This window comes from Streptomyces sp. NPDC007095 (genome assembly GCF_040634475.1).
In the GTDB taxonomy this organism is placed as follows: Bacteria; Actinomycetota; Actinomycetes; order Streptomycetales; family Streptomycetaceae; genus Streptomyces.
Genome location: NZ_JBEYFS010000089.1, coordinates 1 through 42,096 on the forward strand (window position 1 = coordinate 1; position 42,096 = coordinate 42,096).

The following is a 42,096-nucleotide window of genomic DNA, read 5'->3' on the forward strand; positions in this document are numbered from 1 at the left end:
GCCCCGCCAGTTCGATGACGACGAAGGGCTCGCCGAGGCCCTCGCGGGCTGTACGGGGCTGAGTGCCGAGCTCGTCGCGGAACGGATCCGACGGCTCGTGCACGAGTTCGGCAGCAAGCCGCCGGAGGACGACCTGGCGTTGTTGGTGCTGCAGGCGGAGTGGGAGGAATAGGTTGGTGCTGCAGGCGGAGTGGGAGGAATAGAGCGAGAAACGGCAGGTGAGCGGCTGGAAAGGGGTATGCGGCCGGGTACGGGACAATGGAAGGCATGCCTTCCGCACTTCCCGACGGTGAGCCCGTCCCCGACGACGGGGCGCTGCCCGCGCACGCCCTGGCCGGAGCCTCCGAGCGACCCCTCGGTTTCTACCTCCACGTGCCGTACTGCGCGACCCGCTGCGGCTACTGCGACTTCAACACCTACACGGCGACCGAGCTGCGGGGCACCGGAGGCGTGCTCGCCTCCCGCGACAACTACGCGGAGACGCTGATCGACGAGGTCCGGCTCGCCCGGAAGGTCCTCGGCGACGACCCACGACCCGTCCGTACGGTGTTCGTCGGCGGCGGTACGCCCACGTTGCTGGCCGCCGACGACCTCGTACGGATGCTGGGGGCGATCCGGGACGAGTTCGGGCTCGCGGACGACGCGGAGATCACGACCGAGGCGAACCCGGAGTCGGTTGATCCGCGGTATCTGGAGACGCTCAGGACCGGAGGGTTCAACCGGATCTCCTTCGGCATGCAGAGCGCCCGGCAGCACGTCCTCAAGGTGCTCGACCGTACGCACACCCCCGGCCGGCCCGAGGCGTGTGTCGCGGAGGCGCGTGCGGCCGGGTTCGAGCATGTGAACCTCGACCTGATCTACGGCACGCCCGGTGAGTCCGACGACGACTGGCGGGCCTCGCTCGACGCCGCGCTCGGTGCCGGGCCCGACCATGTCTCCGCGTACGCGCTGATCGTCGAGGAGGGGACGCAGCTCGCCCGCCGTATCCGGCGGGGCGAGGTGCCGATGACGGACGACGATGTGCATGCGGACCGGTATCTGATCGCCGACGAGGTGCTGTCCGGGGCGGGGTTCGACTGGTACGAGGTGTCGAACTGGGCCACTTCCGCCGCCGGGCGGTGCCTGCACAACGAGCTGTACTGGCGGGGCGCCGACTGGTGGGGGGCCGGGCCCGGGGCCCACAGCCATGTGGGCGGGGTGCGGTGGTGGAACGTGAAGCATCCCGGGGCGTATGCGGGGGCGTTGGCCGCGGGGCGGTCTCCGGGGGCGGGGCGTGAGCTGCTCTCGGAGGAGGACCGGCGGGTGGAGCGGATTCTGCTCGAGCTGAGGCTTCGGGAGGGGTGTCCGTTGTCGCTGCTGCGGGTGGAGGGGCTTGCGGCGGCCGGGCGTGCGTTGTCGGAGGGGTTGCTCGAAGCCGGGCCGTATGGCGAGGGGCGGGCCGTGCTCACGTTGCGGGGGCGGTTGCTGGCGGACGCGGTGGTACGAGACCTGGTGGACTGAGGGGGCTGCGCCCCCAGACCCCGGTGGTGTTCTTCTTCTGCGGGCGAGCGGGGGCTGGTCGCGCAGTTCCCCGCGCCCCTTGGGACGGGGCTGCGCCCTGGGTTCTCCGCGTGTCCGAAGTTTTTCTGCTGCGGGCCGGTGGGGGCTGGTCGCGCAGTTCCCCGCGCCCCTGAGGGGGGTGGGGCTGCGCCCCGGATCCCCCGTCTGGTCGGTGGCGCTTTGGCTGCGGGCCGGTGGGGGCTGGTCGCGCAGTTCCCCGCGCCCCTGAAAGCCTCAGCCCGTCCGGCGTTCGAGGACGAGGCCGTTCAGGCCGATTCGGGGTTTGGGGCCGGAGCTCCCAAGTAGGGACGGGACGGGTAGGGGCGGCGGGGGCGAGGACCGGGTCTGTCAGTGGGGGGCTGTGACGAAGTCGATGAGTTCTTCCACTCGGCCCAGGAGCTCCGGCTGCAGGTCCTTGTAGGAGTGGACGCGGGACAGGATGTGCTGCCAGGCGGCGCCGGTGTTCTCGGGCCAGCCGAGGGCGCGGCAGACGCCGGTCTTCCAGTCCTGGCCGTGGGGGACCCGGGGCCAGGACGGGATGCCTACGGAGGACGGCTTCACGGCTTCCCAGATGTCGATGTAGGGATGGCCGAGGACCAGGGCGTGCTCGCTCGTGACCGACGCCGCGATACGGGACTCCTTGCTGCCGGGCACCAGGTGGTCGACGAGGACGCCGAGGCGGGCGTCCGGCCCGGGTGAGAAGTCCGCCACGATCGCGGGCAGGTCGTCGACGCCCTCCAGGTACTCGACCACGACGCCCTCGATGCGCAGATCGTCGCCCCAGACCCGTTCGACCAGCTCGGCGTCGTGGCGGCCCTCCACGTAGATCCGGCCGGCACGGGCGACCCGGGCCCGCGCGCCGGGGACGGCCACCGAACCGGAGGCCGTGCGGGTGGGACGGACGGCGGTGGTGGAGGGCGAGGGGCGGGTGAGAGTGACGACCCGGCCCTCCAGGAGGAAGCCGCGCGGTTCCAGCGGGAACACGCGGTGCTTGCCGAAGCGGTCCTCCAGCGTCACCGTGCCCGCCTCGCAGCGGATCACCGCACCGCAGAAGCCGGTAGCCGGTTCCTCGACCACCAGGCCCGGCTCCGCCGGAACCTCCGGCACGGGCTTGGGCTTCTTCCACGGCGGAGTCAGGTCCGGAGAGTACTGGCGCATTCGGATGACGATAGGAGAAGCTCGGCGGCGCTCACCGCGACACGCCGAAATCCGACGCGTCGAAACCGGGCGTGGCGAAACCCGGCGTGGCGGAACCCGGCACGCCGAAACGCGCGGCCAACGCGTCCCGCTGGGACCGCACGAACCCGGCGTCCACGACCGCCCCGTGACCGGGCACGTACAGCGCGTCCTCCCCGCCGAGGTCGAGCAACCGGTCGAGGGCCCCGGGCCAGCGCGACGGTACGGCGTCGGGGCCCGCCTGGGGCTCGCCGGACTCCTCGACCAGGTCGCCGCAGAACACCACCGTCGGGTCGCCCGGCACCACGACCACGAGGTCGTGCGCGGTGTGGCCCTCGCCCGTCCGCACCAGCAGGACCTCGACGCCGCCGGTCAGCTCGAGATGCCGGGTGCCCCACACGTAGTGCCGGGGACGCACCAGGGTGTCCGCCGCGTCCTCCGCCGCCCGCGCGTCCAGCCCGCCCCGCACCGCGTCCGCGTACAGCTCCTCGCGCCCGTGCTCGTACACCTCGGCCGAGCCGCCCGCGACGAGGACCTCCGCGCCCGCGAACGCCGCAGCGCCGAGGACATGGTCGAAGTGGGGGTGGGTGAGCGCGAGGAAGGTCACACGGCGGCCGGCGAGCGTCTGCGCCTCCCCGCGCAACCGTGCGCCCTCCGCGAGGCTCGACCCCGCGTCGACGATCAGCGCCCCGCCCTCGCCCACGACCAGCCCGACCGTGCAGTCCCAGACCGGAAGCCGCCGCCGCCCCACCCGCGGTGTCAGCTGCTCCCACCCTGCCTCTTCCCAAGTCACCTTCATACGCCGACGCTAGCGGTGAGGGCGTGGACGGTACGACATCGCGGGCAGGGACGGTGTGACATCACAGGACACGTCGGTGTACGTCCGTGCACCTTGCACAAGATCGCGGGGCCGCCCTTGCCGGGGCCGTACCCACCGGCCGTACACTGGGCCGGGGAATGCTGGCACTCGCACGCGCTGAGTGCCAAGCGAGGCGCCGAGGGGTCGACAGCTGGAGGTGTGCGCGATGCTCAGTGAACGCAGGCTGGAAGTGCTGCGCGCCATCGTCCAGGACTATGTCGGCACCGACGAGCCGGTCGCGGTCGGGTCCAAGGCACTGACCGAGCGGCACCGGCTGGGGGTCTCCCCGGCCACCGTCCGCAACGACATGGCGGCCCTGGAGGACGAGGGGTACATCGCCCAGCCGCACACCAGCGCCGGGCGGATCCCCACCGACAAGGGCTACCGGCTCTTCGTCGACAAGCTCGCCGGCGTCAAGCCGATGACCGCGCCCGAGCGGCGGGCCATTCAGAACTTCCTGGACGGCGCCGTCGACCTCGACGACGTCGTCGGACGGACGGTGCGGCTGCTCGCGCAGCTGACCCGGCAGGTCGCCGTCGTGCAGTATCCGTCGCTGACGAGATCGACCGTGCGGCACGTGGAGCTGCTGTCCCTCGCCCCTGCTCGTGTGATGCTCGTGCTGATCACGGACACCGGGCGGGTCGAGCAGCGCATGATCGACTGTCCGGTCCCGTTCGGAGAAACGTCTCTCGCGGATCTGCGGGCCCGGCTGAACAGCAGGGTCGCGGGCCGTCGCTTCGCGGACGTCCCGCAGCTCGTGCAGGACCTCCCGGACGCGTTCGAGGCGGAGGACCGGGGTACGGTCGCCACGGTGCTCTCCACTCTTCTGGAGACGCTCGTCGAGGAGACCGAGGAGCGGCTGATGATCGGCGGAACCGCCAATCTGACGCGCTTCGGACATGACTTCCCTCTCACCATCCGGCCGGTGCTCGAAGCGCTTGAGGAGCAGGTCGTGCTTCTCAAGTTGCTTGGTGAGGCCGGGGATTCGAGCATGACCGTGCGAATCGGTCACGAGAACGCGTATGAGGGACTCAACTCCACGTCCGTGGTCTCGGTCGGCTACGGTTCGGGCGGCGAGGCAGTAGCCAAACTCGGCGTGGTCGGCCCGACCCGCATGGATTACCCGGGAACGATGGGAGCGGTACGCGCAGTGGCACGGTACGTCGGACAGATCCTGGCGGAGTCCTAAGTGGCCACGGACTACTACGCCGTACTCGGCGTGCGCCGCGACGCGTCCCAGGACGAGATCAAGAAGGCCTTCCGGCGGCTCGCACGCGAGCTGCACCCGGATGTCAATCCCGATCCGAAGACGCAGGAGCGGTTCAAGGAGATCAACGCCGCGTACGAGGTGTTGTCGGACCCGCAGAAGAAGCAGGTCTACGACCTCGGCGGCGACCCGCTGTCCCAGTCGGGCGGCGGCGGTGCGGGCGGCTTCGGCGCCGGTGGGTTCGGGAACTTCTCGGACATCATGGACGCCTTCTTCGGTACGGCGTCACAGCGCGGTCCGCGGTCGCGTACGCGGCGTGGCCAGGACGCCATGATCCGGCTCGAGATCGAGCTGGACGAGGCGGCCTTCGGCACGACGAAGGACATCCAGGTCGACACGGCCGTCGTCTGCGCCACCTGCAACGGTGAGGGCGCGGCGCCGGGCACCTCGGCCCAGACCTGTGACATGTGTCGCGGGCGGGGTGAGGTGTCCCAGGTCACGCGGTCCTTCCTCGGGCAGGTCATGACCTCCCGGCCGTGTCCGCAGTGCCAGGGCTTCGGGACCGTCGTCCCGACTCCCTGCCCCGAGTGCGCCGGTGACGGGCGGGTCCGGTCGCGTCGCACGCTGACCGTCAAGATCCCCGCCGGTGTCGACAACGGCACGCGGATCCAGCTCGCGGGCGAGGGCGAGGTCGGGCCCGGTGGCGGTCCCGCCGGTGACCTCTACGTCGAGATCCACGAGCTGCCGCACTCCACGTTCCAGCGGCGCGGGGACGATCTGCACTGCACGGTGACCATTCCGATGACCGCGGCCTCGCTCGGCACCAAGGTGCCGCTGGAGACCCTCGACGGGCTGGAGGAGGTCGACATCCGTCCGGGCACGCAGTCCGGGCAGTCGATCCCGCTGCACGGGCGGGGTGTCACGCATCTGCGCGGCGGCGGCCGGGGTGACCTCATCGTGCATGTCGAGGTGACCACGCCCACGAAGCTCGATCCCGAGCAGGAGCGGTTGCTGCGGGAGCTGGCGCAGCTGCGGGGGGAGGAGCGGCCCACCGGGCAGTTCCAGCCCGGGCAGCAGGGCCTGTTCTCGCGCCTGAAGGACGCGTTCAACGGTCGCTGACGGGTGCGCCTGGGGGCTCCGCCCCCAGGCGCTCGACCGTCCGTTCCGGTGGCCTATGCCAGGCGGAAGGCCCGATTCGGACTTGTTCGGAGGACGTGACAACATGCCGTCATGTCCACCGCACTGACCGATCTCTTCCCCCACCCGATCGTGCAGGCCCCCATGGCGGGCGGCGTCTCCGTCCCGCATCTCGCGGCCGCCGTGTCCGAGGCGGGCGGGCTCGGGTTCCTCGCCGCCGGGTACAAGACCGCCGACGGCATGTACCAGGAGATCAAGCAGTTGCGCGGGCTCACGGGCCGCCCCTTCGGGGTCAATCTGTTCATGCCGCAGCCCGAGTACGCGGACCCCGCCGCGGTCGAGGTCTACGCCCACCAGCTCGCGGGCGAGTCCTCCTGGTACGAGACCGAACTCGGTGAACCGGACAGCGGTCGTGACGACGGCTACGACGCCAAGCTCGCCGTCCTCCACGACAACCCGGTGCCGGTGGTCTCGTTCCACTTCGGCATCCCGAGCCCCGACGTCCTGGACTCCCTGCGCCGCGCCGGCACCCTCACCGTGATCACCGCGACCACGGCCGAGGAGGCCCTCGCCGTCCAGCGGGCCGGCGCCGACGCGGTCATCGCGCAGGGTGTGGAGGCGGGCGGCCACCAGGGCACCCACCGCGACAACCCGGAGACGGACGGTACGGGTATCGGGCTGTTGTCGCTGATCGCGCAGGTCCGCGAGACCGTGGACATTCCGATCATCGCCGCCGGCGGCATCATGCGCGGCAGCCAGATCGCCGCGGTGCTCGCCGCGGGCGCGAACGCGGCACAGCTCGGCACCGCGTTCCTCGCCACCCCGGAGTCCGGCGCCAACGCCGTGCACAAGCAGGCGCTGACCAACCCGCTGTTCGTCCGGACGGAGCTGACGCGCGCGTTCTCCGGGCGGCCGGCGCGCGGCCTGGTGAACCGCTTCATGCGTGAGCACGGCCCGTACGCGCCCGCCGCGTACCCCGAGGTCCACCACCTCACCTCCCCGCTGCGCAAGGCGGCCGCCAAGGCGGGCGACGCGCAGGGCATGGCGCTGTGGGCGGGGCAGGGGCACCGCATGGCGCGCGAGCTGCCCGCCGGGCAGCTGGTGGAGGTGCTGAGCGCGGAGCTCGAGGCGGCCAGGACAGCGTTGTCGGCCGCCGGGGAAGCGGGGGGTGAGGTCCGATGACGGCACCCGTGTTCGTGGTCGAGCACTTCGACGCGGACGGCGCCGGACGGCATGTCCTCGACGGCTCGGAGGGGCGGCACGCCGTCTCCGTGAAGCGGCTGAACCCCGGCGAGGACGTCGTCCTCACGGACGGGGCCGGGCGCTGGGCCCAGTGCGTGGTCGTCGCCACCGAGGGCAAGGACCGTCTGATCGTCCAGATGGACTCCGTGGCCGAGGAGCCGGTGGAGGAGCCCCGTGTCACCGTCGTCCAGGCGCTTCCCAAGGGCGACCGGGGCGAGCTGGCCGTCGAGACCATGACCGAGACCGGCGTCGACGCGATCGTCCCCTGGGCCGCCTCCCGCTGCATCACCCAGTGGAAGGGCGAGCGGGGTCTGAAGGCGCTCGCCAAGTGGCGGGCCACGGCCCGGGAGGCCGGCAAGCAGTCGCGCCGGGTGCGTTTCCCGGAGGTCGCGGACGCGGCGACGACCAAGCAGGTTGCTGCGCTTCTCGCCAAAGCCGACTTCGCGGCCGTTCTGCACGAGAGCGGCGTCGAACCCCTGGCCACGGCCGAACTGCCCGAGCGGGGCGAGATCGTGCTCGTGATCGGCCCGGAAGGAGGCGTCTCTCCCGAGGAGCTGGCGCTCTTCGCGGAGTCGGGTGCCAAGGCGTACCGGCTCGGGCGTAGCGTGCTGCGTACCTCGACCGCCGGGACCGCGGCGACCGCGCTGCTGCTCGGGCGCACCGGCCGCTGGTCCTGAAACCACGCCAACCACGACATGTACGACACGCGCGTCAACCGCGACATGTACGACACGCGCGTCAACCGCGACATGTACGACACGCGCGCCAACCGCGACACGCACGCCCGCGCGCCAACCGCGACACGCACGCCCGCGCGCCACGCCCACGGGGGGACGCCTTGGAACTCGCCCAAGTACGGTTGCTCGTCTCGGACTTCCCGGTCTGCTACCGCTTCTACGCGGAGGTCCTCGGCCTCAAGCCGCAGTCGGGCGCGGCCGAAGGGCCGTACGAGAAGTTCAGTCCCACCGTCGGTTCGGCGGGCATCGCGCTCCAGGACCGCGCGATGATGGCCCGGATACTGGGTGAACTGGGCGACTCGGCGAGCGGTCACCGTTCCCTGGTGGTCCTGCGCGTCGATGACCTGGACTCCTACTGCGAGGCCATCACCTCGCGCGGCGCCGTCCTCGTCCACGGCCCGGACTTCATGACGGACCGGATGCGGGTCGCCCACCTCAAGGACCCCGAGGGCAACCTGGTGGAACTTCAGGAGTGGCTCCTCCTGCGGACCTGACACAGTTTCACGCATATGCGTTCGACAGGGGCGCACGCGGGTGTGTAGTGGCCGTATGGGGTCTACCGCGACGCCCGGGACAGTGGCACTCTGCCGTCTATGGGGGCATTGATGCGTATTCGACGACTGGCGAGACGACTGGTGACGGGCCGTCGGGGACCGATGGTGGCCGGGCTCGCCGTGGTGAGCGCCTTCGGGGTGGCCGCGTGCGAACCGGTCGGTGGCCTGAGCGCCTCCGCGGTGGCGTACACGACCGACCGGGCCGGGACCGCGGAGCTCCAGCGGCAGCATGTCGACGTGCAGTACCTGAGCTGCACCGGGTCGTACGGCGGCGGGAACAAGGCCTACACCCCGGGGCACACACCGTCGGCCTCGAGTTCCACGCCCTCCGTGGTGGAGGTGGACTGCCGGGGGCAGACCAAGGACCGGCGGGAGATCACCATCACCGGGAAGGTCACCCGTGAGGTCGAGGGCAAGTGTGTCCGCGGGGATCTGACGGCCAAGGTCGGCGGCAAGCAGTGGTTCCACGTGAACGTACTGGGCAACTGCAACGCCCCGAGCACACCCTCGTACACGCCCCCCACCTACAACGCGCCCACCTACCACCGCCCGGGCCCCACCACCACCGTCACCGTGACCAAGACCATGTGGTGCAAGGGCGATCCCACCTGCTGGCCCTCCCAGGGCAAGTGATCCAAACCCCTGTCGGGCGCAGCCGTCGCTGCATAGGGTGATCGGGTGACTCAGTCTGCATCGTCCGCGTCGTCGGTATCGCCCGCGTATCTCCGGTTTCCGCATCTGCACGGCGAGCTGGTCGCCTTCACCGCCGAGGACGACGTCTGGATCGCCCCGCTCGACGGCGGCGGTCGCGCCTGGCGGGTCAGCGCCGACAACATGCCGGTGAACCACCCCCGCATCTCCCCGGACGGTACGACCGTCGCCTGGACGTCGACGCGCGACGGGGCGCCCGAGGTGCACGCCGCGCCCCTGGAGGGCGGACCGTCCACGCGGCTGACGTACTGGGGGAGTTCGAAGACCCAGGTGCGTGGCTGGACCCCGGACGGGCGCGTGCTCGCGCTCAGCACCCAGGGCCAGGCCAGCCTGCGCCGCAGCTGGGCCCGGGCCGTCCCGCTCGACGGCGGCCCCGCGACCACCCTGCCGTACGGGCCGGTCGGCGATGTCGTCCACGGCGACCCGGGTGTGCTGCTGCTGTCCGCTCCCATGGGGCGCGAGGCCGCCTGGTGGAAGCGGTACCGGGGCGGTACGGCGGGCAAGTTGTGGATCGGCAGGGCCGGCGGCGACGGGGTGGGGGCCGGCGAGTTCGTACGGCTGCACGAGGACCTGGACGGGAACCTCGAATACCCCCTGTGGGTGGGAGAGCGCGTCGCCTTCCTGTCCGACCACGAGGGCGTCGGAGCGCTCTACTCCTCCCTCGCCGACGGGTCCGATCTGCGCCGGCACACGCCGATCGACGGTTTCTACGCCCGGCACGCTGCGACCGACGGCGCCCGGGTCGTGTACGCGTCCGCCGGTGAACTGTGGCTCCTCGACGACCTGGACGGCGCCGAGCCGCGCCGGCTCGACCTGCGCCTCGGTGGACAGCGCGTCGACCAGCAGCCGCACCCCGTGAGCGCCTCCCGCTGGTTCTCGGCCGCCGCCCCCGACCACACCGGACGCGGCAGCGCGGTCTCCGTGCGCGGCGCCGTCCACTGGGTCACCCACCGCTCCGGACCGGCGCGCGCGCTCGCCGCCCGGCCCGGTGTGCGCGCCCGGCTGCCCCGCGCCTTCCGGGTGGAGGGCGAGGAGTACGTGGTGTGGGTGACGGACGCGGCGGGCGACGACGCGCTGGAGTTCGCCCCGGCGACCGGTCTCGCGCCCGGAGCGACTCCGCGCCGGCTCGCCGCCGGACAGCTGGGACGGGTCCTCGGGCTCGCCATGGCACCCGACGGCAGCCGCGCCGCCGTCGCCTCGCACGACGGACGGCTGCTGCTCGTCGAGCGGGAGACCGGGGAGGTGCGGGAGGTCGACCGGAGCGAGGACGGCGAGGTCTCCGGGCTCGTCTTCTCGCCGGACTCCGCCTGGCTCGCCTGGTCGCACCCCGGCCCGCGCCCGCTGCGCCAGCTCAAGCTGGCCAACACCGCCGACCTGTCGGTGACCGAGGCCACCCCGCTCCGCTTCCGCGACTACGCGCCCGCGTTCACCCTCGACGGCAAGCACCTCGCCTTCCTCTCGGCCCGCTCCTTCGACCCCGTCTACGACGAACACGTCTTCGACCTGGCCTTCGTCGGGGGCTCCCGGCCGCATCTGATCACCCTGGCCGCGACCACCCCCTCCCCCTTCGGACCGCAGCGCCACGGCCGCCCCTTCGAGACACCCGACAAGGACGAGACGCCCGACAGCGAGGGCGCCCCCACCACCCGTATCGACCTCGACGGACTCGCCGACCGGATCGTCCCGTTCCCCGTCGAGGCGGCCCGCTACTCGACCCTGCGCGCCGCCAAGGACGGGCTGCTGTGGCTGCGCCACCCGGTCGTCGGAGTCCTCGGCGCCTCCCGTGCCACCCCGGACGACCCGGACCCGAAGACCGAACTGGAGCGGTACGACCTCGCCCAGCAGCGCGTCGAGCACCTCGCCGCCGACGCCGAGCACTTCGCCGTCAGCGGCGACGGCAAACGCGTCCTGCTGTGGACCGACGGCAAGCTCAAGGTCGTCCCCAGCGACCGCCGCGCCTCGAACGACGACGAGAGCGACACGAACATCACCGTCGACCTCTCCCGGGTCCGCCAGACCGTCGACCCGGCCGCCGAGTGGCGGCAGATGTACGACGAGACCGGCCGCCTCATGCGCGACAACTTCTGGCGGCCCGACCTGGGCGGGGTCGACTGGGAAGGCGTGCTGGACCGTTACCGGCCGGTGCTCGAACGGGTCGCCACCCACGACGACCTCGTCGACCTGCTGTGGGAGGTGCAGGGCGAGCTCGGCACCTCGCACGCGTACGTCACCCCGCGCGGCGGCTGGGGCGGCGGCGACCGGGCGCAGGGTCTGCTCGGGGCGGACATCTCCCGTCACGAGGACGGCAGTTGGCGCATCGACCGGATCCTCCCCTCGGAGACCTCCGACCCGGACGCGCGGGCGCCGCTCGCCGCGCCCGGCGTCGCGGTGCGCGCGGGGGACGCGATCGTCGCGGTCGCCGGGCAGCCGGTGGACCCGGTGGCCGGACCCGGGCCGCTGCTCGTGGGCACCGCGGGCAAGCCGGTCGAGCTGACCGTCTCCCCGTCGGGCGGCGGCGATCCGCGGCACGCCGTCGTCGTCCCGCTCGCCGACGAGGAGCCGCTGCGCTACCACGCCTGGGTGGCGGACCGGCGCGCCTATGTCCATGAACAGTCGGGCGGCAGACTCGGCTATCTCCACGTGCCCGACATGCAGGCGCCCGGCTGGGCCCAGATCCACCGCGACCTGCGGATCGAGGTGGCCAGGGAGGGGCTGGTCGTGGACGTCCGGGAGAACCGCGGCGGCCACACCTCCCAGTTGGTCGTGGAGAAGCTCGCGCGGCGGATCGTGGGCTGGGACCTGCCGCGCGGGATGCGGCCGTACAGCTATCCGGAGGACGCGCCGCGCGGACCGGTCGTCGCCGTCGCCAACGAGTTCTCCGGCTCGGACGGCGACATCGTCAACGCGGCGATCAAGGCGCTGGGCATCGGGCCGGTCGTCGGGACACGGACGTGGGGCGGGGTCGTCGGCATCGACAGCCGGTACCGGCTGGTCGACGGCACCCTCGTCACCCAGCCCAAGTACGCGTTCTGGCTGGACGGTTACGGGTGGGGCGTGGAGAACCACGGTGTCGACCCGGACGTCGAGGTCGTCCAGACGCCGCAGGACTACGCGGCCGGGCGCGACGCACAGCTCGACGAGGCGATCCGCATCGCGCTGGCCGCGCTCGCGGAGAACCCGGCGAAGGCGGCACCGACGCTGCCCGAGCTTGATTGACGGAGGTTGACGGGGTGCCGTCGCCCAAGGGCACCCGGTCAGCCGTTCCGCGGGCGACTTCCCCGCCCACCCGCCTCTTCAGGGCGGTCGGACGGACTCACCCATGCTGCCGATAGCATGCGGAGCGTACTGATCACACGGCGTGAGGAGCACACGCATGACGGGAGAACCGCAGGACGACTGCTTGTTCTGCAAGATCGTCGCGGGGCACGTTCCCGCGAACGTCGTCCGGGAGACCGACACGACCGTCGCCTTCCGCGACATAAACCCCCAGGCGCCCACGCACATCCTGGTCATCCCCAAGGTGCACCACTCGGACGCGGCCTCCCTCGCGGCAGCCGAGCCCGCCATCGCCGCGGACGTACTGCGCGAGGCCGGCGAGGTGGCGTCCGAGGAGAAGCTGGAGAGCTACCGCATCGTGTTCAACACGGGCGGCGGCGCGGGCCAGACCGTCTTCCACGCGCACGCCCACCTCCTGGGCGGCCGTGGCATGCAGTGGCCGCCGGGGTAACCGGCCTTGTCCGTACGCGAATTGGTGGTCCTCGGCACCGCCAGCCAGGTCCCCACCCGGCACCGCAACCACAACGGCTATCTCCTGCGCTGGGACGGGGAGGGCCTGCTCTTCGACCCCGGTGAGGGCACCCAGCGGCAGATGCTGCGGGCCGGGGTCGCCGCGCACGACCTGCACCGCATCTGCGTCACCCACTTCCACGGCGACCACTCACTCGGCCTCGCCGGGGTGATCCAGCGCATCAACCTCGATCGTGTCCCGCACGAGGTGACCGCGCACTACCCGCGCTCCGGGCAGCGCTTCTTCGACCGGCTGCGGTACGCGACGGCCTACCGCGAGACCGTCGAGCTGACCGAGGCACCGGTCGAGGTGGACGGGGTGCTCGCGACCACCCCCTCGTACACCCTGGAGGCCCGCAGGCTCTCCCACCCGGTGGAGTCCTTCGGCTACCGGCTGGTCGAGCCGGACGGCCGGCGGATGCTGCCCGAGCTGCTCGCGGAGCACGGGATCAAGGGGCCGGACGTGGGGCGGATCCAGCGTGAGGGCGCGCTCGGCGGGGTCTCGCTCGACGACGTGAGCGAGGTGCGGCGCGGACAGCGGTTCGCGTTCGTCATGGACACACGGCTGTGCGAAGGCGTGGACGCCCTCGCCGAGGGCTGCGACCTCCTCGTCATCGAGTCGACGTTCCTGGACGGGGATCACCAGCTCGCCGTCGACCACGGTCACCTGACGGCCGGTCAGGCGGGCCGGGTGGCGCGGGACGCGGGCGTACGGCATCTCGTGCTGACGCACTTCAGTCAGCGATATTCCGAACCTGGGGGCATCTCCCGGACGGAGTCTGGGGGAGAGTTCGAGCGGCAGGCCCGGGCCGCCGGGTTCGAGGGGGAGCTGACCGTGGCGCACGACCTGGTGCGGGTGCCGGTGCCGAAGCGGCGATGAGCCGTCGTCGTAGGAGTTGATAAGCCGTCGTCGTACGAGTCGATGAGGCGTCGTCGCACGAGATCGTCGGTACACACCCGTACGATATTTCGATGCCCCTCCCCAAAGCAGAACTGCACCTCCACATCGAAGGCACCCTCGAACCCGAGCTGGCCTTCGAGCTCGCCGCGCGCAACGGCGTCACGCTCCCCTACGCCGACACCGAGGAACTGCGCAAGGCGTATCTCTTCGACGACCTCCAGTCGTTCCTGAACCTGTACTACGAGCTCATGGCCGTCCTGCGGACCGAGCAGGACTTCGCCGACCTCGCCGACGCCTACCTCGCACGGGCCGCCGCGCAGGGCGTACGGCACGCGGAGATCTTCTTCGACCCGCAGGCCCACATCGCCCGGGGCGTCGGCATGGGGACGGTCGTCGAGGGGCTGCACCGGGCGCTCTCCCGCAGCGAGGAGACGCACGGTGTCTCCACCCAGCTGATCATGTGCTTCCTGCGCGACGAGTCCGCCGAGTCGGCGCTCGGGACCCTGGAGGCCGCGAAGCCCTACCTCGACCGGATCGTCGGCATCGGCCTCGACTCCGCCGAGGTCGGGCACCCGCCGGTCAAGTTCCGCGAGGTCTACGAGGCCGCCGCCGCGCTCGGCCTGCGGCGCGTCGCCCACGCGGGCGAGGAGGGGCCGCCGGCGTACATCACCGAGGCGCTGGACGTGCTCGGCGTCGAGCGCATCGACCACGGGCTGCGCTGCATGGAGGACCCCGAGCTGGTCGAGCGGCTCGTACGGGACCGGGTGCCGCTGACGCTCTGCCCGCTGTCGAACGTACGGCTGCGCGCCGTGGACGTCCTGGAGGACCACCCGCTGCCCGCGATGCTGGACGCCGGGCTGCTGTGCACGGTCAACTCCGACGACCCCGCGTACTTCGGCGGGTACATCGGCGACACCTTCCACGCCGTGCACGAGGCGCTCGGACTGGACCGGGAGCGGATGCGGGAGCTTGCCCGCAACTCGTTCGTGGCGTCCTTCCTGGAGCACGACGAGGAGCGGCGGGCGCGCTACCTCGCCGAGGTCGAGGCGTACGAGTTCGGCTAGGGCCAGTCCGGCGGGACTACCTGCTTGCGGACCCCGGTCCGGCCGCCGCTCCCGCGGTCGCCTGCCGGGGTCCTGCCGTGTCGTACGCCGTCCGGGGCGCCGGGACGGCGTCGAGCGGGATCTCCACCACCGGGATCTCCACCACCGGGATCTCCACGACCGGGATCTCCACGACCGGGATCTCCACGACCGGGTGCTCCTGTGGGAGCGGGGCGGTGCGCCGGGTGCGCAGGGCCACGGCGGTCATCGGGGCGGTGATCAGGAGCAGGCCGAGGGCCAGGATCACACCCATCCCCGGGTAACCCACCCGTGCGGAGAGCAGGCTGCCCGCGAGCGGGCCGCACGCAGTGCCGAGCGAGGAGGCGGAACCGACCAGGACCGCCCACCGGCCGCGCCGGTCCAGCGACGCGGCGAGGCCGATGACGTAGGAGAGCACGACCGGGTAGACCGTGTTCCAGGCGATCTCGCCCGTCGCGAAGGACGTCAGATCGGTGGCCGCCGCGCTCAGTGCGATGCATCCGGCGATCAGGGCCGTGCCCGCGCCGATGGGCAGGGCCCGGCCCAGGCGCGGGCCGAGGGCGCCCGCGCCGATCACCCCGAGCAGCCCCGCGCCGAGCGCCACCGCGAAGACCGCGCCGACGGTCACCTCTGTCAACCCCGCCTGCTGCAGACCGATCCGGCCGCTGACACCCCAGAGTGAATTCTGGGCGAGGGACCAGCAGAGCATCGCGGCGGCGAGGACGAGACCGGCGCGGCGGTGGGGGAGGGGAGCGGGGGTGGCGCGGAGGGTGCGGGCGGCGGGGGTGTGGGGGGCCTCGGGGGTCCCGGCGGTCGGGAGGCGGCGGGTCACGGGCAGTACGAGCAGCGCGGTGACGGCGATCGCGGCGAGGGGGTGGCCGTGGCCCGGGCCCAGGTGGGGGATCGTCAGATACAGCGCGCCCGCGAGGGCGGAGACGCCCAGCAGGCCCAGGGTGGTGGTGCGGTGGGGGTCGCGCTGGCCGGCGATCCCGGTGGCGGCGACGGTGGTGATCGTGCCGGAACCGAGGCCGCCGACGATCGCGCCGAGGACGACCAGGGGGATGGTCGTCGTGAGGGCGGCGGTGCCGTAGCCGGCGGCGGCCAGGAGCAGGCCGGCGCGAGCGAGCCCGCGGGGGCCGAAGCGGTCCACGCGGGACGCGAGCAGGAAGCCCGCCGTCGCCGAACTCAGCAGCAGGGCGCTGCCGATGGAACCGGCCTCGGTGGCGGAGAGGGGGAGGCCCGCGCTCAGCCGGCCGACGGTGGTCGGGAGCAGGTACGGGGCGAGGTACCCGGCCGTGAAAAGGGCGACGAGGGGCCAGGGCGTGGTGGTGCGGGCGGACACGGGCGTTCCCAGGGCATGCGAAAGAGCGGCTCGATAAGGGGGTTGGGCGGCTGTCGACGGACAGGAACGCGCGGGCAATTTGTATCAAGCGGGTGGGGGTGCGACGTAGGCAGGGAGGCGTGATCCGGGTCACGTTCTGTTTGCGGTGGGAGGGTCGGGGTAAGCGAGTCGGCTTCACCCGGCCGACGACCGGCCCGCTCCGGCCTCGACCGGCGCCGTTCCGTGTGCCGTTTGGTGCACACTGGCCTGAATCCGCACCACCTCAGGGAGCGCACCGTGATCGAGACCAACGGAGAGCGACCGTACTGCCAGGCGCATGTCGACCCGCTCGCCGGTCTGCGCACCCCCCAGGACCCGCCCTGGGACGTCTACCTCACCGGCACCGTCTTCCTCGACATCATCTTCACCGGGCTCGACACCGCCCCGGTGCGCGGCACCGAGTCCTGGGCGCGCGGGTTGGGGTCGAGCCCCGGCGGCGTCGCCAACATGGCGACCGCGCTCGCCCGCCTCGGCCTCAAGACCTCCCTGGCGGCGGCCTTCGGGGACGACCACTACGGGGAGTACTGCTGGGACGCCCTGGAACAGGGCGAGGGCATCGACCTCGCCCCGTCGCGCACCGTGCCCGACTGGCACTCGCCGGTCACCGTGTCGATGGCGTACGAGGGCGAGCGGACGATGGTCAGCCACGGGCACGAGCCGCCGCCGGAGGAGCCGGCGCCGGAACACGCCCCCCGCGCGCGTGCCGCCGTCGCCTCGCTGACGCCCGGCACCCGTGCGCCCTGGATCGCCGAGTCCGCGCGTGCGGGCACCCGGATCTTCGCGGACGTCGGCTGGGACGACACCGGGCGCTGGGACCTGGCCGGGCTCGCGGACCTGGAGCACTGCGAGGCGTTCCTGCCGAACGCGGACGAGGCGATGCGGTACACGGGGGCGGACTGCCCGCGGGCCGCCGCCCACGCGCTGACCGAGCACGTGCCACTGGCCGTCGTCACCCTCGGTGCCGAGGGCGCGTACGCCGTGGACGGCCGTACCGGGGAGACCGCCGAGGTCCCCGCGATCGCCGTGGAGGCCCTCGATCCCACCGGTGCCGGTGACGTCTTCGTCGCCGGGTTCGTGATGGGCACCCTCGCCGACTGGGCGCTCGCCGACCGGCTCGCCTTCGCCGGGCTGACCGCCGCGCTCTCCGTCCAGGAGTTCGGCGGCTCCCTCTCGGCGCCCGGCTGGGCCGAGATCGCGGCGTGGTGGCGCCGGGTCCAGTCGGTCGACGACCAGGAACCGGCCGCGCTGCGCCGGTACGCCTTCCTGGAGAGCCTGCTCCCGGAGGTGACACGCCCGTGGCCGCTGCGGCGGGCGGTCCCGACCATCGGCTTCCGCCGGTCGGCCTGATCCACCTCAACTTCCCTGCGCGGCAACGTCGTTGACCGCCGTACTTCGCCCTGCCCAAAACCCCCACGTCACACCTCTGAACGGAACCCGTCCTGTCGGAAGTCGTTGACAGGATGACGTTTCGTGCTCGATTATCGGCTGAATCGAGCATGATTTTGCATCTCGCCTTCACCGTCTCTCGTACGCGCGCCATTTCTCGCACCGCACCCGCACCCCCGGACCCATGACTTCCTCCTCGCCGAAGGACATGCGTCGTGCGCACACCATCACGAAGCCTCAGGGTGCTTCTCGCCGTCTTCTCGACGGCGCTCGCCCTGCCCGCAGCCCTGCTCGCACCTCAGACCGCCACCGCCGCCGCCCCGAGCGGCGTCGGCCCCAAGGTGACCTCGTCGGCCGACGGGATCGCACTGACCGTCCCCTCCGCCGGGAACGCCCCCGGCTACACCCTCGCCATCGCCACCGGCCAACTCACCCTCGCCACCCGCCGGTCGGGCACCGACGTCCTGTCCACCGCCGGCGGTGGCACCGGCGGTCTGCGCTTCCGTACGGGGGACACCTGGCAGCACGCCACCAAGGTGACCGGCTGGTCCTGGAAGAGCGGCGTCCTCACCCTCACCGCCGCCACCACGGCCGACGGCGCCACCGTCGCGGCCCGGATCACCCCGGCCTCGGACCGCTACCAACTCGACTGGGACGTCGAGGGAGTCGAGCCCGACCGGTTAGGACTCGCCTATGACCTGGGATCGGCCGGACACTGGTACGGACACGGCGAGGCCGAGACCACACAGGGCGGCCCCGGCACCGACCAGCCCTGGCCGCTCGACAGCGGAGAGGTCGTCCATCCGTCCTTCGGCCCGGCCTCGTACAACATGGTCGACCCCTTCTGGTACACGTCCCGTTCGACCGGACTCCGCGTGGACACCGGGCATGTCATGGATGTCGCGATCAACGAGGGCAAGGACGGTCTCGGCCGCTTCGACGTGGATTCAGCGGACACCTACAAGGCCACTGTCTTCGTAGAGTCCGCACCACTGGAGGTCTACCGCGACTATGTCGGCATCGTCGGCAAACCCGCCAAGAGCGATGCCACATACGAGCAGTACGCCAAACCTGTCTGGAACTCCTGGGCGCAGTTCTACACCAACGTCGACCAGGCAAAAGTCCTCGACTACGCCACCGACCTGCACGACGCCGGGCTTGAGGGCCACACCGTCCAGCTCGACGACAAGTGGGAGTCGAACTACGGGAACCTGACCTTCGACAGCAAGGCGTACCCCGACCCGAAGGCCATGGCGCGGAAGATCCACGACCTGGGCTTCGACTTCGGCCTCTGGGTGACCCTGTGGATCAACCTCGACTCCGACAACTACCGGTTCGCCGTCGACCACGGCTACTTGCTGAAGGACGCGGCGGACACCTCCAAGCCCTGCACCGTCACCTGGTGGAACGGCACCGCCGGGATCATCGATCTCGCCAACCCGGACGCCAAGGCCTGGTACACGGGCCGGGTCAAGGCTCTGATGAGCGACTACGGCATCGACGGGCTGAAGTTCGACACCCGGTTCTTCGACGACAAGTGCGCCCCGCACGACGGGTACAAGCCCACGGACTACCAGCGCCTCGGCACCGAACTCGCCGACGAGTTCGATCTCCAGGGCGTAGGTATCCGCGTGCACTGGAACTCCACCGCCCACCAGGCCGGGTTTGTCACCCGCCAGGTCGACAAGGGCACCGGCTGGGAGTCCCTGCGCGCCTCGGTCTCGCAGAACCTCGCGATCTCCACGATCGGCTACCCCTTCGTCACCACCGACATGATCGGCGGCTCCGGCGGCCAGCCCGCCCCCACCAAGGACGTGCTGGTCCGCTGGGCACAGTCCGCGTCCCTGATGCCGCTGATGTACTCCTCCACCTCGCCCGTCGACACCATCGATGTGACGACCGGTCAGAAGGTCACCTATGACCAGCAGACCGTCGACCTCTACCGTGCGGCGATCAAGCAGCACGAACGCCTCGCGCCCTACATCTGGGACCAGGTGCGGCAGACCCTGAAGACCGGTGACCCGATCATGCGGCCGCTGTTCTTCGACTTCCCGAAGGACCAGGAGAGTTACACCGTCTCCGACGAGTGGATGCTCGGCCCCGCCGTCCTCGCCGCCCCGCAGCTCGGCGACCGGGCGACCCGGACCGTGCACCTCCCGGCCGGTGTCTGGTACGACGTCAACCACGACACCGTGATCCGCGGCCCGAAGAATCTGACGGGTTACGGCGCCCCGCTCGGCGTCACCCCCGCCTTCGTGAACCTGAAGGCGAAGGGCGCGGACAAGGCACTGCGCGCCCTGCGCGGCAGCGATGCCCCGGCCGCCTCCGTGCTGCTCGCCCCGGATGCGCCGGAGACCGGCTCCGGCACGCCCTTCGAGATGACCACGACGGCCGTCAACTGGAGTTCCCGGCCGCTGAGGCACGTCACGGCCGCGCTGGACGTACCGGACGGCTGGCACGCCGAGGCGACCACCGCCGCGCGCGCCGAGTCGCTCGCCGCGGGTGCCGTACTCACCACGAAGTGGACCGTCACCCCGCCCGCCGACGCCCGCTGGGGCAGCCACACCCTCACCGGGACGGTGACGTACGGCGGCGGTCCGGAGGTCTCCGACAGCCTCCCGGTGAAGGTGAAGCCGGTGCCGGGCACGGTCTCGCCGCCGTACCGCACCGCCGATACGGCGGGCGACGCCCGGTTCGCCCAGGCCGGCGACCAGCTGGCCATCTGGGCGGGTGGCCAGGACCTGTCCGGCTGGAAGGACGAGAAGGGCGCCGTGTACGAGAGCGGGGTCCTCGGCGAGCAGTCCACCGTGCGGGCGCGGATCGTGTCCCAGGACGCGGTCACACCGGCCGGCAAGGCCGGGATCGCCGTCGCCAATGATCTGTCCGCGCCCGAGAAGGGCGGCTACGCGGTCCTGGTCATGACGGACAAGTACGGCCTCGAATTCATGACCGACAGCGACGGTGACGGCGGGCTCGACACCTGGGCGGGCGGCGGAGCGACCTACCACCCGGCGTATCTGCGGCTGGTGCGCGACGGCACCACGTACACCGCGTACGCGAGCAAGGACGGCACCGCCTGGTCGACGGTCGGCTCGGCCACGGTCCCGTCGGCCTCGGGAACCGGTGACGCGGGCGTGATCGCCTCCGCCGTCAACGCCTACTACCCGGGCGAGCGGATCCAGGCCGTCTTCGACGGCTTCTCGGTCACGGGTTCCTGACCCGGCCCACGCACTTGAAGCACACCTGACGTGACGCAGTGTCAACCGTCAACCCCGGAGAGAACCTCGCCGTCCCTCCGGGCCCCTCCCTCGCAGAAGGGTCACCGACCCATGCCCCGTACCAGACGCATGCCCTCGCTCATCGCCTCCTTCGTCGCGGGTGCGGTCGTCGCCGCGAGCACGACCGTCGTCGCGGCCACCGGCGACGACCCGCACCAGAAACCCACCACCACCTGGCTGACCGTGAAGGTCGCCGACGCCATGGGCACCAGGGACACCATCACCTGGGTGCCCACCGGCTCCTTCGCCGGCTCGGCCGAAGTCCGCGTCCCGCGCTATCCGACCACCGCCATCGAGGGCAAGGACACCAAGGATCTGGCCCTGGACGCCGTACGCGGAGAACAGGTCTCCGCACAGCTCGCCATCGCCTCCGGGAAGCCCCTCGACGACGTCCACGCGAAGGTCGGCGATCTGACCGGACCGGGCGGCGCGCGGATCGACGGCGACAGCACCCAGGTGCGGTTCGTGAAGTACATCCCCGTGCAGCGCTCCAAGAGCGAGATGGACTGGTCCGCCACCATCGACCAGGTCAGCTCGGCCAAGGAGGTCTCCGGCGACCGCGATCCGGACGTCGTCGGGGACCCCTTGGAGGAGCGTGCGTCGGTCGACGTCCCCGCCTACGCGGCCCAGCCGCTCTGGTTCACCTTCCACATCCCGCGGGGCGCCGAGCCCGGCACGTACAAGGGCACCGTCCGCGTCGACGTGGGCAAGGCCACGCAGGCCACCTATCCGCTGACGATCGACGTCGCCGACGCCAGCGTGCCCGCCCCCTCCGACTACCGCTTCTTCCTCGACGTCTGGGCGCAGCCGGAAACCATCGCGCAGGCGCACCACGTCAAGCTGTGGTCGCGGGAGCACTGGAAACTCATCGAGAAGTACAACCGCGACCTGGCGAGCCGTGGCCAGAAGGTCATCAACACGACGATCGTCGAGAACCCCTGGCACCACCAGTGGTCGCTCGGAACCCGGCAGTCGCAGACCGCGACGCCGTACTCCAGCATGGTGGGCTGGAGCTGGGACGGCAGCCGGTTCTCCTTCGACTTCACCCGCTGGGACCGCTACGTCGACACGGCCCTGCGCGACGGGCTCGGCCCGGACATCGGCGCGTACTCGATGCTGGCGTTCCAGGACCAGGAGCACCTCACCTACCGCGACACCCGCACCGGCGGCACGGTCACCGAGAACGTCGGCCTCGGCGGGGAGCGGTGGCGCACGGCATGGGGGCAGTTCCTACGCGCCTTCGAAAAGCACCTGACGGACACCGGGCGGCTCGACCACACGTATCTGTCCTTCGACGAGCGGCCCGCCGACACGATGAAGGTGGTCAAAGACTTCGTCCACGAGGTCGCACCCGCCTTCGACGACCGCATCGCCGTTGCCGGCTCCGTCGACACCGAGCCGATGGCCTCGAACCTCTCTGTCGACTGGGGCGGCATCGACGCGATGACACCCGAGAAGGCGGAGGAGCGGCGCAAGGCCGGCAAGAAGACGACGTTCTACGTGTACGGCTGGCCGCCGCACCCCAACACGCTCAGCTACTCGCCGGCGGTGGAGTCGCGGATGCTGCCGTGGATCGCCGCCCAGCGGAACCTCGACGGCTTTCTGCGTTGGTCGTACAACAGTTGGACCGCCGACCCCTTCTCCCAGCCCGTCTACATCTTCACGCAGGGCGACGAGTACCTCGTCTACCCGGGCGCCGACGGGCCGATGTCCAGCATCCGCTGGGAGCAGCTGAAGGAAGGCATCGAGGACTTCGAGCTGGTCGCGCAGGCCAGGGACAAGTCCGGTGGGGACAGCGACGCCCTGAAGCAGGCGCTGTCGCTCGCCACCCGTGACCTCGACGGGCGCGCCAAGAACCTCACCGACATCGAGCAGGCCCGCAAGGCCGTGGTGAAGGAGCTGACGTCATGAGACGGGCGAGAGTGCGGACCTCACTGTGTGCGGTGGCACTCGCCGCCGGGTGCCTGTCGGCCGTGCCCGCCCAGGCCGCGCAGGCCCCCCGACAGGTCCCCCCGCAAGCACCGGCGCAGGCCCACACGGTCACCTACGACCAGTACGCCGTGAAGGTCGACGGGAAGCCGCTGTACCTGTGGGGCGCCGAACTGCACTACTTCCGGCTGCCCAGCCCGGACGCCTGGCGCGACGTACTGCAGAAGGTGAAGGCCGCCGGGTTCAACTCGGTCTCCCTCTACTTCGACTGGGGATACCACTCCACGAGCCCCGGCTCGTACGACTTCAAGGGCATACGCGATGTCGACCGGCTCCTCGACGAGGCCGAGCGCGCGGGCCTGTACGTGATCGCCCGCCCCGGCCCGTACATCAACGCCGAGGTGTCCGGCGGCGGCTTCCCGGCCTGGCGCAAGACGCACACGGGCGTGAACCGCACGTCCGAGGAGGCGTATCTGAAGGACGCCCGGGAGTGGATGAGCCGGATCAACCCGATCATCGCGCGCCATCAACTCACCCGTGGCACCGGGTCGGTGATTCTCTATCAGGTCGAGAACGAGTACCAGGGCGGCCGACAGGACGCCGACTACATGCAGACCCTCATCGACTGGGCGCGCCAGGACGGCATCGACGTGCCGACCTTCGTCAACGACGGTGGCGCCAACAAGAACTGGGTGAGCGGCAAGGGCGCCCCGGACATCTACGGCTTCGACGCCTACCCCCAGGGCTTCGACTGTTCCAGCCCGGACACCTGGAAGAATCTGCCCGACTACTCGTACGTGAACGACTGGAAGCCCGAGTCCCCGCTGCTCATCCCCGAGGCGCAGGGCGGCGCCTTCGACGCGTGGGGCGGCACCGGCTACGACAACTGCCGCAAGCTCACCGGCACCGACTTCACCCGCGTGTCCGCCAAGATGAACATCGCCGCCGGAGTCACCGGCCAGTCCTTCTACATGACCTACGGCGGCACCAACTGGGGCTGGCTCGCCGACCCCAACGCCGTCTACACCTCGTACGACTACGGCGCACCGATCACCGAGTCCCGTCAACTGACCGACAAATACCAAGAGTTCAAGCGGCTCGGGTACTTCGTCAACGCCGTGAAGCCCCTGGCTCGCACCGACAAGGCCGAGGCGCCCGCGCCGAGCGACGACGCGCTGCGGATCGACCGGCGCGTCAATCCGGACGACGGCACTCAGTTCCTCACCGTCCGGCACGCCGACACCCGGGTGAAGGACACCGACACCACCACCCTGTCCCTGTCCGGCCGGGACGGCGACTATCCACGCGTGCCGCAGCAGGGCGCGATCACGGTCGCCGGACGGGACGCCGAACTCCTCGTGGCGAGCTACGACATGGAGCGGCAGCGGCTCGTCTACTCCACCTCCGAGATCATGACCCACGCCCGCATCGGCGCGGACGACGTGGCGCTGCTGTACGGGAGGAGGGGCGAGGCAGGGGAGACCGTGCTGCGGTACCCGTCGAAGCCGAAGGTAACCGTCCTGGACGGCAAGGCGGACGTCACCTGGGACGCCGCACGGGGCGATCTGCGGCTGAACTACACCCACCAGGGGCTCATCCGCGTCCGCGTCAACGACCTCGTACTCCTGCTGGCCGACGAGCAGGAGACCGCGCACTGGTGGCGGCAGGACACCGCCGCAGGGTCGGTGCTCGTACGCGGACCCTCACTGCTGCGGACCGCCGAAGTCGACGGCGCCACCCTGAAGTTGACGGGCGACTCGACCGAAGCCACGAGCATCGAGGTCCTCGCCGATGCCGGGAACGTGACCTGGAACGGGCGCCGGACCGCCGTCACCTCCGCGCCCCGCCCCGTCACCCTCCCCGCCCTCACCACCTGGCGCACCCACGACGAGACGCCGGAAGTCACCCCGGACTTCGACGACTCGACATGGACCACCGCCGACCACCTCACGGCCGACAATCCCGACCTCGCCGGGTATACACCCGTCCTCGCCATGGACGAGTACGGCTTCCACCACGGCGACGTCTGGTATCGCGGCCGCTTCCGCACGACCGGCGGGACGAGCGCGGTGACGCTGAACGCAAACACCGGGCCGCACGGCGTGTACGCGGCGTGGCTCAACGGCCGCTACCTCGGCAGCGCGGGCGACGGCGCCCACACCTTCGACGTCCCGGACGGCGTCCTGGCTGACGGCGGGGGCGACAACGTGCTCTCCGTCCTCGTGGAGAACATGGGCGACAACGAGGAGTGGGGCCACGACTACTCGAAGGAGCCACGCGGGCTGCTCTCCGCCGACCTCCTCGGCGCCGACTCCACGATCACCTGGAGGATCCAGGGCGACCGGGGCGGCGAACAGCCCGTCGACACGGCACGCGGCGCGTACAACAACGGCGGTCTGTACGGGGAGCGGGCCGGCTGGTCGCTGCCGGGCTACCCCGACGGCTCCTGGACGCGTACGACGCTCGCCGCCCGGTCGGCGAAGTCCGCGCCGGGCGTGCGCTGGTACCGCACCAACGCCCGGCTCGACCTGCCGCATGGCCAGGACACCTCCCTCGGGCTGCAACTGGAGGACGGCCGGAGCAAGGACTACCGCGTCCAGATCTTCGTCAATGGCTGGCTCGTCGGACGGCAGCTCGCCGACACCGGCCCCCAGACCCGGTTCGTCATCCCCAGCGGCCTGCTGAACGAACACGGCGACAACACCATCGCCCTGGCCGTCTGGTCCACCGAGGCAGGCGCGGGACCCGGTTCCGCACACCTCGTCGACCTCGGTGCGAGCGCGGGCGGCATCGGCATCGGGACCGTGCCGGCACCGTCGTACGACGCGAAGGCATACACCGACGCACCGGCAGGTGCCCAGGTCACCGTGGACGCCGAGCCCTTCCTGAGCGCGGCCCTGCCGGGCCGGGCGACCGTCTCCTTCCACGTCCCCGGGAAGGCCGGGAAGGCGGCGCGGGATGTGGACCTGTCGCTCAAGGCCCCCGCCGGGTGGACGGCGACGACGGACGCCCCGACACACTTCCCGCGCGTCGCGCCCGGCGCCGTCGTCACCGCCGAGTACACCGTCACCCCGCCCGCCGACCCGGTCCCGTACACGGTCCTGACGGCAACCGCGTCGTACGGGCGGAATGGCCGCACGGTCACGATCACCGGTGAGCGGGCCGTGCAGGTCGCGCCGCCCGCGCCCCCCGGGGACTCGTACGTCGGCGACCTGCCGCTCGTGCGGGCCGTCAACGGCTGGGGCCCGGTCGAGAAGGACACCTCCAACGGCGAGAACGCGGCCGGTGACGGACACCCCCTGGCCATCGGCGGTACCACCTACGCCAAGGGGCTCGGCGTGCACGCCGACAGCCAGGTCCGCGTCTACCTCGGCGGCGCCTGCACCTGGTTCACGGCCACCGCCGGCGTGGACGACGAGGTCGGCGACGGCGGCAGCGTGTCCTTCCGTGCCGTCGCCGACGGCCGCGTCCTCTTCACCAGCCCCGTGCTGTACGGCTCCGACGGCGGCACCCCCGTCGACGTCGACGTGACGGGCGCGCGCTGGCTCGACCTGACCGTGGACGGCGGCGGCGACGTCTCCGCCGACCATGCGGACTGGGCCGACGCCCGTCTGACCTGCGCGGGAGGTACGTCATGAGGGGGCTCCGCGTCCTGGCGGCCGTCGTGCCGCTCATCCTCCTGGCCGCTGCCCCCGCGCACTCCGAGCGGCGCGGCGACGCCGGCTGGACCGGTACCTGGGCCACCGCCCAGCACGCCGCGTACGACCCGGGCACCTCCGAGGTGACGGTACGGGTCCCGGTGCGCGTCAGCGCGGGCGGGACGAGCGTGCGGATCCGGCTGACCAACGCGTTCACCGACCAGCCGGTGACGATCGGACACGCCACGGTGGGACGGCGCGCCGACGGCTCGTCCGTGTCGGGCCCGCGGGATCTGACCTTCGGCGGGAAGCGGGAGGTGACGATCCCTGCCGGGGAGCGGACGGCGAGCGACCCGGTGCGGATTCCCGTCGCGGCCCGCAGCGACGTGGTGGTCAGCCTGTACTTCCCGGGCCGGCTGACCCACATCAGCCAGCACTGGATGGGGCTGCAGACCGTCTACTGGACGGCCGACGGCGGCGGCGACCACGCCGGGGACCCCGGCGGAGCCGCGTTCACCAAGACCGACTCCACCTTCCCGTTCCTCACCGGCATCGATGTGCGGGGCGGTCCGGCGCGGGGCTCCGTGGTCGCGCTCGGCGACTCCATCACCGACGGGGCCGCCTCGACCTCGGACGCCGACCGGCGCTGGCCCGACTACCTGGCCGGCCGCCTCGCCGCCTGCACGACTCCGGCCGGAGTGCTGAACGAGGGCATCAGCGGGAACCGCATCACGGCCGGGACCGACGGCAATCCCTCGGCACTGGAGCGGCTGGAGCGCGATGTGCTGTCCCAGCCGGGCGCCCGGACGGTGATCCTCTTCGAGGGCGTCAACGACCTCAGCTGGGGCGGCGCCACCGGCGACCAGGTGATCGACGGCATGCGGGAGATCGCGCGGCGCGCCCATGCCCGTGGGCTGCGGGTGATCGGTGCGACCGTGGTCCCGTACCGGGGCTGGGGCGACTGGTGGACCGAGGCCAAGGAGGCCGACCGGCAGCAGGTCAACACGTTCGTACGCGACTCCGGTGGCACCTTCGACGGCTACGCCGACTTCGACAGGGCCGTACGGGACCCGGACGACCCCACCCGCTACGCCGCCGTGTTCGACTCCGGTGACCATCTGCATCCCAACGACACCGGGATGAAGGCGTTCGCCGACGCGGTCGACCTCGCCGGTCTCGGGGTGGCCCGCGACTGCCCGTCGGCACGCGTCCGGCTCACCCCGTACCGCCCGGACCTCCAGGTCGACCACGCCACGGAGATCACCGCGACGGTTACCAACACCGGCCCCAAGGCGGTCGACCGGGTCAGCAGCGCCCTGCGCCTGCCGGACGGCTGGACCGCCGAACCGCAGGGCGCCACGGGCACCGACTCCCTCGCCCCCGGCGGGAGTTCCACCGTCACCTGGCGCGTCACCCCGTCCTCCGGCACGGCATGGGGACCGTACGACATCGGTGTCCGCACCTCCTACCGGCAGAGCGGCCGCACGCGCCAGGACGCCGACAGCGTGGCCGCCGATGTCACCCCCGTCCCGTCCGCCGTCCAGCCCCCGTACAGCACGTTCGCCACCACCGACGACGCCCGATACGCCCAGAACGGCGACCAGTTCGCCCTCTGGGCGGGCGGTCAGGACCTGTCCGGCTGGAAGGACGAGAAGGCCACGATCCACCTGCCGGACGCCGTGCCCGCCACGGGCGCCGTCACCGCCCGCCTCGTCTCCCAGACCGGCAGTGGGCCCTCCGCCAAGGCCGGGATCGCCGTCGCGAACGACCTCACCGCCCCGGAGAAGGGCGGCTACGCGGTCCTCACCATGTCCAAGAACTACGGCGTCGAGTTCATGACCGACAGCGACGGCGACGGCCACCTCGACACCTGGGCCGGCGACGGCGCCTCCTACCACCCGGCCTGGCTGAAGCTCGTCCGCGACGGCACCGCCTACACCGCCTACGTGCGCACCGACACGGGCGCCTGGCAGCAGATCGGCACCGCGACCGTGCCCTCCGCCGCGGACGGAGCCCTCGACGCCGGGATGGTCGCGAGCGCGGTCGACCTCGACTACCCCGGCCAGACCACCACAGCCGTCTTCGACTCCTTCTCGACCAGCGACTGAGTCCTTCTCGATCACCGACTGAGAGGCATTTCCGTGACGCCAAGCCGCAGACGTTTCATGACCACGGCCACCGCCCTCGGCGCCGGCGTGCTGCTCGCCCCGCCGGGCGCCGCCCAGGCCCTCACCAGCGGTATCGCCGGGGGCGGCAGCCCGGACTACGAGGCCACCAAGGCATCCCTCGACACCCACCCGGTGCCGCGCTGGTACAAGGACGCCAAGTTCGGCATCTTCGTCCACTGGGGTGTCTACTCCGTGCCCGCCGGCTCCGCCCGTCAGATGGCCGCCGAGTGGTACCTCTGGTACCAGAGCTTCGACACCGACCCCACCTGGAAGTACCACCGCGACACCTACGGACAGAACTTCCTCTACGACGACTTCATCCCGCAGTTCACCGCCGAGAACTACGACCCGGACTCCTGGGTGCGGCTGTTCGAGCAGGCGGGCGCCGAGTACTTCGTCCTCACCAGCAAGCACCACGACGGATTCGCCCTGTTCCCGAGCGAGGTGACGGACCGTCACGCGGGAAAGTACGGACCGAAGCGAGACCTCGTCGGCCCGCTGATGGCGGCGGCCCGCCGACGCGGCACCGTCCGGCCCGGCCTCTACTACTCGCTCGGCGAGTTCTTCAACCCGGCGATCGGCCGACCCATGAAGAACTTCTACACCGGCCAGGAAGTCCCGATGCTCGGCTACAAGCCGGTCGACGACTACGTCGGGGACTACGAGCTGAAGCAGCTGTACGAGATCACCGACCGGTACGACCCGGACCTGCTGTGGGCGGACGGCCAGTGGTTCCGCCCCGCCGACAATCCGCCGTGGCGCAGCGAAGAGGCGCTGGCCCACTACTACAACCAGGCCAAGAACCGCAGGAAGCCCAAGGGTGTCGTGGCCAACGACCGTTTCGACACACACTTCGACTTCGCCACGTACGAGCAGCGCACCAACCCCACCATGGACCCGCAGAAGTGGGAGTGCTGCATCACCATGGGCTACTCCTGGGGCTACAACAAGTTCGAGCTGGAGGAGGACTACAAGACCTCCGAGTTCCTCGTCCATCTGCTCGCCGACGTCACCAGCAAGAACGGCAACCTGCTCCTCAACATCGGTCCAAGACCGGACGGCACCATCCCGGACGTCATGCAGCGGCGGCTGCGGGACATCGGTGCCTGGCTGGACGTCAACGGTCCCGCGATCTACGGCTCGGCGCCCTGGGTGCGGGCCGAGGAGGAGGGCAGCCCGCTCGGCATCCGGTACACGGTCACGCCCGGCAAGTTCAATGTGATCGTGCTGGGCGCGCCCACCGGCACCCTCTCCGTGCCCGCTGACATCCCCGTCTCCGCCACGTCCCGGATCCGGCTGCTCGGTCACAACAAGCCGCTGAAGTGGACCCGTTCGGACGGAAAGGTCCACATCAGCGTCCCGGACACCCTGCCCAGCGAACTCGCCAACACGTTCACCGTCGACTGGGAGCGCCGGTGACCCGCATGAGTACCCGTACGGACTCCCTCGGCCCCACCCTCACCGTCACCACCGAACCCGCCGAGCCGGCCGGCGGCGACACGGTCACCGCCACCGCGGTCCTCGTCAACGACTGCCCGTTCCCGCTCCGCGGCACCGTCCTGTACCTCGTGGACCCCGGCGCGAGCACCGCGGCGCGCACCATCCCGCTCGGTGACCTGCGCCGCGGCGCGCGGATCACCCGCAGCTGGCGCACGTCGATGCCGGCCGACGTCGCCGGAGAGGTGGCGTTCACCGCGCACGCCCTCTTCGACGTGGACGGACGCAGCGCCGACTGCGCGAGGGCCGCGAAGACCGTCACCGTGCCCTATGTGCCCAACGGGGTGCGCGACCCGTACCGGAGCTTCGCCACCACCGACGACGCCCGATTCGGCCAGTTCGGCAGCCAGTTGGTGATCTGGGCGGGCGGCCGCGACCTCTCCGGTGGCACCGACGAGAAGGGCGGCATCCTCCTGCCGGGGGCCGCCGCCGAGTCGAGTGTGACGCAGGTCAAGACGGTCAGCCTCACCGGCTCCGACAACCCGGTCGCCAAGTACGGCCTCGCCGTGGCGAACGACCTGACGGCGCCGGAGAAGGGCGGTTACGCCGTGCTCACCATGTCGAAGTCGTACGGCGTGGAGTTCATGACCGACAGCGACGGCGACGGGCGGCTCGACACCTGGGCGGGCGGCGGCGCCTCCGCCCACCCGGCCTGGCTGCGCCTGGTCCGCTCCGGCACCACCTACACCGCGTACTCCACCGCCAACGGCCTCGCCTGGAACGAGATCGCGAGCGTGACCGTGCCCTCGGCGAGCGGTGCTCTCGACGCCGGTGTGGTGGCCGGCGCGGTGAACCTCAACTACCCCGGCACGACCGTCCAGGCCGTGTTCGACCACTTCACGGTGGAGACCACTTGACGCCACCTCTCCCCGAAGGGAGGGGATTCTTACGGCTCGCGCCGTGAGACTTGCTGTTTCATCGCCGACTGTCCGGCCGGAGAACTCCGTTGAGGTCTTACACCGGCTCCGCAGGCTGCGACCGCCCGTCCGGCGGCCAGAAGGTTCTTCGCTGCGTTCACGTCCCGGTCGTGGATCGCGCCGCGGTCGCACGTCCAGGTGCGGACGCCGAGCGGCATCTTCTGATGAAGGGCGCCGCAGATGGAGCACAGCTTGGACGAGGGGAAGAAGCGGTCTACCGCGATCACTTCCCTGCCGTACCACTGGGCTTTGTACTCCAGCATGCTCCGGAACTCCGACCAGGCCGCATCACCGAAAGTCCGTTTCGTCTCCGCCCAGAAGGGCGGAGTATCCACGGAGGAATCCGATGACCACGTACCGCCCGGAGGAGGACTTCCTCCCGCCGCCCGTCTCACTCACTGTCACCCCACCCGCTCCGGAGCCCGGTCGGCCCCTGACCCTGACCGCCACCCTCACCAACACCACCCGGATCGACCTGCGCGGCACCGTGCTCTACCTCGCCGTGAACGACATCGAGGAGCCGGACGCCTTCGGCACCCTCGCACCGGGACGGTCGGCGACCCTCACCTGGCGGACCCGGCTCGCCGACGACGCCGAGGGACACCAGGTGTTCACCGCCCACGCCCTCTTCGACGTGCACCGGCACGGCTCCGACTGCGCCCGCGCCACCTCCTCGATCCTGCTGCCGTACCGGTCGCTGCGCGGCGCCTTCGACAACGCGGGGATCGCCTCCGACGACGCCCTCACGGTCGCGAACATCGACGGATCCGACTCCAGCCTGTCCGCCGAGGCGCTGGCGTCGGTCGGACTGACCCCGGGCGCCACCGTCACCTACGGCGGGGTGACCTTCACCTGGCCGGACACCCGGCCCGGAAACAGGGACAACGTCGTCTCCGCCGGCCAGAGCGTGCTGTTGTCCGGCTCCGGCTCCCGGCTGACCTTCCTCGGCACCAGTACCTGGGGCGAGGGCAGAGGGGAGGGCAAGGTCGTCTACGCCGACGGCACCGAGCGGGCGTTCTCCGTCGCCGTCCCCGACTGGTACGGGGCGAATGGCTCAGCCGCGGTGGTGGTGCCCTACCGCCACATCGCCACCGGCCGGGACGACACCCCCGTCAGCCTGTTCACCTTCGGCGTCGACCTGACGCCGGGCAAGGAACTGCGCTCCCTGGTCCTGCCCCACGTCGGCGACGGCCTCCAGTCGGGCGTTCCCGCCCTCCATGTCTTCGCGATGACGATCGACTGAGAGTCGCCGACAGCAGCCGATGACTTCTGGCAGTCACTGAGAGTTTCCGGAAGGATTTCCATGCAGGACAACCGAGGCGACCTCGGCAGCACGGGCGTCACCCGCAGACGGATCCTCGCGGGCGCGGTCGTGCTGGGCGGCGCCGCGCTCCTGGCCCGCCCGCAGGGCGCGTACGCGGCCGACCACGCCCTGTTCGACACCGCTCCCGCCGCGGCGGCGCTCAAGCGTCTGCTTCCCGACCACCACCGGCAGATCACCCTGCGGGCGGTCGCGGACGCGACCGACCGCTTCCGGGTCACCGGCAGGGTCGGCCACATCACGGTGGAGGGCACCAGCCCCGCCGTGCTGCTCGCCGGTTTCCACACGTACCTACGGCGGACCGCGCACGCCTCCGTCTCCTGGACCGGCGAGCAGCTCGACCTGCCGCGCTCCCTGCCCGCGCCCGCGAAGGAGATCACGGGGACGGCGAACGTGCCCCACCGGTTCGCCTTCAACGACACCAACGAGGGCTACACCGGTCCCTACCGCGACTGGGACGCCTGGAGCCGCGAACTGGACGTACTGGCGCTGCACGGCGTCAACGACGTCCTCGTCTACGTGGGCGGCGACGCGGTCTACTACGACACGTTCCGTCGGTTCGGCTACTCCGACGCGGAACTGCGCGCCTGGATCCCGGCCCCGGCCCACCAGCCCTGGTGGCTGCTGCAGAACATGTCGGGCTTCGGCGGCCCGGTCTCCCGGCGGCTCCTCGAACGGCGGGTCGAACTCGCCCGGAAGATCGTCGACCGGGTGCGGGAGCTGGGCATGACCCCGGTGCTGCCGGGCTACTTCGGCACCGTCCCGGACGGCTTCGTGGCGAAGCACGGCGGCGACGCGGCCGTGGTCGCGCAGGGCACCTGGGGCGGCTTCGAACGCCCCGACTGGCTCGACCCGCGCACCTCGGCCTTCAGAGAGGTCGCCGACGCCTTCTACCGGGCCCAGACGGAGCGGTTCGGCGCGAGCACGATGTACAAGATGGACCTGCTGCACGAGGGCGGCAACCCCGGTGACGTACCGGTGGGCGAGGCCGCGAAGGCCGTCGAGACGGCGCTGCGCAGGGCCCACCCGGGGGCGGTCTGGGCGATCCTGGGCTGGCAGACCAACCCGTCCACCGCCCTGCTGGACGCCGTCGACAAGAGCCGCATGCTGATCGTGGACGGCCTCTCGGACCGCTACACCACCGTCACGGACCGGGAGAGCGACTGGGGCGGCACCCCCTACGCCTTCGGCAGCATCTGGAACTTCGGCGGCCACACCCCGATCGGCGCCAACGCCCCGGACTGGGTGGAGCAGTACCCGAGGTGGCGGGACCGGGAGGGCAGTGCCCTGGCCGGGATCGCGGCGATGCCGGAGGCCGCCGACAACAACGCGCCCGCGCTGGCACTCCTCACCGACCTGGCGTGGACACCCGGCACCGTCGACCTGGACGACTGGTTCGCCGCGTACGCCGTCTCCCGGTACGGCGGCGCGGACCCGCACGCCGCCGCGGCCTGGCAGGCGATACGCGACACCGCCTACGGCATGTCCCGGGCCGACTCCTGGAGCGAGGCACCCGACGGTCTGTTCGGCGCCCGGCCGAGCCTGACCGCGAACAAGGCGGCGGCCTGGGGCCCGGAGGCGGACCGCTACGACACCACGACCTTCGACCGCGCCCTCACCGAACTCCTCGCCGTGCCGAAGCGGTTGAGGGAGAGCTCGGCGTACCGCTACGACGTCGTGGACGTGGCACGGCAGGTCCTGTCCAACCGCACCCGGGTGCTGCTGCCGCAGATCAAGGGCGCGTACGAGACAGGGGAGCACGCCCTGTTCGGGGAGCTGACCCGGACCTGGCTGGGCTGGATGGACCTGCTCGACGACCTGCTGGCCACCTCGCGCCCCCATCTGCTCGGACGGTGGCTCGCCGACGCGCGCGCCTGGGGCGCCGACGCGGCCGAGCGGGACCGCCTGGAGTACGACGCACGCTCGCTCATCACCACCTGGGGCGGACGCGCCAGCAGCGAGGAGGGCCTGCACGACTACGCGAACCGGGAGTGGGCCGGGCTGGTCGGCGGCCTGTACCGCACCCGCTGGGAGACGTACTTCGACGCGCTGTCCGCCGGGAAGGACCCCGCGGCCGTCGACTGGTTCGCCCTGGAGGACCGCTGGGCGCACGGCCACGAGAGGTACCCGGCCGAGCCGAAGGGCTCCCCGTACGAGCGGGCCCGCCGGGTGCGCGACCTGCTCGCCGCCACCCCGCACCAGTCCGCCGTCACCGCCGCGGCCGACCGGGGCGCGGTGGCCGAGGGCGCGCCCGCGACGGTGACGGTCACCTTCACCCACCGCAACGGCTTCGCGCCCGCCACCGCGGTGACGCTCTTCGCCGAGACGCCCGAAGGCCTGACGGCCGGCGCGCTCGACCCCGTGAGCACGGCGTCCGTCGCCCCCGGCGAGACGTTCACCGCGCGCTTCGAGATCAGCCTGACGGGCGACGCCCGGGAGCTCGTCAGCCGGCTGGTCGTCGGGGCGACGTACGCGGGTGGAGGCAGGACGGTCGCGCCGGTACGGCTTCTGGCCGCGTCCGGGGTCCGCGACCCCTACCGCACGGCCTCCTTCAACGACGCCGTGTTCGGGCAGTTCGGCGACGAGCTCGCGATCGAGGGCGCCGGGGCCGACCTGTGGGGCGGGACGAACGAGTTCGGCGCGGTGTACCGGGCCGGGGCCTACCGTGACGGGACGACGGCCGCGGTCCGGGTCCTCTCGCAGGAAGCCACCGGCGGCTGGGCACGGGCCGGGCTGATCGTCCGCGACGACCTCGCCACGCCGGGCGGGGGCGGCTATGTGAACCTCGCCGTCACCCCGTCCAACGGCTGTGTACTGACCTGGGACGCCGACGGCGACGGCCGTTTCGACTCGATCGCCATGGCCGGGTCGGCGACGGCGCCGGTGCACCTGCGGCTGCGCCGCGACGGCGGTGCGTACACGGGCGAATACAGCGTGGACGGCACGATCTGGGTCACGGTCGGGACGGCCACGCCGGGCGGGGCCGGGGCCGCGCAGGACGTGGGCGTGTTCATGACGGCGGCCAACGGGTGGACGGGCCGAAGGGGAGCGGCCACGTTCGAGGGGCTCACGCTCGAGTAGCCGCCGGACCAGTGCGTGGGCCGCACCGGTCGACCAGAGCGTCGACCGGTGCGGCCCACGCCGATAAGCGGCGCCGAAAAGCCCTACGGCACTGTCACCCCACCGTCGTACCCTTGGAGACGCAAGGCTGCCCCCGTGGCAAGCGTGCCGATCAAGGAGGAAAAGCAGGCCTACAGAGCCGGCCCATGACTCAGACACCCACAGCTCACAGCCCCGCTCAGGGGCAGGCACGAGCGCACTTCACCGTCCCGGCCAAGCACCCCATGGTGACCGTGCTGGGTTCCGGAGACGCGCTGCTACGCGTGATCGAGAAGGCCTTCCCGGCGGCCGACATCCACGTCCGGGGCAATGAGATCAGTGCGGTCGGCGACGCCGGTGAAGTCGCTCTCGTCCAGCGCCTGTTCGACGAGATGATGCTGGTGCTCCGCACGGGGCAGCCGATGACGGAGGACGCAGTGGAACGCTCGATCGCCATGCTCAGGGCGAGCGAGAACGGGGAGGGCGACGGTCAGGAAACCCCTGCCGAAGTGCTCACGCAGAACATCCTGTCCTCGCGCGGCCGCACCATCCGACCCAAGACGCTCAACCAGAAGCGGTACGTCGACGCCATCGACAAGCACACCATCGTCTTCGGCATCGGCCCCGCCGGCACCGGCAAGACGTACCTCGCCATGGCGAAGGCCGTACAGGCGCTCCAGTCCAAGCAGGTCAACCGGATCATCCTCACCCGCCCCGCGGTGGAGGCGGGCGAGCGGCTCGGCTTCCTGCCCGGCACGCTCTACGAGAAGATCGACCCCTACCTGCGGCCCCTCTACGACGCGCTGCACGACATGCTCGACCCCGATTCCATCCCGCGGCTCATGGCGGCGGGAACCATCGAGGTCGCGCCGCTCGCCTACATGCGTGGTCGCACCCTCAACGACGCCTTCATCATCCTGGACGAGGCCCAGAACACGAGCGCCGAGCAGATGAAGATGTTCCTCACCCGCCTCGGCTTCGAGTCGAAGATCGTGATCACGGGCGACGTGACACAGGTCGACCTCCCGAACGGGACGAAGTCGGGCCTGCGCCAGGTCCAGGACATCCTGGAGGGCCTCGACGACGTCCACTTCTCGCGGCTCACGTCCCACGATGTCGTACGGCACAAGCTGGTCGGCCGTATCGTCGACGCGTACGAGAAGTACGACAGCGAGAACGGCACCGAGAACGGCTCCCACAAGAGCCGCGGCAAAGCCGGCCACAAGGGGAAGTAGACAAGCGAGCACCATGTCGATCGACGTCAACAACGAGTCCGGAACCGAGGTCGACGAGCAGGCGATCCTCGACATCGCCCGCTACGCACTCGCGCGGATGCGCATCCACCCGCTCTCCGAACTCTCGGTGATCGTCGTGGACGCCGACGCCATGGAACAGCTCCACATCCAGTGGATGGACCTTCCGGGGCCCACCGACGTGATGTCGTTCCCCATGGACGAGCTGCGGCCACCGTCCAAGGACGACGACGAGCCCCCGCAGGGACTCCTCGGTGACATCGTGCTCTGCCCGGAGGTCGCCGAGCGGCAGGGCAAGGAAGCTCCCACGCAGCACTCCATGGACGAGGAACTGCACCTCCTCACCGTCCATGGAGTGCTGCACCTGCTCGGCTACGACCACGAGGAGGCGGACGAGAAGGCCGAGATGTTCGGTCTCCAGGCCGCCATCGTGGACGGCTGGCGCGCGGAGAAGGGCATGACGGGCCCCTCCCCGGCCCCGACCGTTTCATGAGTCCTCAGCTCGTCATCGGCGCCATCGCCCTGGTCGTGGTCGCCTGGCTCGCCGCCTGTGCGGAGGCGGGCCTCGCGCGTGTCTCCAGCTTCCGCGCGGAGGAGGCCGTACGGTCCGGGCGGCGCGGCAGCGCCAAGCTCGCCCAGGTCGCCGCCGACCCGACCCGCTATCTGAACGTGGCACTGCTGGTGCGCGTGGCCTGCGAGATGGCCGCCGCCGCGCTCGTCACCTACGCCTGCCTGAAGGAGTTCGACGAGACCTGGGAGGCGCTCGTCGTCGCCATCGGGGTCATGGTCCTCGTCTCGTACGTCGCCGTGGGCGTCTCGCCGCGCACCATCGGCCGCCAGCACCCGCTGAACACGGCGACGGCGGCCTCGTACGTCCTGCTGCCGCTGGCCAGGATCATGGGCCCGATCCCGCCCCTTCTCATCCTCATCGGCAACGCGCTGACGCCCGGCAAGGGCTTCAGGCGCGGTCCGTTCGCCTCCGAGGCCGAGCTGCGCGCGCTGGTCGACCTCGCCGAGAAGGACTCCCTGATCGAGGACGAGGAGCGCCGCATGGTGCACTCCGTCTTCGAGCTGGGCGACACCCTCGTACGAGAGGTGATGGTGCCGAGGACCGACCTCGTCGTCATCGAGCGGTACAAGACCATCCGCCAGGCACTCACCCTGGCGCTGAGGTCCGGCTTCTCGCGCATCCCGGTCACGGGGGAGAGCGAGGACGACGTCGTCGGGATCGTGTACCTGAAGGACCTGGCCCGCAAGACGCACATCAGCCGCGACGCCGAGTCCGAGCTCGTGTCCACGGCCATGCGGCCCGCGACCTTCGTGCCCGACACCAAGAACGCGGGCGACCTGCTGCGTGAGATGCAGCAGGAGCGCAACCACGTCGCCGTCGTCATCGACGAGTACGGCGGTACGGCCGGCATCGTCACCATCGAGGACATCCTCGAGGAGATCGTCGGGGAGATCACCGACGAGTACGACCGGGAGCTGCCGCCCGTCCAGGAGCTCGGCGACGACCGCTACCGGGTGACCGCCCGTCTCGACATCGGCGACCTCGGCGAGCTGTACGGCTTCGAGGCGTACGACGACGAGGACGTGGAGACGGTCGGCGGACTGCTGGCGAAGGCACTCGGGCGGGTTCCGATCGCCGGAGCCTCCTCGGTGGTCGAGCTGCCCGACGGGCGCGAGCTGCGGCTGACGGCGGAGGCCGCGGCCGGACGCCGGAACAAGATCGTCACGGTGCTCGTCGAGCCGGTCGGCCCGGTGGACCCGGAGCCGTCCGAGGAGGAGAAGAAGTCCGAGTGATGCCGTCGGCGAAGGCAACGTGGGCGAAGGAGACGTGGGAGTGAAACCGCAGCAGTTGCGTGCGTTCTGTCTGTCCTTCAACGCGGCCGTCGAGGACTTCCCCTTCGCCCCGGACATCTCCGTCTTCAAGGTGCTGGGCAAGCTCTTCGCGCTGACATGGCTGGACGGGCGCCCGCTCACGGTCAACCTCAAGTGCGACCCGGAGGACGCGGTCCGGCTGCGCGCCGAGCACCCGGGGCTGATCGTCCCGGGCTATCACATGAACAAGCGGCACTGGAACACGGTGACGGTCGACGGCGAACTCCCGGACCGTCTGGTCCGGGAGCTCATCGAGGATTCGTACGATCTCGTCGTCGCCGGTCTACCGAAGGCCGAGCGCCTCCGTCTCGACCGGGCGTGAGCGGTCGCGGCCGAGTCCGGTCGCGACCAGCACCGCCGCCGCCAGGACGATCGCCGCGTCCAGGGCGAGGACCGTGTGGACACCGGCCAGCAGGTCGCCCGACGTCGTCGCCAGGACACCCAGCAGCGGGATGCCGATCGTGATGCCGACCTGCTGGGTGGAGGTCACCAGGCCCGTGGCCAGACCCTGCTCCTCGTCGGGAACGCCCGAGGTCACGGTCAGGCCGTACGAGATGATCGCGCCCAGGTGGCACATGCTGGCCAGCGAGACCGCGGCGGTGGCGAGCCAGACGGACCAGGTGTGGGCGTTCAGCAGGACCAGCCCCGCCACGAACAGGCCCTGACCGGCGAGCGAGCCGACCAGCGTACGGCGGGCGCCGAAGCGGCCGATGACCTTCGGGGCGTACACCCCGGCGACGGCCGACATGACGCCCTGGACCCCGAAGACCAGTCCCGTCTCGAACGCGGACAGGCCGAGGGTCTCCTGCAGGTACAGCGTCAGCGCGAAGATGACCGTCGACATCATCGAGAAGGTGACCAGACCGCCCAGGTTGCCCCACGCCACCGTGCGGCGGCGCAGCATGGGGAGGCTGACGAGCGGGGCGTGGGCGCGGGACTCGACGTACACGAAGGCGGCGAGCAGGAGCACACCCGCGGCGAGGGTCACGATGACGTCCGTGCCGCCGAAACCGCGCTCGGCGGCCGTCGACAGGGCGTAGATCAGGGCCAGCAGGCCGCTGGTGACGGTGATCGCGCCGGGGATGTCCAGGCGCGGGCGGTCGGGGGTGCGGGACTCAGGCAGCAGGCCCGGGGCCAGCGGCAGCACGATCAGCGCGAAGACCGACAGCAGGCCCATCGTCGAACGCCAGCTCAGTACGTCGGTCAGGACGCCGCCGGCCACCATGCCGACCGTGAAGCCGAGGGAGAGGAGCGTGCCGGAGATGCCGAGCGCACGGTCGCGCGCCGGGCCCTCCGGGAACGTCGTCGTCAGCAGCGACATGCCCGTCGGCACGATCGCCGCCGCGGCGAGGCCCTGCAACGCCCGGCCCGTCAGGAACGACGCCGGGTCCCAGGCGAAGGTCGCCAGCAGCGAGGCCGTACCGAAGAGGGCGAGGCCGGTCAGGAAGAGCCTGCGGCGGCCGTACAGGTCACCGATACGGCCGAAGAGGAGCAGGAAGCCGCCGGACGGCAGCGCGAAGGCGGTGACCGCCCACTGCAGCGCGGACCGGCTCATGCCCAGGTCCTTGCCGAGCACGGGCAGTGCAACGTTCAGTACGGAGAAGTCGAGCGCGACCATGAACTGCGCGGCGCACAGCACGAAGAGGACGAGTTTGTCGCGGGTCGACAGCCGGGTGCCGAGCGGGGAGTGGACAGTCGGGGAAGCGGACGTGGTTTCGGTGGTGTCGATCGCCATGGCAAGAGCGTGCGGCCGTCGGAATATCCGTGGGGAGCGGCAACTTATGCTGGTGGTCGCACCACCAGTCACCAACAGGGGGATTCACACGTGACGGAGGACGTGCTCAGGACCCAACGACGGCGTGAGCTGCGGGACTTCCTGATGAGCCGCCGGGCGAGGGTGTCACCTGCGGAGGCCGGACTGCCGGACGGCGGGGCCCGCCGACGCACGCCCGGGCTGCGCCGCGAGGAGGTCGCCGTGCTCGCGGGCGTCGGCGCGTCCTGGTACCAGTGGCTGGAGCAGGGGCGGGACATCTCCGTCTCGCCCCAGGTACTCGACGCGGTCGCCCGTGTCCTGCGGCTCAGCAACGCCGAACGACGCCATCTGTACCTGCTCGCCGGGCTGAACCCGCCCGCGCCGGAGGTCGCGCCCGAGGTCCGGGACATGTGCGACGGGCTGCGGCGGCTGATCGACACGTGGATGCCGTATCCGGCGCACATCATGGACCCGTACTACAACTGCGTCATGTACAACGACGCCGCCGGGATGGTCCTCGGCATGCGGCCCGACAACACGCAGAACTGCATCATCGACTTCTTCACCGACTCGCTGTACCGGGGGCGGTCCCGGACCTGGGAGAAGAACGCGCGCACGGTCGTCGCCCAGTTCCGCGCGTCGTGCGCGGCGGCGCCGGACGACGAGGGGTACCAGGAGGTACTGGACCAACTCCGGGCCGTCTCGCCGGAGTTCGCCGCGCTGTGGGAGGAGCGGGACATCGAGGACGCCGGGCAGATCCGCAAGGAGCTCGACCACCCGCTCGTCGGGCTGCTCGCCGTCGAGTCCACCGCGATGAAGGTGCCGGCGCGGCCCGACCTCACGATCGTGCTGCACACGCCGCTGCCGGAGGCGAACACGGCGGCGAAGCTGGAGTGGCTGGCCTCGCCGGAGGGCCGACGGGGCTCGATGTATCCCGTGGCCGGGTAGGCGCAGGCCGGTGGGTGTGCGCGGGGTGGGTGCGCGCGGGTGGGCGCGTGCGGGTGGGCGCGTGCCTGCGCCTCCCGATCCCTTCGTATGCTCTGAACATGACCGACAGCAGCGCGCTTGACCCCGAGGACCGCAAGATCATCACCCTGGCCCGTTCCGCGCGGGCGCGAAACGGGGTGCCGGAGGGGGCGGCCGTACGTGATGAGACCGGCCGTACGTATGTCGCGGGGACGGTGGATCTTCCCTCCCTGCGGTTGAGCGCGTTGCGTACCGCGGTGGCGATGGCGGCGGCGTCCGGGGCGAAGTCTCTTGAGGCGGCGGCGGTGGTGTCCGAGGCGGGGGAGGTCTCTTCGGAGGACCGGGCGGCGGTCCGGGACCTCGGTGGTCCGGCGACGCCGGTGCTGCTGGCGGGCGCCGACGGCACGGTTCACCTGACGGTGACCGCGGGCTGAGACCGCGCGCAGTTCCCCGCGTCCCTGAGGTGGGGGCTTCGCCCCGGGTCCCCGCCTACCCCTCTCCGTCGGCTGCGGGGCGCGCGGTTCTTCGCGCCCCTGGGCGGGGCTTCGCCCCGGATTCCCGCTCGCCCCTGGTTGCTCGGCTGCGGGCCGGTGGGGGCGGGGTGCGCGGTTCTTCGCGCCCCTGGGCGAGGCTTCGCCCCGGATTCCCGCTCGCCCCTGGTCGTTCGGCTGCGGGCCGGTGGGGGCGGGGTGCGCGGT

At 71.3% G+C, this 42,096-nt stretch carries 30 protein-coding genes and 1 pseudogene; 26 read left to right on the forward strand and 5 right to left on the reverse strand.

Annotated features, from left to right (window positions below; genetic code table 11):
- Positions 1–267: 267 nt before the first annotated feature.
- Complete coding sequence (gene hemW, locus ABZ656_RS27895) at positions 268–1,500, forward strand: radical SAM family heme chaperone HemW (RefSeq protein ID WP_101405221.1); 1,233 nt, start codon at positions 268–270, stop codon at positions 1,498–1,500.
- Between the two features lie 387 nt (positions 1,501–1,887).
- Here hemW and ABZ656_RS27900 read toward each other — a convergent pair whose 3' ends face one another.
- Positions 1,888–2,697 (reverse strand): DUF3097 domain-containing protein, encoded by an 810-nt coding sequence (locus tag ABZ656_RS27900; protein ID WP_101405222.1) that lies wholly within the window; start codon positions 2,695–2,697, stop codon positions 1,888–1,890.
- Between the two features lie 31 nt (positions 2,698–2,728).
- The gene (locus tag ABZ656_RS27905) at positions 2,729–3,514 is read right to left on the reverse strand and encodes an MBL fold metallo-hydrolase (protein ID WP_360271191.1); all 786 of its coding nucleotides are present in this window, start codon (positions 3,512–3,514) and stop codon (positions 2,729–2,731) included.
- A 226-nt stretch (positions 3,515–3,740) separates the two neighbouring features.
- On the opposite strand from ABZ656_RS27905, the gene hrcA reads away from it, so the two are divergent.
- The 10 genes from hrcA to ABZ656_RS27955 all read left to right on the forward strand — a co-directional run bounded on the left by hrcA (position 3,741) and on the right by ABZ656_RS27955 (position 14,913).
- A complete protein-coding gene (hrcA, locus tag ABZ656_RS27910) occupies positions 3,741–4,763 on the forward strand; it encodes a heat-inducible transcriptional repressor HrcA (RefSeq protein WP_101405224.1) in 1,023 nt (340 codons plus the stop codon).
- Complete coding sequence (gene dnaJ, locus ABZ656_RS27915; RefSeq protein WP_101405225.1) at positions 4,764–5,900, forward strand: molecular chaperone DnaJ; 1,137 nt, start codon at positions 4,764–4,766, stop codon at positions 5,898–5,900.
- A 111-nt stretch (positions 5,901–6,011) separates the two neighbouring features.
- Positions 6,012–7,100, forward strand: coding sequence for a nitronate monooxygenase (locus tag ABZ656_RS27920; RefSeq protein ID WP_101405226.1), 1,089 nt, complete (start codon positions 6,012–6,014; stop codon positions 7,098–7,100).
- Positions 7,097–7,837 carry a 16S rRNA (uracil(1498)-N(3))-methyltransferase gene (locus tag ABZ656_RS27925; RefSeq protein ID WP_101405227.1) on the forward strand — a complete coding sequence of 247 codons (741 nt, stop codon included), beginning with the start codon at positions 7,097–7,099 and terminating at the stop codon, positions 7,835–7,837. Before ABZ656_RS27920 ends, ABZ656_RS27925 begins: the two co-directional genes overlap by 4 nt.
- A gap of 161 nt (positions 7,838–7,998) precedes the next feature.
- Complete coding sequence (locus ABZ656_RS27930; protein ID WP_101405228.1) at positions 7,999–8,391, forward strand: VOC family protein; 393 nt, start codon at positions 7,999–8,001, stop codon at positions 8,389–8,391.
- 111 nt (positions 8,392–8,502) lie between these two features.
- A complete protein-coding gene (locus ABZ656_RS27935; RefSeq protein ID WP_249938477.1) occupies positions 8,503–9,084 on the forward strand; it encodes a hypothetical protein in 582 nt (193 codons plus the stop codon).
- Positions 9,085–9,129: 45 nt separating this feature from the next.
- The gene (locus tag ABZ656_RS27940; RefSeq protein ID WP_360271196.1) at positions 9,130–12,378 is read left to right on the forward strand and encodes a S41 family peptidase; all 3,249 of its coding nucleotides are present in this window, start codon (positions 9,130–9,132) and stop codon (positions 12,376–12,378) included.
- Positions 12,379–12,535: 157 nt separating this feature from the next.
- Positions 12,536–12,889, forward strand: a complete 354-nt coding sequence (locus ABZ656_RS27945; protein WP_360271198.1) for a histidine triad nucleotide-binding protein — start codon at positions 12,536–12,538, stop codon at positions 12,887–12,889.
- 6 nt (positions 12,890–12,895) lie between these two features.
- Positions 12,896–13,828, forward strand: a complete 933-nt coding sequence (locus ABZ656_RS27950) for a ribonuclease Z (RefSeq protein ID WP_360271200.1) — start codon at positions 12,896–12,898, stop codon at positions 13,826–13,828.
- Between the two features lie 92 nt (positions 13,829–13,920).
- Complete coding sequence (locus ABZ656_RS27955; protein ID WP_101405232.1) at positions 13,921–14,913, forward strand: adenosine deaminase; 993 nt, start codon at positions 13,921–13,923, stop codon at positions 14,911–14,913.
- A 16-nt stretch (positions 14,914–14,929) separates the two neighbouring features.
- Here the strand turns inward: ABZ656_RS27955 and ABZ656_RS27960 are convergent, their stop codons facing one another.
- Entirely contained in the window at positions 14,930–16,273 is a 1,344-nt protein-coding gene (locus ABZ656_RS27960) for an MFS transporter (protein ID WP_360271202.1), read from the reverse strand.
- A gap of 276 nt (positions 16,274–16,549) precedes the next feature.
- Here ABZ656_RS27960 and ABZ656_RS27965 point away from each other — a divergent pair, with 276 nt between their 5' ends.
- From ABZ656_RS27965 to ABZ656_RS27995, 7 genes are all read left to right on the forward strand, one after another.
- Complete coding sequence (locus ABZ656_RS27965) at positions 16,550–17,659, forward strand: PfkB family carbohydrate kinase (protein WP_360271204.1); 1,110 nt, start codon at positions 16,550–16,552, stop codon at positions 17,657–17,659.
- A 254-nt stretch (positions 17,660–17,913) separates the two neighbouring features.
- Positions 17,914–20,916, forward strand: coding sequence for a TIM-barrel domain-containing protein (locus ABZ656_RS27970; protein WP_360271206.1), 3,003 nt, complete (start codon positions 17,914–17,916; stop codon positions 20,914–20,916).
- A 111-nt stretch (positions 20,917–21,027) separates the two neighbouring features.
- The gene (locus tag ABZ656_RS27975; protein ID WP_360271208.1) at positions 21,028–22,887 is read left to right on the forward strand and encodes a glycoside hydrolase domain-containing protein; all 1,860 of its coding nucleotides are present in this window, start codon (positions 21,028–21,030) and stop codon (positions 22,885–22,887) included.
- Positions 22,884–26,543 (forward strand): beta-galactosidase, encoded by a 3,660-nt coding sequence (locus tag ABZ656_RS27980; protein ID WP_360271210.1) that lies wholly within the window; start codon positions 22,884–22,886, stop codon positions 26,541–26,543. Before ABZ656_RS27975 ends, ABZ656_RS27980 begins: the two co-directional genes overlap by 4 nt.
- Complete coding sequence (locus ABZ656_RS27985) at positions 26,540–28,651, forward strand: GDSL-type esterase/lipase family protein (RefSeq protein WP_360271212.1); 2,112 nt, start codon at positions 26,540–26,542, stop codon at positions 28,649–28,651. Before ABZ656_RS27980 ends, ABZ656_RS27985 begins: the two co-directional genes overlap by 4 nt.
- A 57-nt stretch (positions 28,652–28,708) precedes the next feature.
- A complete protein-coding gene (locus ABZ656_RS27990) occupies positions 28,709–30,130 on the forward strand; it encodes an alpha-L-fucosidase (protein WP_360271214.1) in 1,422 nt (473 codons plus the stop codon).
- Between the two features lie 5 nt (positions 30,131–30,135).
- Positions 30,136–31,065, forward strand: a complete 930-nt coding sequence (locus tag ABZ656_RS27995) for a hypothetical protein (RefSeq protein ID WP_101408144.1) — start codon at positions 30,136–30,138, stop codon at positions 31,063–31,065.
- Positions 31,066–31,094: 29 nt separating this feature from the next.
- Here the strand turns inward: ABZ656_RS27995 and ABZ656_RS28000 are convergent.
- Positions 31,095–31,415, reverse strand: a pseudogene (locus ABZ656_RS28000) (zinc ribbon domain-containing protein); the annotation flags it as partial.
- A gap of 56 nt (positions 31,416–31,471) precedes the next feature.
- On the opposite strand from ABZ656_RS28000, the gene ABZ656_RS28005 reads away from it, so the two are divergent.
- From ABZ656_RS28005 to ABZ656_RS28030, 6 genes are all read left to right on the forward strand, one after another.
- Positions 31,472–32,368, forward strand: coding sequence for a beta-glucosidase (locus tag ABZ656_RS28005; RefSeq protein ID WP_360271216.1), 897 nt, complete (start codon positions 31,472–31,474; stop codon positions 32,366–32,368).
- A 60-nt stretch (positions 32,369–32,428) separates the two neighbouring features.
- A complete protein-coding gene (locus tag ABZ656_RS28010) occupies positions 32,429–35,527 on the forward strand; it encodes an alpha-N-acetylglucosaminidase TIM-barrel domain-containing protein (protein ID WP_360271218.1) in 3,099 nt (1,032 codons plus the stop codon).
- A gap of 185 nt (positions 35,528–35,712) precedes the next feature.
- Positions 35,713–36,780 (forward strand): PhoH family protein, encoded by a 1,068-nt coding sequence (locus ABZ656_RS28015; protein ID WP_101405241.1) that lies wholly within the window; start codon positions 35,713–35,715, stop codon positions 36,778–36,780.
- 13 nt (positions 36,781–36,793) lie between these two features.
- On the forward strand, positions 36,794–37,291 hold the full coding sequence (ybeY, locus tag ABZ656_RS28020) for an rRNA maturation RNase YbeY (protein ID WP_054235448.1): 498 nt from the start codon (positions 36,794–36,796) through the stop codon (positions 37,289–37,291).
- Positions 37,288–38,601 carry a hemolysin family protein gene (locus tag ABZ656_RS28025; protein ID WP_101405242.1) on the forward strand — a complete coding sequence of 438 codons (1,314 nt, stop codon included), beginning with the start codon at positions 37,288–37,290 and terminating at the stop codon, positions 38,599–38,601. Before ybeY ends, ABZ656_RS28025 begins: the two co-directional genes overlap by 4 nt.
- 40 nt (positions 38,602–38,641) lie before the next feature.
- Entirely contained in the window at positions 38,642–39,001 is a 360-nt protein-coding gene (locus ABZ656_RS28030; protein ID WP_360271223.1) for an MmcQ/YjbR family DNA-binding protein, read from the forward strand.
- Here the strand turns inward: ABZ656_RS28030 and ABZ656_RS28035 are convergent.
- On the reverse strand, positions 38,963–40,414 hold the full coding sequence (locus ABZ656_RS28035; RefSeq protein WP_360271221.1) for an MFS transporter: 1,452 nt from the start codon (positions 40,412–40,414) through the stop codon (positions 38,963–38,965). The two genes, ABZ656_RS28030 and ABZ656_RS28035, sit on opposite strands and share 39 nt — an antisense overlap.
- A 144-nt stretch (positions 40,415–40,558) precedes the next feature.
- On the opposite strand from ABZ656_RS28035, the gene ABZ656_RS28040 reads away from it, so the two are divergent.
- Entirely contained in the window at positions 40,559–41,380 is an 822-nt protein-coding gene (locus tag ABZ656_RS28040) for a helix-turn-helix domain-containing protein (protein WP_101408145.1), read from the forward strand.
- Positions 41,381–41,478: 98 nt separating this feature from the next.
- The gene (locus tag ABZ656_RS28045) at positions 41,479–41,832 is read left to right on the forward strand and encodes a cytidine deaminase (RefSeq protein WP_101408146.1); all 354 of its coding nucleotides are present in this window, start codon (positions 41,479–41,481) and stop codon (positions 41,830–41,832) included.
- Positions 41,833–42,096 lie beyond the last annotated feature (264 nt).

What these genes read in the sequence shown, in the direction of transcription:
- ABZ656_RS27920 (WP_101405226.1), top strand. Translation starts at nt 6,012, where the DNA reads ATGTCCACCGCACTGACCGATCTCTTCCCCCACCCGATCGTGCAGGCC.
- ABZ656_RS28015 (WP_101405241.1), top strand. Translation starts at nt 35,713, where the DNA reads ATGACTCAGACACCCACAGCTCACAGCCCCGCTCAGGGGCAGGCACGA.
- ABZ656_RS27975 (WP_360271208.1), top strand. Translation starts at nt 21,028, where the DNA reads ATGCCCCGTACCAGACGCATGCCCTCGCTCATCGCCTCCTTCGTCGCG.
- ABZ656_RS27985 (WP_360271212.1), top strand. Translation starts at nt 26,540, where the DNA reads ATGAGGGGGCTCCGCGTCCTGGCGGCCGTCGTGCCGCTCATCCTCCTG.
- ybeY (WP_054235448.1), top strand. Translation starts at nt 36,794, where the DNA reads ATGTCGATCGACGTCAACAACGAGTCCGGAACCGAGGTCGACGAGCAG.
- ABZ656_RS27995 (WP_101408144.1), top strand. Translation starts at nt 30,136, where the DNA reads ATGAGTACCCGTACGGACTCCCTCGGCCCCACCCTCACCGTCACCACC.
- ABZ656_RS28010 (WP_360271218.1), top strand. Translation starts at nt 32,429, where the DNA reads ATGCAGGACAACCGAGGCGACCTCGGCAGCACGGGCGTCACCCGCAGA.
- hrcA (WP_101405224.1), top strand. Translation starts at nt 3,741, where the DNA reads ATGCTCAGTGAACGCAGGCTGGAAGTGCTGCGCGCCATCGTCCAGGAC.
- ABZ656_RS28045 (WP_101408146.1), top strand. Translation starts at nt 41,479, where the DNA reads ATGACCGACAGCAGCGCGCTTGACCCCGAGGACCGCAAGATCATCACC.
- hemW (WP_101405221.1), top strand. Translation starts at nt 268, where the DNA reads ATGCCTTCCGCACTTCCCGACGGTGAGCCCGTCCCCGACGACGGGGCG.
- ABZ656_RS27905 (WP_360271191.1), bottom strand. Translation starts at nt 3,514, where the DNA reads ATGAAGGTGACTTGGGAAGAGGCAGGGTGGGAGCAGCTGACACCGCGG.
- ABZ656_RS27945 (WP_360271198.1), top strand. Translation starts at nt 12,536, where the DNA reads ATGACGGGAGAACCGCAGGACGACTGCTTGTTCTGCAAGATCGTCGCG.
- ABZ656_RS27935 (WP_249938477.1), top strand. Translation starts at nt 8,503, where the DNA reads ATGCGTATTCGACGACTGGCGAGACGACTGGTGACGGGCCGTCGGGGA.
- ABZ656_RS28035 (WP_360271221.1), bottom strand. Translation starts at nt 40,414, where the DNA reads ATGGCGATCGACACCACCGAAACCACGTCCGCTTCCCCGACTGTCCAC.
- ABZ656_RS27925 (WP_101405227.1), top strand. Translation starts at nt 7,097, where the DNA reads ATGACGGCACCCGTGTTCGTGGTCGAGCACTTCGACGCGGACGGCGCC.
- ABZ656_RS28005 (WP_360271216.1), top strand. Translation starts at nt 31,472, where the DNA reads ATGACCACGTACCGCCCGGAGGAGGACTTCCTCCCGCCGCCCGTCTCA.
- ABZ656_RS28040 (WP_101408145.1), top strand. Translation starts at nt 40,559, where the DNA reads ATGAGCCGCCGGGCGAGGGTGTCACCTGCGGAGGCCGGACTGCCGGAC.
- ABZ656_RS27955 (WP_101405232.1), top strand. Translation starts at nt 13,921, where the DNA reads ATGCCCCTCCCCAAAGCAGAACTGCACCTCCACATCGAAGGCACCCTC.
- ABZ656_RS27900 (WP_101405222.1), bottom strand. Translation starts at nt 2,697, where the DNA reads ATGCGCCAGTACTCTCCGGACCTGACTCCGCCGTGGAAGAAGCCCAAG.
- ABZ656_RS28025 (WP_101405242.1), top strand. Translation starts at nt 37,288, where the DNA reads ATGAGTCCTCAGCTCGTCATCGGCGCCATCGCCCTGGTCGTGGTCGCC.
- ABZ656_RS27990 (WP_360271214.1), top strand. Translation starts at nt 28,709, where the DNA reads ATGACCACGGCCACCGCCCTCGGCGCCGGCGTGCTGCTCGCCCCGCCG.
- ABZ656_RS27980 (WP_360271210.1), top strand. Translation starts at nt 22,884, where the DNA reads ATGAGACGGGCGAGAGTGCGGACCTCACTGTGTGCGGTGGCACTCGCC.